This is a genomic window from Pseudomonas sp. 5P_5.1_Bac1, from assembly GCF_025466015.1.
In the GTDB taxonomy this organism is placed as follows: Bacteria; Pseudomonadota; Gammaproteobacteria; order Pseudomonadales; family Pseudomonadaceae; genus Aquipseudomonas.
The window spans coordinates 1-55,001 of the sequence record NZ_JANLNX010000036.1; the positions used below are offsets into that span (position 1 = coordinate 1).

53 protein-coding genes, 4 tRNA genes and 2 pseudogenes (1 of these 59 running past the window's edge) are annotated in these 55,001 nt (G+C 62.1%); 39 read left to right on the forward strand and 20 right to left on the reverse strand.

Annotated features, from left to right (window positions below):
- Positions 1-30: 30 nt before the first annotated feature.
- The 3 genes from NTD82_RS05670 to NTD82_RS05680 form a co-directional block, all read right to left on the reverse strand.
- Entirely contained in the window at positions 31-2,184 is a 2,154-nt protein-coding gene (locus tag NTD82_RS05670) for a TonB-dependent siderophore receptor (RefSeq protein ID WP_262128048.1), read from the reverse strand.
- A gap of 241 nt (positions 2,185-2,425) precedes the next feature.
- On the reverse strand, positions 2,426-2,809 hold the full coding sequence (locus NTD82_RS05675; RefSeq protein ID WP_110969332.1) for a hypothetical protein: 384 nt from the start codon (positions 2,807-2,809) through the stop codon (positions 2,426-2,428).
- A 96-nt stretch (positions 2,810-2,905) separates the two neighbouring features.
- Positions 2,906-4,093: an MFS transporter gene (locus NTD82_RS05680; RefSeq protein WP_262128049.1), complete on the reverse strand. Its 1,188-nt coding sequence runs from the start codon at positions 4,091-4,093 to the stop codon at positions 2,906-2,908.
- A gap of 107 nt (positions 4,094-4,200) precedes the next feature.
- On the opposite strand from NTD82_RS05680, the gene NTD82_RS05685 reads away from it, so the two are divergent.
- Positions 4,201-5,088, forward strand: a complete 888-nt coding sequence (locus NTD82_RS05685; RefSeq protein WP_262128050.1) for a LysR family transcriptional regulator — start codon at positions 4,201-4,203, stop codon at positions 5,086-5,088.
- 4 nt (positions 5,089-5,092) lie between these two features.
- Here NTD82_RS05685 and NTD82_RS05690 read toward each other — a convergent pair whose 3' ends face one another.
- On the reverse strand, positions 5,093-5,842 hold the full coding sequence (locus tag NTD82_RS05690; RefSeq protein WP_095155572.1) for a 3-oxoacyl-ACP reductase family protein: 750 nt from the start codon (positions 5,840-5,842) through the stop codon (positions 5,093-5,095).
- 123 nt (positions 5,843-5,965) lie between these two features.
- Between NTD82_RS05690 and NTD82_RS05695 the strand changes: the two genes are divergently transcribed.
- A complete protein-coding gene (locus NTD82_RS05695; RefSeq protein WP_262128051.1) occupies positions 5,966-6,892 on the forward strand; it encodes a LysR family transcriptional regulator in 927 nt (308 codons plus the stop codon).
- A 3-nt stretch (positions 6,893-6,895) separates the two neighbouring features.
- Here NTD82_RS05695 and NTD82_RS05700 read toward each other — a convergent pair whose 3' ends face one another.
- Positions 6,896-7,378 (reverse strand): GreA/GreB family elongation factor, encoded by a 483-nt coding sequence (locus NTD82_RS05700; RefSeq protein ID WP_262128052.1) that lies wholly within the window; start codon positions 7,376-7,378, stop codon positions 6,896-6,898.
- A 1-nt stretch (position 7,379) separates the two neighbouring features.
- Positions 7,380-7,817 carry a hypothetical protein gene (locus tag NTD82_RS05705; RefSeq protein ID WP_095155575.1) on the reverse strand — a complete coding sequence of 146 codons (438 nt, stop codon included), beginning with the start codon at positions 7,815-7,817 and terminating at the stop codon, positions 7,380-7,382.
- 136 nt (positions 7,818-7,953) lie between these two features.
- Here NTD82_RS05705 and earP point away from each other — a divergent pair, with 136 nt between their 5' ends.
- Positions 7,954-9,081, forward strand: a complete 1,128-nt coding sequence (gene earP, locus NTD82_RS05710) for an elongation factor P maturation arginine rhamnosyltransferase EarP (RefSeq protein WP_262128053.1) — start codon at positions 7,954-7,956, stop codon at positions 9,079-9,081.
- A 48-nt stretch (positions 9,082-9,129) separates the two neighbouring features.
- Positions 9,130-9,699: an elongation factor P gene (locus tag NTD82_RS05715; RefSeq protein WP_095155577.1), complete on the forward strand. Its 570-nt coding sequence runs from the start codon at positions 9,130-9,132 to the stop codon at positions 9,697-9,699.
- Between the two features lie 60 nt (positions 9,700-9,759).
- Here the strand turns inward: NTD82_RS05715 and NTD82_RS05720 are convergent, their stop codons facing one another.
- The 3 genes from NTD82_RS05720 to NTD82_RS05730 form a co-directional block, all read right to left on the reverse strand.
- Positions 9,760-10,179: an organic hydroperoxide resistance protein gene (locus tag NTD82_RS05720; protein ID WP_095155578.1), complete on the reverse strand. Its 420-nt coding sequence runs from the start codon at positions 10,177-10,179 to the stop codon at positions 9,760-9,762.
- Between the two features lie 169 nt (positions 10,180-10,348).
- Positions 10,349-10,810: a MarR family winged helix-turn-helix transcriptional regulator gene (locus NTD82_RS05725; protein ID WP_095155579.1), complete on the reverse strand. Its 462-nt coding sequence runs from the start codon at positions 10,808-10,810 to the stop codon at positions 10,349-10,351.
- A 47-nt stretch (positions 10,811-10,857) separates the two neighbouring features.
- The gene (locus NTD82_RS05730; RefSeq protein ID WP_262128054.1) at positions 10,858-11,820 is read right to left on the reverse strand and encodes a LysR family transcriptional regulator; all 963 of its coding nucleotides are present in this window, start codon (positions 11,818-11,820) and stop codon (positions 10,858-10,860) included.
- Between the two features lie 110 nt (positions 11,821-11,930).
- On the opposite strand from NTD82_RS05730, the gene NTD82_RS05735 reads away from it, so the two are divergent.
- Positions 11,931-12,680, forward strand: coding sequence for a sulfite exporter TauE/SafE family protein (locus tag NTD82_RS05735; protein WP_095155581.1), 750 nt, complete (start codon positions 11,931-11,933; stop codon positions 12,678-12,680).
- Positions 12,681-12,760: 80 nt separating this feature from the next.
- Positions 12,761-14,002, forward strand: coding sequence for a winged helix-turn-helix domain-containing protein (locus NTD82_RS05740; protein ID WP_095155582.1), 1,242 nt, complete (start codon positions 12,761-12,763; stop codon positions 14,000-14,002).
- On the opposite strand, the gene NTD82_RS05745 is transcribed toward NTD82_RS05740, so the two are convergent.
- Complete coding sequence (locus tag NTD82_RS05745) at positions 13,983-15,329, reverse strand: class II 3-deoxy-7-phosphoheptulonate synthase (protein ID WP_262128055.1); 1,347 nt, start codon at positions 15,327-15,329, stop codon at positions 13,983-13,985. The genes NTD82_RS05740 and NTD82_RS05745 overlap by 20 nt on opposite strands.
- Before the next feature lie 138 nt (positions 15,330-15,467).
- Here NTD82_RS05745 and NTD82_RS05750 point away from each other — a divergent pair, with 138 nt between their 5' ends.
- Together NTD82_RS05750 and NTD82_RS05755 are read left to right on the forward strand one after the other, a co-directional pair.
- Positions 15,468-16,220 (forward strand): spermidine synthase, encoded by a 753-nt coding sequence (locus NTD82_RS05750; RefSeq protein ID WP_095155584.1) that lies wholly within the window; start codon positions 15,468-15,470, stop codon positions 16,218-16,220.
- A gap of 319 nt (positions 16,221-16,539) precedes the next feature.
- Positions 16,540-18,235: pseudogene (locus NTD82_RS05755) on the forward strand (DEAD/DEAH box helicase).
- A gap of 76 nt (positions 18,236-18,311) precedes the next feature.
- Here the strand turns inward: NTD82_RS05755 and NTD82_RS05760 are convergent.
- Positions 18,312-19,079: a DODA-type extradiol aromatic ring-opening family dioxygenase gene (locus tag NTD82_RS05760; RefSeq protein WP_262128056.1), complete on the reverse strand. Its 768-nt coding sequence runs from the start codon at positions 19,077-19,079 to the stop codon at positions 18,312-18,314.
- 104 nt (positions 19,080-19,183) lie between these two features.
- Between NTD82_RS05760 and NTD82_RS05765 the strand changes: the two genes are divergently transcribed.
- Entirely contained in the window at positions 19,184-19,837 is a 654-nt protein-coding gene (locus tag NTD82_RS05765; RefSeq protein ID WP_262128057.1) for a thiopurine S-methyltransferase, read from the forward strand.
- A gap of 57 nt (positions 19,838-19,894) precedes the next feature.
- On the opposite strand, the gene htpX is transcribed toward NTD82_RS05765, so the two are convergent.
- Positions 19,895-20,782 (reverse strand): protease HtpX, encoded by an 888-nt coding sequence (gene htpX, locus NTD82_RS05770; RefSeq protein ID WP_262128058.1) that lies wholly within the window; start codon positions 20,780-20,782, stop codon positions 19,895-19,897.
- 213 nt (positions 20,783-20,995) lie between these two features.
- Complete coding sequence (locus NTD82_RS05775; protein ID WP_095155588.1) at positions 20,996-22,207, reverse strand: pyridoxal phosphate-dependent aminotransferase; 1,212 nt, start codon at positions 22,205-22,207, stop codon at positions 20,996-20,998.
- A 167-nt stretch (positions 22,208-22,374) separates the two neighbouring features.
- Between NTD82_RS05775 and msrB the strand changes: the two genes are divergently transcribed.
- Both msrB and NTD82_RS05785 read left to right on the forward strand, forming a co-directional pair.
- Entirely contained in the window at positions 22,375-22,767 is a 393-nt protein-coding gene (gene msrB / locus NTD82_RS05780) for a peptide-methionine (R)-S-oxide reductase MsrB (RefSeq protein ID WP_095155589.1), read from the forward strand.
- Between the two features lie 32 nt (positions 22,768-22,799).
- Complete coding sequence (locus tag NTD82_RS05785; RefSeq protein WP_262128059.1) at positions 22,800-23,285, forward strand: glutathione peroxidase; 486 nt, start codon at positions 22,800-22,802, stop codon at positions 23,283-23,285.
- Here the strand turns inward: NTD82_RS05785 and NTD82_RS05790 are convergent.
- Positions 23,278-25,637 (reverse strand): annotated as a pseudogene (locus NTD82_RS05790) (response regulator). The gene NTD82_RS05785 and the pseudogene NTD82_RS05790 sit on opposite strands and share 8 nt — an antisense overlap.
- Before the next feature lie 83 nt (positions 25,638-25,720).
- On the opposite strand from NTD82_RS05790, the gene NTD82_RS05795 reads away from it, so the two are divergent.
- Both NTD82_RS05795 and NTD82_RS05800 read left to right on the forward strand, forming a co-directional pair.
- Positions 25,721-26,611 (forward strand): ATP-binding protein, encoded by an 891-nt coding sequence (locus NTD82_RS05795; RefSeq protein WP_262128061.1) that lies wholly within the window; start codon positions 25,721-25,723, stop codon positions 26,609-26,611.
- Positions 26,608-27,090: a GAF domain-containing protein gene (locus NTD82_RS05800; protein ID WP_262128062.1), complete on the forward strand. Its 483-nt coding sequence runs from the start codon at positions 26,608-26,610 to the stop codon at positions 27,088-27,090. Before NTD82_RS05795 ends, NTD82_RS05800 begins: the two co-directional genes overlap by 4 nt.
- Before the next feature lie 63 nt (positions 27,091-27,153).
- Here the strand turns inward: NTD82_RS05800 and NTD82_RS05805 are convergent, their stop codons facing one another.
- Positions 27,154-27,921 carry a hypothetical protein gene (locus tag NTD82_RS05805; RefSeq protein WP_095155594.1) on the reverse strand — a complete coding sequence of 256 codons (768 nt, stop codon included), beginning with the start codon at positions 27,919-27,921 and terminating at the stop codon, positions 27,154-27,156.
- A 332-nt stretch (positions 27,922-28,253) separates the two neighbouring features.
- On the opposite strand from NTD82_RS05805, the gene NTD82_RS05810 reads away from it, so the two are divergent.
- From NTD82_RS05810 to NTD82_RS05825, 4 genes are all read left to right on the forward strand, one after another.
- A tRNA-Glu gene (locus NTD82_RS05810) sits at positions 28,254-28,329 on the forward strand.
- 2 nt (positions 28,330-28,331) lie between these two features.
- Positions 28,332-28,407: transfer RNA gene (locus NTD82_RS05815), tRNA-Gly, on the forward strand.
- Positions 28,408-28,513: 106 nt separating this feature from the next.
- Positions 28,514-28,589 (forward strand) — tRNA-Glu (locus tag NTD82_RS05820).
- A gap of 4 nt (positions 28,590-28,593) precedes the next feature.
- Positions 28,594-28,669: transfer RNA gene (locus tag NTD82_RS05825), tRNA-Gly, on the forward strand.
- Positions 28,670-28,848: 179 nt separating this feature from the next.
- Here NTD82_RS05825 and NTD82_RS05830 read toward each other — a convergent pair.
- Both NTD82_RS05830 and NTD82_RS05835 read right to left on the reverse strand, forming a co-directional pair.
- Positions 28,849-29,259: a PA2817 family protein gene (locus tag NTD82_RS05830; protein WP_095155595.1), complete on the reverse strand. Its 411-nt coding sequence runs from the start codon at positions 29,257-29,259 to the stop codon at positions 28,849-28,851.
- Positions 29,260-29,335: 76 nt separating this feature from the next.
- The gene (locus NTD82_RS05835) at positions 29,336-31,783 is read right to left on the reverse strand and encodes an acyl-CoA dehydrogenase (RefSeq protein ID WP_262128063.1); all 2,448 of its coding nucleotides are present in this window, start codon (positions 31,781-31,783) and stop codon (positions 29,336-29,338) included.
- Between the two features lie 186 nt (positions 31,784-31,969).
- Here NTD82_RS05835 and NTD82_RS05840 point away from each other — a divergent pair, with 186 nt between their 5' ends.
- From NTD82_RS05840 to NTD82_RS05850, 3 genes are all read left to right on the forward strand, one after another.
- Complete coding sequence (locus NTD82_RS05840; RefSeq protein ID WP_262128064.1) at positions 31,970-32,593, forward strand: glutathione S-transferase family protein; 624 nt, start codon at positions 31,970-31,972, stop codon at positions 32,591-32,593.
- A gap of 145 nt (positions 32,594-32,738) precedes the next feature.
- Positions 32,739-33,671, forward strand: coding sequence for an ABC transporter ATP-binding protein (locus NTD82_RS05845; protein ID WP_262128065.1), 933 nt, complete (start codon positions 32,739-32,741; stop codon positions 33,669-33,671).
- Positions 33,668-34,447, forward strand: a complete 780-nt coding sequence (locus tag NTD82_RS05850; protein WP_095155599.1) for an ABC transporter permease — start codon at positions 33,668-33,670, stop codon at positions 34,445-34,447. The genes NTD82_RS05845 and NTD82_RS05850 overlap by 4 nt, the downstream gene beginning before the upstream one ends.
- Here NTD82_RS05850 and NTD82_RS05855 read toward each other — a convergent pair.
- Complete coding sequence (locus tag NTD82_RS05855; protein ID WP_095155600.1) at positions 34,415-34,954, reverse strand: DUF2062 domain-containing protein; 540 nt, start codon at positions 34,952-34,954, stop codon at positions 34,415-34,417. The two genes, NTD82_RS05850 and NTD82_RS05855, sit on opposite strands and share 33 nt — an antisense overlap.
- A 155-nt stretch (positions 34,955-35,109) precedes the next feature.
- On the opposite strand from NTD82_RS05855, the gene NTD82_RS05860 reads away from it, so the two are divergent.
- The 8 genes from NTD82_RS05860 (at position 35,110) to murB (ending at position 41,923) form a co-directional block, all read left to right on the forward strand.
- Positions 35,110-37,320: a DNA internalization-related competence protein ComEC/Rec2 gene (locus NTD82_RS05860; RefSeq protein WP_262128066.1), complete on the forward strand. Its 2,211-nt coding sequence runs from the start codon at positions 35,110-35,112 to the stop codon at positions 37,318-37,320.
- Positions 37,321-37,384: 64 nt separating this feature from the next.
- Positions 37,385-38,023, forward strand: coding sequence for a MotA/TolQ/ExbB proton channel family protein (locus NTD82_RS05865; protein ID WP_175653649.1), 639 nt, complete (start codon positions 37,385-37,387; stop codon positions 38,021-38,023).
- Entirely contained in the window at positions 38,020-38,451 is a 432-nt protein-coding gene (locus NTD82_RS05870; protein ID WP_095155603.1) for an ExbD/TolR family protein, read from the forward strand. Before NTD82_RS05865 ends, NTD82_RS05870 begins: the two co-directional genes overlap by 4 nt.
- The gene (gene lpxK / locus NTD82_RS05875) at positions 38,451-39,458 is read left to right on the forward strand and encodes a tetraacyldisaccharide 4'-kinase (protein WP_095155604.1); all 1,008 of its coding nucleotides are present in this window, start codon (positions 38,451-38,453) and stop codon (positions 39,456-39,458) included. The genes NTD82_RS05870 and lpxK overlap by 1 nt, the downstream gene beginning before the upstream one ends.
- 38 nt (positions 39,459-39,496) lie before the next feature.
- Entirely contained in the window at positions 39,497-39,682 is a 186-nt protein-coding gene (locus NTD82_RS05880) for a Trm112 family protein (protein WP_028633616.1), read from the forward strand.
- The gene (kdsB, locus tag NTD82_RS05885; protein ID WP_095155605.1) at positions 39,679-40,443 is read left to right on the forward strand and encodes a 3-deoxy-manno-octulosonate cytidylyltransferase; all 765 of its coding nucleotides are present in this window, start codon (positions 39,679-39,681) and stop codon (positions 40,441-40,443) included. The genes NTD82_RS05880 and kdsB overlap by 4 nt, the downstream gene beginning before the upstream one ends.
- The gene (locus tag NTD82_RS05890) at positions 40,443-40,907 is read left to right on the forward strand and encodes a low molecular weight protein-tyrosine-phosphatase (RefSeq protein WP_262128067.1); all 465 of its coding nucleotides are present in this window, start codon (positions 40,443-40,445) and stop codon (positions 40,905-40,907) included. Before kdsB ends, NTD82_RS05890 begins: the two co-directional genes overlap by 1 nt.
- Positions 40,904-41,923 carry a UDP-N-acetylmuramate dehydrogenase gene (murB, locus tag NTD82_RS05895; RefSeq protein ID WP_262128068.1) on the forward strand — a complete coding sequence of 340 codons (1,020 nt, stop codon included), beginning with the start codon at positions 40,904-40,906 and terminating at the stop codon, positions 41,921-41,923. The genes NTD82_RS05890 and murB overlap by 4 nt, the downstream gene beginning before the upstream one ends.
- A 100-nt stretch (positions 41,924-42,023) precedes the next feature.
- Here the strand turns inward: murB and rne are convergent, their stop codons facing one another.
- On the reverse strand, positions 42,024-45,242 hold the full coding sequence (gene rne / locus NTD82_RS05900) for a ribonuclease E (protein WP_262128069.1): 3,219 nt from the start codon (positions 45,240-45,242) through the stop codon (positions 42,024-42,026).
- 741 nt (positions 45,243-45,983) lie between these two features.
- Between rne and rluC the strand changes: the two genes are divergently transcribed.
- The 3 genes from rluC to NTD82_RS05915 are packed head-to-tail and all read left to right on the forward strand — an operon-like array spanning position 45,984 to position 48,596.
- The gene (gene rluC / locus NTD82_RS05905) at positions 45,984-46,940 is read left to right on the forward strand and encodes a 23S rRNA pseudouridine(955/2504/2580) synthase RluC (RefSeq protein ID WP_262128070.1); all 957 of its coding nucleotides are present in this window, start codon (positions 45,984-45,986) and stop codon (positions 46,938-46,940) included.
- Positions 46,930-47,610: an HAD-IA family hydrolase gene (locus NTD82_RS05910; protein WP_262128071.1), complete on the forward strand. Its 681-nt coding sequence runs from the start codon at positions 46,930-46,932 to the stop codon at positions 47,608-47,610. The genes rluC and NTD82_RS05910 overlap by 11 nt, the downstream gene beginning before the upstream one ends.
- A gap of 2 nt (positions 47,611-47,612) precedes the next feature.
- Positions 47,613-48,596 (forward strand): S49 family peptidase, encoded by a 984-nt coding sequence (locus NTD82_RS05915; protein ID WP_095155610.1) that lies wholly within the window; start codon positions 47,613-47,615, stop codon positions 48,594-48,596.
- Between the two features lie 49 nt (positions 48,597-48,645).
- Here the strand turns inward: NTD82_RS05915 and NTD82_RS05920 are convergent, their stop codons facing one another.
- Positions 48,646-49,224 (reverse strand): Maf family protein, encoded by a 579-nt coding sequence (locus NTD82_RS05920; protein ID WP_095155611.1) that lies wholly within the window; start codon positions 49,222-49,224, stop codon positions 48,646-48,648.
- A gap of 190 nt (positions 49,225-49,414) precedes the next feature.
- Between NTD82_RS05920 and NTD82_RS05925 the strand changes: the two genes are divergently transcribed.
- The 8 genes from NTD82_RS05925 to pabC all read left to right on the forward strand — a co-directional run.
- Positions 49,415-49,942, forward strand: coding sequence for a YceD family protein (locus NTD82_RS05925; protein ID WP_095155612.1), 528 nt, complete (start codon positions 49,415-49,417; stop codon positions 49,940-49,942).
- Between the two features lie 13 nt (positions 49,943-49,955).
- Positions 49,956-50,138: a 50S ribosomal protein L32 gene (gene rpmF / locus NTD82_RS05930; RefSeq protein WP_010447173.1), complete on the forward strand. Its 183-nt coding sequence runs from the start codon at positions 49,956-49,958 to the stop codon at positions 50,136-50,138.
- A 3-nt stretch (positions 50,139-50,141) separates the two neighbouring features.
- On the forward strand, positions 50,142-51,152 hold the full coding sequence (gene plsX, locus NTD82_RS05935; RefSeq protein WP_095155613.1) for a phosphate acyltransferase PlsX: 1,011 nt from the start codon (positions 50,142-50,144) through the stop codon (positions 51,150-51,152).
- A 125-nt stretch (positions 51,153-51,277) separates the two neighbouring features.
- The gene (gene fabD, locus NTD82_RS05940) at positions 51,278-52,216 is read left to right on the forward strand and encodes an ACP S-malonyltransferase (RefSeq protein WP_262128072.1); all 939 of its coding nucleotides are present in this window, start codon (positions 51,278-51,280) and stop codon (positions 52,214-52,216) included.
- Between the two features lie 15 nt (positions 52,217-52,231).
- Positions 52,232-52,972 carry a 3-oxoacyl-ACP reductase FabG gene (fabG, locus tag NTD82_RS05945; RefSeq protein ID WP_095155615.1) on the forward strand — a complete coding sequence of 247 codons (741 nt, stop codon included), beginning with the start codon at positions 52,232-52,234 and terminating at the stop codon, positions 52,970-52,972.
- Positions 52,973-53,167: 195 nt separating this feature from the next.
- Positions 53,168-53,404 carry an acyl carrier protein gene (gene acpP / locus NTD82_RS05950; RefSeq protein ID WP_010223225.1) on the forward strand — a complete coding sequence of 79 codons (237 nt, stop codon included), beginning with the start codon at positions 53,168-53,170 and terminating at the stop codon, positions 53,402-53,404.
- A 105-nt stretch (positions 53,405-53,509) separates the two neighbouring features.
- Positions 53,510-54,754 carry a beta-ketoacyl-ACP synthase II gene (gene fabF, locus NTD82_RS05955; RefSeq protein WP_095155616.1) on the forward strand — a complete coding sequence of 415 codons (1,245 nt, stop codon included), beginning with the start codon at positions 53,510-53,512 and terminating at the stop codon, positions 54,752-54,754.
- Positions 54,754-55,001, forward strand: the beginning of a protein-coding gene (pabC, locus tag NTD82_RS05960) for an aminodeoxychorismate lyase (protein ID WP_262128073.1). It continues 568 nt past the right edge of the window; only the first 248 of its 816 coding nucleotides appear in the window; its start codon is at positions 54,754-54,756; its stop codon lies beyond the right edge, outside the window. Before fabF ends, pabC begins: the two co-directional genes overlap by 1 nt.

Here is a 55,001-nt window from a genome sequence, read left to right on the forward strand (position 1 = left end):
CGCCCCCCCCCCCCCCCCCCCTCGGCGCGATCAGAAGTTCACCGACGCCGAGACCCGCGCCGTCCGCGGCGCGCCCTGGAACAGGTAGTTGTCCCCCAGGTACTCGCCGACATCCCGCCAGTAGCGGCGGTCGAACAGGTTATCCACCGTCAGTCGCAGCGTGGTGTCGTAGCCAGCGATTCGCGTGCGGTAGCGCGTCCCCACATCGAACACCGTATAACCCCCGGCTTCCACCGTGCCCGCGTAGTTGGCGTACTTGCTGGCGCTGTAGCGCATGCCGCCGAGCAGGGCCAGGCCGGGAACCGGCAGGCTGTAGTCGGCCTGCAGCGAGGCGCGCAGCCGCGGCACGTTAAGGGCCTGATGATCGTCGTAGGCCTCGGTGCCGCTGCCCTTGACCCGGGCGCGGATCGCCGCGGCGCTGGCGTTGATCTGCAGGTCCGAGGTCAGCCAGCCGCTGGCGGACAGCTCCAGGCCGATGTTCTTCTGCTGGCCCTGTTGCACGTAGACAAAATCGCCGCCGTCCGGTTTCGCGTACTGGTAAGCCTGGCGCAACTGGAACAGCGCGGCGCCGAAGCTCATGCGCTGCCAGTCGCGCTTGATGCCGAGTTCGATCTGGTGCGAGGTGGTCGGGGCGAGGATGTCTTCGTTATTGAGCGCGAACCACGGCGCCGTGCCGCCGGACGACAGGCCTTTGCTGTAGCTGGCGTACAGCGAGATATCCGACCGCGGCTTGTAGATCAATGCGGCATTGGGCAGCAGTTCGTACTGGCGGGTTTGCCGGCGCAGCTCGCCGTCTTCGCCGAAGGCTTTTTCGTCCAGGCGCACCACGCGGGAGCCAAGTACGGTCTGCCAGTGTTCGTCGAAGGTGATCCGGTCGCTGAAGAACACGCCGTACTGGCGGCTGTCGAGCCGGCGTTCGCTGTGGCCCGGGGTGCCTGGCGCTGGATCGACGGCGGGGGTGTCCTGATAGATGTTGCCGGTGCCGACCCACTCGTTGAAGGTCGGACGCTGATCGACGGTGCGCCTTTGCGCGCTGCTGCCGACGGTCAGTTCATGGTCAACGCCGAGCGCGGCGAAGCGACCGGTCAACGTTGCCTGCGCTTCATCGGTGCGGCGGGTGTCGTCAGGGCTGCGGAAGTCATAGATGTCATAGTCGCCTTCCGGGCTGAAGTAGTTGGGCACGGCGTCGGCGCCGCAACTGGCCGAACCGTAGCAACCCCAGGCAAACGAACTGTAGTCATCGATCACCACCCGGCTGTGCGACGCGCTGAGCGCTCCGGTCCAGGCCTCGTTGAAGCGGTATTCAAAGCGCCCGCCGAGGTTCAGCGAATCGCTCTTCACCGGCTTGGCCCAGTCCTGCCAGGCCAGGCGGTCTTTCGGGTCGATGCCGTGAGGCAGACTGGTGTTGCCCAGCAACTGGTAACCCGGCACCGAGTATTGCTCGCGGGTCTGATATTCGACGTCCAGTTGCAGCAGCGCATCGGGGTTCATCTGCCAGTCGAAGGCCAGGGAGGCGAAGTCGCGCTTGCCGTCGGCATGGTCGACGTAGCTGCGGATGTCCTCATGGGCCAGGTTGGCGCGCAGGCCAAACTGCCGTTCGCTGCCGAACCAGCCACCGAGGTCGGTGGCGATATAGCGTTCGCCCTGCTCGTTGCTCGACACCGTCACCGAGCGCACGTCCTCGGGCCGCTTGGTCACGTAGTTGATCACGCCGCCGGGTTCGGACACGCCGCTTTGCAGGCCCGATAAACCCTTGAGCAGTTCGACCTGCTGCTTGTTCTCCAGCGCCACGTTCTGTTCGCCGGTGATGGTCTGGCCGTTGATCGTGTAGCTGTGCGCCGCGTCCAGGCTGAAGCCGCGCACCGTGAAGTTTTCGTAGTAGCCGATCGGTGCGTAGCTTTCGCCCACCGAGGCGTCGCTTTGCAGCACTTCGCTGAGCAGGCGCACCTGACGGTCCTTCAACAGTTGCTCGGTGAACACCGACACCGAGGCCGGGGTGTCCAGCAGCGGCGCCGACGAGAAGCCGGCGACCTGGGCCTGGCGTGGCTGGTAACCATCGTTCTGGGTGTCGGAAATGTTCACCGGGGCGAGGGTTACATTGTCTTGGGCGAGGGCAGTCGGAGTGCTCAGGGCCAGGCCGAGGCTCAGCAGGCTGAGGGGCAGGCGGGGGCGTTGCAGGAACATGCGGCAAAACTCCTTGAGGGCCGGCAGCGGGCGCGCCGTTATGACTCGGCGACTACCGAAGACTGAAAGCCCGGTACGGCGACAGGAAGGCGCAAAAAGGGCGCGCAAGTGCGAAAGGCTACTGGCGTTGCGCCAGTGGGCGCCGGAGCGCGGGCGCAATCTTAGCAGGGGCGACCGCGTTGCGGTGCCCCGAATTGCCGTGAGTCTTCTACTGCGGGAAACGAATGGAGAAGGGATTTATTCAGTGACGGGCGGGCGGTTGCGTGTGCTGGCGGCGCCAGGTCCCGTCCAGTTTCGACCAGGTCTTGCTGTCGGTAACGGCCAACAGCTTGCGCCCATCCTTGAAGGTGGCCAGGAAGGTCACCTCCTCATCCTTGCCGCCAAGCCAGAGCCCGGCGAGCAGACCGAAGGGGCCAGCCACCAGTGCACCGGCCATGCCCCAGCCGATGGCGCTGCCGATATTGCGGCTGGACTCCTGATTGGCGACTTGCATGTCCTTGATGCGCGAGAGTGCGATTTTTTCACCCGGTGAGGGGCTTGTGGCGGTCTTGAGTGTGAGCGATCCATTGCGGTACTCGCCTTCACCTTGCAAGAAATCGCCGGACTGAACCGTGAGTCTTGTCATAGGGGTATCCAGGTTGAGAGGGCTGTTGACCAATCCCTACTGAGCGCCCCGGCTACCGCCAAGTCAATCGTCAGGCGACGGAGGGTAATGCATCTGTCAGACAGTACTGACGTGCATCACCCGACGTCCCGCAATACCCCATACCAGCAGTGCCAGCCCACCAATGCCCAGCCCGGCGGTGACGATGCCGTTCCAGCCGTAGGCCTGGAACAATTGAGTACCAAGCAGCGAGCCGATGGCCCCGCCAATGAAGTAGCAGGTGATGTAGCCGGCGTTCAAGCGGTTGCGGGCTTCCGGGCGCAGGGCGATCACGGCGTTCTGGTTACTGACGTGCACCAGTTGCACCGCAAGGTCGAGCAACAGCACACCGGCCAGCAGCGCCGCCAGCGAAGTCGGCGCAAACGCCAGTGGCACCCATGACAGCAACTGGACAAGCAGGCCGAAGGTCGTGCCTTGCGCGCCCTTGCCCTTGTCGGCCAGGCGTCCGCCCAGGTTGGCGGCAAGTGCGCCGGCAGCGCCTGCCAGGCCGAAAAGTCCGATGATGCCATCGGAATACTGATAAGGCTCGGCCTTCAGCAGAAACGCCAGCGGCGTCCAGAACAAGGCGAACAGGCAGAAGGAAAAGGCGCCGAGCAACGAGCGAAGGCGCAGCACCGGCTCGTCGGCGAACAGGCGGAATACCGAGGCGATAAGCGCCGGGTAGGCGAGCCCGGCATGTTGTCGGCGCTGCGGTAATGCGCGGGCGAGGGCGATGGCGCTGACGGCCATCAAGCCGGCGGCGAGCAGGTAAATGCTGCGCCAGTCACCGAGGGTGGCCATGAACCCGGCAGCGGTACGCGCCAGCAGGATGCCCAGCAGCAGGCCACCCATCAACGTGCCCACCACCCGGCCGCGTTCACCCGGATCGCTCAGGCCGGCGGCCATGGGCACCAGTACTTGCGCCACCACCGAGAACAGGCCGGTCAGCGTGGTGCCCACCAACAGCCAGGGCAGGCTGGGGGAAAAGGCACTTATCAACAGGCCGAGGGTGCTGATGGCGATCATGCTGACGATCAGCCGCCGCTGTTCGAACAGGTCGCCGAGCGGTGCCAACAGCAGCAAGCCGGCGCCATAGCTCAGTTGCGCGGCAATGACGATGCCGCCAGCACTGGCGGTGCTCAGGCCGAAATGCTCGGCAATGCTGTGCAGCAGCGGCTGCGCGTAATAGTTGCTGGCGACCGCCAGGCCGGTGGCGGTCGCCATCAGCAGGATCAGTGCACGACTGAGTGGGGCTGTGGAGGTCATGGACCGTCTCGCTATCCGTAGGTGAAGGTGAGCAGTATCGAAAATGCGCTAGCATGACGCCAATGTATCGTTTTCATCCGATCAATCTTGAAATCAGATAGATGAGCATGAACCTTAAACAGATCGAATACGCCTTGGCGGTAGCCGACACCGGCAGCTTCACCCGCGCGGCCGAACGCTGTCACGTGGTGCAGTCGGCGTTGAGCCATCAGATCGCCCGGCTGGAAGAACAACTGGGTGCGCAACTGTTCGAGCGGACCTCGCGCTGGGTGCGCCTGACGCCGGCCGGCGAGGCGTTCGTGCCGAGTGCCCGCACCGCGCTGGAGGCGGCGCGGCGGATTGGCGACGAGGTGGCTGCCGCCTGTGGCGAAGTGCGCGGGCGCTTGTCCATCGGCGAGATCAGTTCGCTGACCGAACTGGACCTGGTGGACCTGCTGGCCGGCTTCCACCACCAGTACCCGCGCGTGGATATCCGCTGGCTGATGGGCAAGAGCGAATTGATGATTGCCGATGTCCGCGAGCGTCGCCTGGATGTGGCGTTTATCGGGGTGTGGCCGGGGGAATCGCTGGAGGGGGTGGAGTGGCGCCTGCTGGCGAAGGAAGAGCTGGTGGCGGTGCTGCCGCCCGATCATCCGCTGGCGGCTGACGAACGCTTGTCCCTGGCGCAACTGGAAGACCAGCCGCTGGCCGACTTCCAGGCCGGAACCGGGGCCCGCCGGCAAACCGACGAGGCGTTTGCCGCTGCCGGCCTGCGTCATCGGGTGCAGTTCGAGGTGGGTACCACCAGCCTGATTGAGCGCTTCGTCCAGCGCGGGCTGGCCGTTGGCCTGGTGCCCGCGCGGATCGCTGCCGGCTTTCAGGCCGTCGTGGCCTTGCCGGTCAGCGATGCGCCGATTCGTCATCTGTATGCCATCTGGTCGAAATCGCCGACCCCGGCCGCCAGTGCGTTCATCCGGTTGCTGGAACAAACCCTGGCCGCACGAGCTGCCGACTGAGGTATCAGGCGGCAAAGCCACCGTCGATGGTCAAGCTGGCACCGGTGATGTAGGCCGCTTCCGGGCCGGCGAGATAGGCGACGAAGCTGGCGATTTCCTCCACCCGGCCATAACGGCCCACCGCCATCAGGCCCATCAGGCTCTCGGCGAACTCGCCTTCGGCGGGGTTCATGTCGGTGTCCACCGGGCCCGGCTGAACGTTGTTGATGGTGATGCCGCGCGGGCCCAGGTCCCGGGCGAGACCGCGGGTCAGGCCGACCAGCGCCGCCTTGCTCATGGCGTAGGGGCCGCCGCCGGCGAAAGGCATGCGCTCGGCGTTGGTGCTGCCGATATTGATGATCCGGCCACCTTCACCCATGTGCCGGGCCGCAGCCTGGGTGGCGACGAACACGCTGCGCACGTTCACGGCGAGGGTGCGATCGAAGTCTTCCAGGCTGAAGTCGTCCAGCGGGCCGACCGCCAGCACGCCGGCATTGTTGACCAGGATATCGATGCGCCCGAACTGCTCGACGGTCAGTGCCACCGCCTGTTGCACCGCCGCCGCGTCGGCGCTGTCGGCCTTGAGTGCGAGGGCCTGACCGCCATTGTTGCGTATCTGCTGTTGCAGGTCGTCGGCCACGGCCTGCGAACTGACGTAGGTGAAGGCGACTGCGGCGCCCTGTTCGGCCAGGCGCTTGACGATGGCTGCGCCGATACCGCGTGAGCCGCCCTGGACCAGTGCTACTTTGCCGCTGAGGCTGGATTGATTCGACATGGTGATGCTCCCGAAAGGACAAGGCCGAGTGCCTTGTTGATGGGCTCAGTATCGGCGCTGGATTACCCTCTGATAATCCACTAATCGCTATAGTCTGAATAAACCACGGGTTTAGAGTGCGCCATGGAAACCTTCACCAGCATCGAATGCTTTATTCGCAGCGCCGAGGTCGGCAGCTTCGCCGAAGCCGCCCGCCGCCTGAGCCTGACGCCTGCCGCGGTGGGCAAGAACGTCGCCGGCCTGGAGGCCCGGCTCGGGGTTCGTCTGTTTCAGCGCAGCACCCGCAGCCTGACCCTGACCGAGTCCGGCCAGCGTTTTCTTGCCGAGGTACGCGACAGCTTCCAGACCATCCAGCACGCCGTGGCCAACCTGGCCAGTGCCGAGGGGCAGCCGGCGGGCACCTTGAAAGTCAGCATGGGCACGGTGTTCGGGCGTTTGTACATCTTGCCGCTGCTGGGAGAATTCCTCCGGCGATTTCCGGCAATCACGCCGGATTGGCACTTTGATAATCGTCAGATCGATCTGATTGCCCAGGGCTTCGATGCGGCCATCGGCGGCGGCTTCGACCTGCCGCCGGGCGTGGTGGCCCGCAAGCTGGCACCCGCGCACCGGGTGCTGGTGGCGTCCGCCGATTATCTGGACAAGTGCGGGGCCGTTCGCGAGCCGGATGATCTGAACAAGGCGGACGGCATCCTGATCCGCTCGCCGCAGACCGGCCGCGTGCGTTCCTGGCCGCTGACCAGTCGCGAGCAGGATCACTCGCCGCTGACCCTGCGCCCGCGCATGACCATGACCGACTCCGAAGCGGCCTGCGCTGCGGCCGAGCAGGGGTTGGGTATCGCCTTGGTGAGCATGCCGTTCGCCGTGCCCTACCTGCAGCGCGGCAGCCTGCTGCGGGTGCTGCCTGACTGGTACGTGGATGACGGCAATATTTCGCTGTATTACGCCCAGCACAAACTGCTGCCGGGCAAGACCCGGGCGTTTGTCGATTTCATCCTGGAGCAGTTTTCCGAACAGGGGCTGGCGCGGCGGTTCGACGCGTTGGCCTGAGTGTTACCAGGCGCTGACGACTTCCTGAACCTGCCGGCCATTGCCCAGCACCAGGGTGATTTCATCACCTTCGAATTTGCCCAGCAGTTGCTGGCCCAGTGGCGAGCGCGGGGTGATCACGGTGACTTTCGATGGTCCCGTGCCGATCTGCAGACCGGCCGCTTCCGGCCCGAGAAACAGCAACTGCTGATGGCCTTGAGCGTCTTCCAGTTGCACCAGATTGCTGATCTGGATGCCACGCTCGGGGTCGTAATCACGCATCGTCAGTTGCTGATACGCCTTGCACGCCTGACGAATCTCTTCCATGCGTCGGGCCTGGCCGGTGGCAAGGTAGGAGGCTTCCAGGCTCAGGGTGTCGTACTTGTTCTCGGCGATGTTTTCTTCCGCCGTGGCCGTTTCATAGGCGGTCTGGGCAGCGCGCTGGATCATGTCCAGGTCAATCTCCAGGCGCTCGATGATGGCTTTCAGCAAATCGGTCTTGTTCATTTCAGCGGCAGAACTCAAGGACATTGGCCCGGCTTTTCTCGTTAGGGGCGGTGCGGTCCTGTTGCAGCCAGAACTGGCACCTGGGGTTGGACAGGTTGCGCGGGTTTTCCTCGGCATGCCTCTGCGCATCATCGATCTGCTGGGTGCGCAGGGCTTGCTGGTACTGGTCGAACATCTGGTTCTGTTCTGGCGATTGTTCCTGCGCGCCCGGCAGGCGGGCCGGTGCAGGCAAGCGGGCTGGCGCGGCGGGTGGTGGTGTTGCGGGCTGGCTGATCACTGCGGCCAGCGGCTCATGCAGGGACGGCACAAATTGCCAGGCGGCCCACAACGTCAGGCCGATAGCGACAACGCCGAGCCACAGGCCCAGTGCCACGCCGAGGGCAAGCGGCAGGATCTTGTGGGAAATTTTCAATTCGCGACGACGCGCTCGGTAGGACATTGCAGCCTCCTGGCCAGGACAGGGACGGGATTGTCGCACGACAGAAGCTGGTTTCCGTTGCCGGCAACACTTTTGTCTGCGCTCGAATATCAGGACAATCGGCGATTATTCGTTTGCGGTGCAAGAGGTGCCTGATATGAAGCCGAGCTGGGATATCTTCTGCTGCGTCGTCGACAACTATGGTGACATCGGCGTCACCTGGCGCCTGGCCCGACAACTGGTGGCCGAGCATGGGCTGAAGGTGCGGCTGTGGGTCGATGAGTTGAACGCGTTCGCTCGCCTGTGTCCGGAAGCTGATCCGCAGGCGGAGCGGCAGTGTTGGGAGGGCGTGGAGGTTTGTCGCTGGGATGCCGAGTGGCAGCCGGTGGCGGTGGCCGATGTGGTGATCGGGGCGTTCGCCTGTCAGATTCCGCAGCCTTATATCGATGCGATGGTCCAGCGGGACAAGCCTGCATTGTGGTTGAACCTCGATTACCTCAGTGCCGAGGACTGGGTCGAAGGCTGTCATGGTCTGCCGTCGCCTCAGCCGAATGGCCTGCGCAAGGTGTTCTTCTTCCCCGGTTTCACCCCGCGCACTGGTGGTCTGCTGCGTGAAGCCGGTTTGCTGGAGCGGCGCGAGGCGTTCGAACAGGACGGGCGCGAGGCATTTTTGCAGCGGCTGGATATCGCACCTGAACCGGGAGCTCGCTTGCTGTCGCTGTTCGCTTATGAAAATCCGGGGCTGGCGAGCTGGCTGCAGGTGCTGTCCGAGGACAGCCGGCCCAACCATGTGCTGGTGCCGGAGGGGCGGGTGCTTGGCGATGTGCGCAACTGGCTGGGGCTGGACGAACTGGGGGTTGGCGAGGTGCATCGGCGCGGGGCGCTGACGGTGCAGATCCTGCCGTTCGTCCGCCAGGACGACTACGACCGGCTGCTCTGGAGCTGCGACTTCAACGCGGTGCGGGGCGAGGACTCCTTCGTCCGTGCGCAATGGGCGGGGCGGCCGCTGCTCTGGCATATCTATGTGCAGGAGGAGTACGCGCATTGGGAGAAGCTCGAAGCATTTCTCGATCTCTACACGCCGGGTTTGTCGGCCCCCGCGGCGGTGGCGCTGGTCGAGTTGTGGCGCGCCTGGAACATGGATCGCGATATGGGCGAGGCGTGGAAAGCGCTGTTGCAACACTGGGACGAACTGGCCGCTCATGCCCGTAAATGGTGCTCGGAACAGGCCGCTGGACCGGACCTTGCCACGACGCTGGTACAGTTTTACCGAAATTGGATATGATATGCGGCCTCGATTTTTATAAATCCATCCAAATTCGGATACTTCGTAATGAAAACTGGTAAAGAGCTGAAACCCGGTACCGTACTGCGGATCGACAACGACCCGTGGCTGGTGCAAAAAGCTGAGTTCACCAAATCGGGTCGTAACAGCGCGATCATGAAGACCAAGCTGAAGAACCTGCTGACCGGCTACAAGACTGAAACCGTCTACTCTGCCGATGACAAGCTGGACGACGTGATCCTGGATCGCAAAGAAGCGACCCTGTCGTTCATCAGCGGTGACACCTACACCTTCATGGACACCACCGACTACACCATGTACGAGCTGAACGCCGAAGACATCGAGGCCGTTCTGCCGTTCATCGAAGAAGGCATGACCGACGTCTGCGAAGCCGTGTTCTTCGAAGACCGTCTGGTTTCGGTTGAACTGCCGACCACTATCGTTCGCCAGGTTGACTACACCGAAGGTTCCGCCCGTGGCGACACTTCCGGCAAGGTCATGAAACCTGCCAAGCTGAAGAACGGTACCGAATTGAGCGTTGCTGATTTCATCGAAATCGGCGACCTGATCGAGATCGACACCCGCGAAGGTGGTTCCTACAAGGGCCGCGCCAAGTAAGACTGGCGGCTTCGCAAAAAACCCGGCCTTGGCCGGGTTTTTTTATGCCTGGAAAACGCTTCAGACACTGACGTGCAAGCGCACATCGACATTGCCGCGAGTGGCGTTGGAGTACGGGCACACCTTGTGTGCGGCGTCCACCAGAGCCTGGGCGTCAGCGTGTTCCAGGCCGGGCAGGCTGATACGCAGGTCGATGTCGAGACCGAAACCGCCTTCGATCTGGCCGATGCCCACTTCCGCAGTGATCGCAGCATCTGCTGGCAGTTGGCGTTTGCCTTGTGCTGCAACGAACTTCAGCGCGCCGATGAAGCAGGCCGAGTAACCGGCGGCAAACAGTTGCTCGGGGTTGGTTGCTGCGCCGCCGGCACCGCCGAGTTCCTTGGGCGTAGCCAGTTTCACGTCGAGGATACCGTCGTTGGAAACGGCACGGCCGTCGCGGCCACCGGTGGAGGTTACGTGTGCGATGTAGAGCGATTTCATGGAGGTGTCCTCTAACGTTGATCGTGTGTGGCGTCGTGTGTGGCGCCGTCTGGGTACGGAGATAAAATTAGTTCACAAATATTTAGTGCGCAAGATAAATTTCCGAATTTTTCCCAACGGTCGTTGCGACGGGGCTGGTCATCAGGCCAGAAACCCCTTCGCAGAGCGGTCAGAGACTTTTTTGCAGGTTGTCGCGCAGCTCCAGCAATTGCGCCTGCAGGGCCTTGAGGCGTTCGACCGACTGACCGCTGGCGCCGAGAATGCAATGCGGCACGCGGCGGGCCTGTTCCTGCAAGGCGCGCCCGGCATCGGTGAGTTCGACGATCACCACGCGCTCGTCTTCGCGGCTGCGGGTGCGCTTGAGCAGGCCCTCGGCTTCCAGGCGCTTGAGCAGCGGGGTGAGGGAGCCGGGATCGGTGAGCAGGCGATGGCTGATCTCGCCGACGGTCAACGCGTCCTGTTCCCACAGCACCAACATGGCCAGGTACTGTGGATAAGTCAGTCCCAGCTCGTTCAGCAGTGGCTTGTAGACCTTGGTCATCAACAAGGAGGTGGAGTGCAGGGCGAAGCACACCTGATTGTCGAGCAGCAACTCGTCGCAGTTGTCGGAGGCTTTGGTGTCAGCGTTCATGCAAATCCTTTTCTTCGGTGGACCCTTGGATGTTAGCACGCAAGATTTTAGTGCGATCGCCAGCTCAGTTCGCTCTGTAGGGCCAGATCCCAGGGCGGAACCGGGCTGAAGCGGCTCTTGAGGAATTCGAGCAGCAAACGGCTCCGAGAGTTCGTTTCATGTTCCAGGCGCAGTGCGTAGATGCCACTGGTTTCGGCTTGCGGCAGGCCGTTTTCGCAGAACAGCGGCAGCAATTCGCCGCGCAGCAGGTACTCGCTGACCAGCCAGGTGGGCAAGTGGGCGATGCCGAGGCCGGCGAGGGCGCCGAACAACAGGGTTTCCGCGTTGTTGGCGGTCATGCGCATGCGCGAGGGGCGGAACACCCGCATCTGGCCGTCCACCTCGAAGCGCCAGGCAAACGGCGGGGCCAGGCCGTCCCAGTCCAGGCCGTCGTGTTGTACCAGTTCGAGCGGGCTGGCCGGCACGCCGCGTTGACGCAGGTAGGCCGGACTGGCGCAGGCGATGCGCACCATGTACGCCAATGGCGTGGCCACCAGCCGGGTGTCGGCCAGCGGGCCGGCGCGCAACACCAGATCTACCTCGCCCAAGTGGGAGCCGTGCATGTCGACGAAACTGTCGATCAGGCGTAACTGCACGTCCAGGCCCGGGTAGGCGACCAGGAAATCGGCGATCGCCGGCGCCAGGTGCCGGCGCCCGAAGGCTGCGGGGGCGTCCATGCGGATCAGGCCTTCCGGCGCATTGCTGAGCGACACCGCTTCGGCCCGGGCCAGCCGCAGTTCTTCGACGATGCGTCGGGCCCGCTCGGCGAAGGCGACGCCGGCCGGGGTCGGGCGTACCGCGTGGGTGCTGCGCACGAACAGGCGGCTACCGACCGCGTTTTCCAGATTGTCGATGCGTCGCGCTACTGCCGACGGCGTCAATGGATGGCGGCGGGAGGCGGCGGAAAAGCTGCTGGTTTCCAGCACATCGAGGAACAGAGTGAGCTGTTCGGTCAGGGCATCAGGGTTCATCAGTGGGCTCGCTTATGCGAAATCGGCAAAGCCATTGTGCGTTGCTGTGCGTTTCCCCGCTAGACCGGTCCCGGTAGCATGCCGCGATTGGTTATTGAATCGAGGCCGGCATGATCGAGTGGTTGATGTATATCGTCCTGGGCGCAGCTCTGGGCACGGTGGGAGGGTTGTTCGGCATTGGTGGTGGTCTGATCGCGATTCCAGCGTTGGGCGTGTTGTTCGGCCTGGATCAGCAACTCGCCCAAGGCACGGCGTTGGTGATGGTGGTGCCCAATGTGATGCTGGCGCTGTGGCGCTATCACCAGCGCAACCGCATTGAGTTGCGCCATGCGTTGCCGCTGGCCGCCGCCGGTTTTGTCTTCGCCTGGCTCGGGTCGATCTGGGCGGTGGGGCTGGACGCGAGGGCGATGCGCATTGGTTTCGTGGCGTTTCTGGTTGCCCTGGCAGCCTGGAATCTGTTGCGGATGTTCCTGCGCAGCAAGCCAGCGTCCAGTGAACTGCGCCATCCGTGGCCATGGCTGGGCGTGCTCGGCAGTTTTTCCGGGGTGATGGGCGGTCTGTTCGGCGTGGGTGGCGCAGTGGTGGCGACTCCGGTGCTGACCAGCGTTTTCGGCACTACTCAGGTGGTCGCTCAAGGCCTGTCGCTGGCGCTGGCACTGCCCAGTACCGCCGTGACCCTGTTCACCTACGGCGTGCACCAGCATGTCGACTGGGCCATGGGCATTCCGCTGGCAGCCGGCGGCCTGCTCAGCATCAGTTGGGGCGTGAAACTGGCCCACGCCATGCCGGAAAAAGTTCTGCGCTCGCTGTTTTGCGGCTTCCTGGTGGTCTGCGCGTTGATGCTGGGGTTCAAGATCTGATCGCTGCTGCTGCAAGAAAATGAGTCGCCGCCCCGGTGTTCCGCGGCTACTGTAGTGGGCCTGTTCACAAGGAGTCAGGCATGCCCACCGCGCAGTCCTTTTCGCTGAGCCAGGCGCGACGCCTGGCACTCACCGCCCAGGGATTCTCCCGCCCGCCGCTTGGCCAACCGCCGGGCACCGCGCAACTGGCGCGCATGCTGCGGCGTTTGGGCGTGGTGCAGATCGATTCGGTCAACGCGCTGGTGCGCTCCCACTACCTGCCGCTGTTTTCCCGTCTGGGCGATTATTCCTCTGAAACCTTCGATCAATTGGCCTGGGGCCGTGGCCGTCAGCGCAAGCTGTTCGAGTATTGGGGGCATGAAGCGTCGTTGCTGCCGCTGGAACTGTATCCGCTGCTGCGCTGGCGCATGCAGCGCTCGCGTCAGGGCCAGGGCATCTATCGGCAACTGGCGGAATTCGGTCTCGAACAGCAGGCGACTATTGCTCGGGTGCTCGCCGCGGTAACCGAGCAGGGCGCGCTGGGCGCCGGCAGCCTCTCGACTCGCCAGGAGCGCGCCGGGCCGTGGTGGGACTGGAGCGCTGAAAAGCTCGCGCTGGAATGGCTATTCGCCGCTGGCGAGGTCACCGTCGCCGGCCGTCGCGGCTTCGAGCGGCTTTACGATCTGCCGGAACGGGTGCTGCCGGCGTCGTTGCTCGCGCAGCCGGTTCCCGATGAAGCCGAGGCCCAGCGCGGTTTGCTGTTGCACGCTGCACAGGCGCTGGGCGTGGCGACCGAGAAAGACCTGCGTGACTACTTCCGCCTCTCGCCCGCCGACAGCCGTCAGCGTCTGCACGAACTGGTCGAGGACGGTCGCTTGCAGCGTTGCCAGGTTCAGGGCTGGTCCCAGTCGGCTTACTGCCTCGATCGCCCGCGCATACCGCGCAAGGTCGAAACCAGTGCCTTGCTGTCGCCTTTCGACTCGTTGGTGTGGGAGCGTGACCGCACCGAACGGCTATTCGATTTCCGCTACCGGCTGGAAATCTACACCCCGGCGCACAAGCGCGTTTACGGCTATTACGTGTTGCCGTTCCTGCACCACGAACGGATTGCCGCGCGGGTTGATTTGCGCGCCGAACGTGCGCACCAGCGTCTGGCTGTGTACGCGTTGCACGAGGAACAACAGGGGCTGGATGAGCAGGGGATAGAGGCCCTGGCCGTCAGTCTCTGGCGACTGGCAGGCTGGCTGGGCCTGGAGCGGGTGCAGATCAATTGTGCCCGGGCCGGCACCGCGCGTTTGCGCGCAGCGCTGGCCCGGGTCGAACTCAGCGGCGAACCTGCTTGAGGGTTTCGGCGATGAGGAATGCCAGCTCCAGCGACTGATCGGCGTTCATCCGCGGGTCGCAATGGGTGTGGTAGCGGTCGGACAGGGCATCTTCGGTGATCGGCCGGGCGCCGCCGATGCATTCGGTGACGTTCTGCCCGGTCATCTCGATATGGATGCCGCCTGCATGGGTGCCCTCGGCCTGGTGCACCTGGAAGAACTGCTTCACCTCGCTGAGAATCTGCGCGAAGTCGCGGGTCTTGTAGCCGCTGCTGGCCTTGATCGTGTTGCCGTGCATCGGGTCCGAGCTCCACAGCACCTGGCGACCTTCGCGCTCGACGCTGCGGATCAGCCCCGGCAGGTGATCGCCGACCTTCTCCGCGCCCATACGCACGATCAGGTTCAGCCGGCCCGGGTCGTTGCTGGGGTTGAGGATGTCGATCAGGCGGATCAGGTCTTCGGTATTCATGCTCGGGCCGACCTTGACCCCGATCGGGTTGTTCACCCCGCGCAGGAATTCGACATGGGCGCCGTCCAGCTGGCGCGTGCGGTCGCCGATCCAGAGCATGTGCGCCGAACAGTCGAACCAGTCGCCGGTGAGGCTGTCCTGGCGCACGAAAGCCTCTTCGTAATTCAGCAGCAGCGCTTCGTGGGCGGTGAAGAAGCTGGTCTCGCGCAGTTGCGGCGAGCTGTCCATGCCGCAGGCGCGCATGAACGCCAGGGTTTCGTCGATGCGGTCGGCCAGTTGGCTGTATTTCTCGGCAAGGGCCGAGTTGGCGATGAAGTCCAGGTTCCACTTGTGCACCTGGTGCAGGTCGGCGAATCCGCCCTGGGCAAAGGCGCGCAGCAGGTTGAGGGTGGCGGTGGCCTGGTGGTAGGCCTGCAGCAGACGCTCGGGGTCGGGCACCCGGCTTGGCTCGTCGAAGCCGATGCCGTTGACGATGTCGCCGCGGTAGGCGGGCAGGGTGATGCCGTTGATGGTTTCGTCATTGGCCGAGCGCGGCTTGGCGAACTGTCCGGCCATGCGCCCGACTTTCACCACCGGGCAGCCGGCGGCGAAGGTCATGACGATCGCCATCTGCAGCAGCACCTTGAAGGTGTCGCGGATTTTCGCCGCCGAAAACTCGGCAAAACTCTCCGCGCAGTCACCGCCTTGCAGCAGGAAGGCCCGGCCCTGGGTGACTTCGGCGAACTGCCGGCGCAGCTCGCGGGCTTCCCCGGCGAAGACCAGCGGCGGGTAGCTGGCCAGGGTCTGTTCGACCTTGAGCAGGCGCGCGGCGTCGGGGTAGGTCGGTTGTTGCTGGATCGGCAAGGCGCGCCAGCTATCGGGACTCCAGGGTTGGCTCATCACAGGCTCTGTCTTGTTATCGCAAAGAAGCGGAAAGGTCTGCCGCCATGCTATCACCAGGCACACGCCTTGTTGCACTGGACACATTGGCGGACAATGGCGCCTTTTGCTTGGGCACGCAGGTTGCCGGGAGACAGCATGACAGACCGGGAAGAGCGGCTGCTGGCGCAGGTCCACGATCAATTCGGCACCATCAGTGTGTTCGAGGTCGAGGACTACCGCTTTCTCGAATTCGGCGAAGCGATCGAGCAAAGCTGCGTCTTTACCGCTGACCCGAGCTGGCTGGAATACGACTACACCCGCGCCATGTTCATTGGCGCGCTGTGCCATGAGCTGCCGGAAAGCGCGCTGTTTCTCGGCCTCGGTGCCGGCACGCTGACCCAGGCCTGCCTGAAGTTCCTGCCGCTGGAGGACGTCGAGGCCATCGAGCTGCGTCCCGACGTGCCGCGCCTCGCCATCGAATACCTCGGTCTGGATGACGACCCGCGTCTGTATATCCGCGTCGGTGATGCGATGGAACTGCTGCCAACTGCGGAAATGGCTGACCTGATTTTCGTCGATCTCTACACTGACCACGGCCCGGGCGTTGCGCATCTGGCCTGGAGCTTCCTGGAAAACTGTCAGAAACATCTGAATCCGGGCGGCTGGCTGGTGATCAACCAGTGGGCCGGCGATGACGGCAAGCCACTGGGCGCGGCACTCCTGCGCGGGCTCTACCATCGTCATTACTGGGAGCTGCCGGTGAAGGAGGGCAATGTGATCCTGCTGGTGCCGGCCGACCTTGACCAGACCCTTGACCAGGCCGGCCTGCGGGCCCGCGCCGAGGCCCTGGCGCCGCGCCTGGGCTACTCGCTGCAACCGTTGATCGAGGTGATTCGTCCGGCATCCTGAATAAAACGTTTCAGCTATCAGCCCCAGTGTCAGGCACTCCTGGGGCCTTGGAGTTCGGCAAGGCTTGTCGTTCCAAGGCTTGCGCTCGTCGTTTTCCGAAAAAAGGTCTCACGGAGGCGACAAAATCGGGTATAGTGCGCGCCGGTCTTTCAACGGACCTCGTTCAAGTCGTGCAATTCCCGAAGTCAGCTTCGGCTGCGCGTCCGCATCGCGGACTCTTCTTGGACGTTCTTTTATCTTCAATCGTTTTCGCAAATCCCCGCCGACAAAGCTGCCAGGGTGACCTTCGGGTCTTACAAGGCATGTGCAGCTTTGGAGCATGGGTCTTTGCGGATGCACTTAGAGGCAGACCCATGACCCAGGAAATCGGCGGCTTCGCCGCTCTCAATCTTCACCCAAGTATTGTTGCCGCCGTAATCGCTACTGGCTACGAAGAGCCTTCGGCCATTCAGCAACAATCCATCCCGATCATTCTCGCCGGTCATGACATGATCGGCCAGGCGCAGACCGGTACCGGCAAAACCGCCGCTTTCGCTCTGCCCATCCTGAATCGTATCGACCCGAGCAAGCGCGAGCCGCAAGCCCTGATCCTGGCGCCAACCCGTGAGTTGGCGCTGCAAGTAGCCACCGCTTTTGAAACCTACGCCAAGCAGATGCCGGGCGTTACCGTGGTGGCTGTATATGGTGGTGCCCCGATGGGCCCACAACTCAAAGCAATCCGCAACGGCGCGCAAATCGTCGTCGCTACCCCTGGCCGTCTGTGCGACCACCTGCGTCGCGACGAGAAAGTCCTGGCTACCGTGAACCACCTGGTTCTCGACGAAGCCGACGAAATGCTGAAACTGGGCTTCATGGATGACCTGGAAGTCATCTTCAAGGCCATGCCGGAAAGCCGTCAGACCGTTCTGTTCTCGGCCACCCTGCCGGCCTCGATCCGTGCCATCGCCGAGCGCCACCTGCGCGAGCCGAAGCACGTCAAGATCCAGACCAAGACCCAGACCGTAACTGCCATCGAGCAGGCTCACCTGATGGTCCACGCCGACCAGAAGGTTTCCGCCGTCCTGCGTCTGCTGGAAGTCGAGGAATTCGACGCGCTGATCGCTTTCGTGCGCACCAAGCAGGCCACCCTGGATCTGGCGAGCGCTCTTGAAGCCAAAGGCTACAAGGCTGCTGCACTGAACGGTGACATCGCCCAGAACCAGCGTGAGCGCGTTATCGACTCGCTCAAGGATGGTCGCCTGGACATCGTCGTCGCTACCGACGTCGCTGCCCGTGGTCTGGACGTACCGCGCATCACTCACGTGTTCAACGTTGACATGCCGTACGACCCGGAATCCTACGTTCACCGTATCGGCCGTACTGGCCGTGCCGGTCGCGAAGGCCGTGCCCTGCTGCTGGTCACTCCACGTGAGCGCCGCATGCTGCAGGTGATCGAGCGTGTTACCGGTCAGAAAGTTGCCGAAGTTCGCCTGCCGAACGGTCAGGCCGTTCTTGATGCCCGCATCAAGAAACTGACCAACAGCCTGGCGCCGCTGGTTGCTGACGCTGAATCGACCCATGGTGATCTGCTGGATCGCCTGACCGCCGATATCGGTTGCAGCCCACGTGCCCTGGCCGCTGCGCTGCTGCGCAAGGCCACCAACGGTCAGGCCCTGACCCTGGAAGCTGTAGAGAAAGAGCAGCCGCTGGTTCCGACCTCCGCTCCGCGCGAGCGTACCGGTGAGCGTTCGGAGCGTGGCGAGCGTGAGCGTCGTGCGCCGATCCCGCTGGGTGAAGGCCGTGCGCGTTGCCGTACCGCTCTGGGTGCTCGCGACGGTATCGCCGCGAAGAACCTGCTGGGCGCGATCCTCAACGAAGGCGGCTTGGCCCGTGAAGCTATCGGTCGCATCCAGGTGCGCGACAGCTTCAGCCTGGTTGAACTGCCGGAAGATGGTCTGGAGCGTCTGCTGACCAAGCTCAAGGACACCCGCGTTGCCGGCAAGCAGTTGAAGCTGCGCCGTTATCGCGAAGACTGATCCGCGAGTGAATAAAAAATCCCCGACTGGTTCGGGGATTTTTTTTGCCTGTGAGATGACGGAAGGTTGGGCAAGGTCAATCGAAGCGGTAGATGTCCATTCCCAGCGCACCTAGCGTAAAGCCCTGGTGTTCGATGCCGAATCGTTCACCCGCGGCCCGGGCGAAGTACAACGGCAGCAAGTGCTCATCGCTCGGATGGTTGCGCACGGCAAAGGGCGCCTGGCGCCGATAGTCGAGCAGAGCGGCGCTATCATTGGCTGTCAGTTTTTCCACCATCCAGTCACGAAACGCCAGCGCCCAGGGCGCGGCGCCGTTATCCCTGGCGCGCCAGTCCAGCTCGCCCAGGTTGTGAGTGATGCTGCCGGAGCCGATCAACAACACGCCTTCTTTCCGCAGCGGGGCCAGGGCACGACCCACGCGCTCCTGGAAGGCCGGGCCGAGCAGGCTGGGCAGGGAAACCTGCACCACCGGAATATCGGCCGCCGGGTACATCAGCGACAGCGGTACCCAGGCACCGTGGTCGAACGGGCGCTTTGGATCGAGGCCGGTGGGCAGGCCGGCGTCTGCAAGCATCGCGACCAGGCGCTCAGCCAGTACGGGCTCGCCGGGCGCCGGGTACTGCACGGCGTACAGCGCTTGTGGAAAACCACCGAAGTCATGCCAGGTGGCGGGATTTGGGGCGCTGGTCACCCAGAGGTCGTGGCTTTCCCAGTGTGCCGACACCACCACGATGGCTTTTGGCCGAGGCAGTTCGGCAGTCAGCCGGGCCAGGGCCGGACCGCTTTCGCCCGGTTCCAGGGCCAGCATGGGGGATCCGTGGGAAATGAACAGGCTGGGGAGCATCTCGGAAGTCCTGAGGGTTATGATGGCCACCATCTTCAGGCAGATCATTGATCTAAATCTAATATAAGTTTTCGCAGTATTTGATCGAATTATTCGAGGTCGGCATGCACGCGGATTTTTGGCACAAGCGCTGGGAGCGCAACCAGATCGGTTTCCATCAGGAGCAGGTCAATTCCTATCTGGCGCAGTACTGGCCGTCACTGGGTATCAACGCCGGTGGGCGGGTGCTGGTGCCGCTGTGTGGCAAAAGCCTGGATCTGGCCTGGCTGGCGGGGCAGGGGCTGCGGGTGCTGGGGGTGGAGTTGTCGCAGCGTGCCGTGGAGGACTTTTTTGCCGAGCAGCAACTGGAGCCTGAGCGCTTCGAGCATGGCGCCTTCACTTGCTATCGCAGTGAAGGCATCGAGCTCTGGTGCGGAGACTTTTTCCAGTTGAGCGCCGCCGATGTGGCTGATTGCGTCGGCCTGTACGACCGCGCCGCGCTGATCGCCCTGCCGCCAGAGATGCGTGAGCGTTATGCCGCTCATCTGGCGACGATCCTGCCCGCTGGTTGTGGCGCCGTGCTGGTGACCATGGACTACGATCAGTCGCAGCTGGACGGGCCTCCGTTCGCCGTCACCGATGAGGAGGTGCGGAGACTGTACACGCCGCGCTGGCAGATCCTCGCCGAGGACGAGCAGGACATTCTCGGTCAGAGTTGGAAGTTTCTGCAGGCGGGTGTCAGTCGTTTGCTGGAGCGGGTTTACGTGCTGCGGGGCTGAATCGGCAGTGAAAAAAAGGGCGACCCTTGTGGTCGCCCTTTTTCGTTGCGGTGTCGCTTAGCCGCGACGGCGCAGTGCTTCGATGCGTTCTTCCAGCGGCGGGTGGCTCATCAGCAGGCCAGCCAGACCCTGCTTCAGACCGCCATTGATACCGAAGGCGTTCAGGGTGCTTGGCATTTGCACCGGTATGCCCTGTTCCGAGCGCAGGCGTTGCAGCGCGCTGATCATCGCGCCCGTGCCGGCGAGTCGGGCACCTGCGTCGTCGGCGCGGTATTCGCGTTTGCGCGAGAACCACATGACGATGATGCTGGCGAGGATGCCCAGGATCAGTTCGGCAACGATGGTCGCGACATAGTAGGCAATGCCCTGGCCTTCTTCGTTCTTGAAGATCACCTTGTCGACGAAGTTGCCGATGATCCGCGCGAAGAACATCACGAAGGTGTTCACCACGCCTTGCACCAGCGCCATGGTCACCATGTCGCCGTTGGCGACGTGGCCGATCTCGTGGGCCAGCACTGCACGGACTTCGTCGCGCGAGAAGCGCTCCAGCAAGCCCTGGCTGACCGCGACCAGCGCGTCGTTGCGGTTCCAGCCGGTAGCGAAGGCGTTGGCCTCGTAGGCCGGGAAGATACCCACCTCCGGCATCTTGATACCGGCATTGCGCGACAGCTCCTCGACGGTCTGCAGCAGCCATTGCTCATGACCGGTGCGCGGCTGGGTGATGATCTGGGTGCCAGTGCTCATCTTCGCCATCCACTTCGAGATGAGCAGCGAGATCAGCGAGCCGGCGAAGCCGAACACCGCACAGAACACCAGCAGTTGATCGAGCTTGAGGTCAACCCCGTTTGCCGCCATGAACCCATTGAAGCCGAACAGGCTCAGGGTGATGCTGGCGACCAACACGACCGCAAGGTTAGTGGCCACAAACAGCAAAATGCGCATCATGGTTGTTACGTTCTCCTGACGGATAGATATGTAGCGTATGCGGGTATATAAGGTGCGCGCCTTTGGGATTCAACCGAGCGACTATTTCAAACTGTGTACATGTCAGGGAGACGGACACACCAATCCAACCCGCGGTCCAGAGCCGCAGGTAGGAAAGGGGGAAGTGATAGGGGAAAGTACCTGCGCCTTTTCAGACACAGGTATGACTGTAGGCTACTGCTGATAAGTCTTCAGGAAATTTCCGATGCGACCGATGGCCTGCTCAAGATCGTCGACGCGCGGCAAGGTCACCACGCGGAAGTGGTCCGGCCACGGCCAGTTGAAGGCGGTGCCCTGGACGATCAACAGTTTTTCCGAGAGCAGCAGGTCGAGGGCGAATTTCTCGTCGTTCAGGATCGGACAGACTTTCGGGTCGATCCGCGGGAACGCATAAAGCGCACCCATCGGCTTGACGCAACTGACGCCCGGGATGTCGTTGAGCAGTTCCCAGGTACGGTTGCGCTGTTCCAGCAGGCGGCCTTGCGGCAGGACCAGGTCGTTGATGCTCTGGTAACCGCCAAGGGCGGTCTGGATGGCGTGCTGGGACGGCACGTTGGCGCACAAACGCATGTTGGCCAGGATGTCGAGGCCTTCGATGTAGCTCTGGGCGTGCTGCTTGGGCCCGGAGATGATCAGCCAACCGGAGCGGAAACCGGCCACGCGGTAGGACTTGGACAGGCCGTTGAAGGTCAGGCAGAGCAGGTCAGGCGCCAGGGATGCGCTGCTGATGTGTATGGCTTCGTCGTAGAGGATCTTGTCGTAGATCTCGTCGGAGAACACCACCAGGTTGTGCTGGCGCGCCAGTTCAAGCATGCCCAGCAGCACTTCGCGAGAGTACACGGAGCCGGTGGGGTTGTTCGGGTTGATGATCACCATGGCCTTGGTGTTTGGGGTGATCTTGGCCTTGATGTCTTCCAGGTCAGGGAACCAGTCGGCCTGCTCGTCGCACAGGTAATGCACCGGCCGGCCGCCGGCCAGGCTGACCGCAGCGGTCCACAGCGGGTAGTCCGGGGCCGGGATCAGCACTTCGTCGCCATTGTTGAGCAGGGCCTGCATCGACATCACGATCAGTTCGGAAACGCCGTTGCCGAGGTAGATGTCCTCGATGCCGACACCGTCGATCTGCTTCTGCTGGCAGTACTGCATGACCGCCTTGCGGGCGCTGAACAGGCCTTTGGAGTCGCTGTAGCCCTGGGCGGTCGGCAGATTGCGGATCACATCCTGGAGAATTTCTTCTGGCGCCTCGAAGCCAAAGGGCGCGGGGTTGCCGATATTCAGCTTGAGGATACGATGGCCTTCCTCTTCCAGTCGCTTGGCGTGCTTGAGCACCGGGCCGCGAATGTCATAGCAGACGTTGGCGAGCTTGTTCGATTTGCTGACCTGCATGATGTGATCCCGTTTGGAAAAGATCGCCGCGCACTGCGCTTTGAAAAGGTTTGAAATGCGAGTAACGCGGGTGCCAGACTGACGCCTGAATTGAGGCGCAATAATACGTGCCACCCGTACAGACGAAAAGAAGCTGCACGGGCTTTTTGATTTGCCGAGGCCTGCACATGCAAAAGTTAGAGAAAACCCTTGAAGAATGGCGTGCGATGCTCGACCCCGATCAGTATCAGGTTTGTCGCCTGAAAGGTACCGAGCGCCCGTTCAGCGGCAAGTACAACGCGACCCGGACCGATGGCGTCTACCATTGCATCTGCTGCCAGGCCCCACTGTTCGATTCCAAGGCAAAATTCGACTCCGGCTGTGGCTGGCCGAGCTTCTACGAGCCGATCGAAGACAGCGCGATGATCGAGATACGTGATACCTCCCACGGGATGATCCGTACCGAAGTCACCTGTGCCCAGTGTGATGCCCATTTGGGTCATGTATTCCCCGACGGACCGCCACCCACCGGCCTGCGTTACTGCATCAACTCGGTGTGCCTGGACCTGGTACCGCGCTGAAAACGCGTTCATTCAATTAAGGAGCGATGTGAATGGCTGGTGAATTGCTGAATATCCCCTGCACCACCATCAAGGGTGAGCAGAAGACCCTGGCGGACTTTCCCGCCAAGGCGGTGTTGGTCGTCAATACCGCCAGCCAATGCGGTTTCACACCCCAGTACAAGGGGCTCGAAGCGCTTTGGCAACACTATCGCGAGCAGGGCCTGGTGGTGCTGGGTTTCCCTTGCAATCAGTTCGGCAAGCAGGAGCCGGGTGACGAGACGGCCATTTCGCAGTTCTGCGAGCTGAACTTCGGGGTCAGCTTCCCGCTGTTCAGGAAGGTCGACGTCAATGGCGCCGATGCCCATCCGCTGTTCGTCGAGTTGAAAAAGCGCGCGCCTGGCCTGTTGGGCTCGAAGGGGGTCAAGTGGAACTTCACCAAGTTCCTCCTCGATCCGCGAACCGGCACCGTCTCCCGTTATTCGCCCACCACCAAGCCTGATGCCCTGAGCGCCGATATCGAGGCGCTGCTCAAATAATGACCGGCGGCACCCAATGGTCGATCACGGCCAGCAGTTCCTCGCGGCGGAACGGCTTCGCCAGATAGTCGTTCATTCCCGCCGCCCGGCAGCGCTCGCGCTCTTCGGGCATGGCGTTGGCTGTGAGGGCCACGATCGGCAGGTTCGGCCAGCGTCCGCTTTGGCGGATGCGCCGGCTGGCTTCGTAGCCATCCATCACCGGCATGTTGCAGTCCATCAGTACCAGATCAAAACTCCCGTGTTCCAGTTGCTCCAGGGCATCGGCGCCGTGTGCGGCGACGCTCACCTCGCAGCCGAGCTTGCCCAGCATGCCCTTGGCCACCAGTTGGTTGACCGGGTTGTCCTCGACCAGCAGGATCCGTGCCCGGCGCACGCTGGCGGGTTTTTCGGCTTGTTTGGTGGGGGCGCCTTCATCGACGCGCGAAAGCACCCGGCGCAGTGCCTGATACAACGCGCTCCGGGCCAGGGGACGGGCCTGTTGCTGTAGCGGGGCGAGGCTGGTGGCCTGGTCGCCGGGCAGGAAATTGCCGTAGGCAGTGATCAGCAGGATTGGCGCCTTGATGGCCGGGCGCAGGCTCATCAGGCTGTCCAGATCGTCGGTAATCAGCAGGTCCGGGTTGCTGTCGCCAAGCTCGTCGATACGATCGTGCCGCTGATAATTCACGCCCCAGCGCGGCAGCAGGGTTTGCAGCAACTCGGCCAGCCCGCTGTTGGCGCTGCTGAGGGCGATCACGTTGCCGTGGAGGCGCTCGTAGGTGACGGCGCCGGTATGGCTCGGCAGTGGCAGTTCCGCGCTGAACTGGCTGCCGAAACCGCTTTCGGAACTGATGCTCAGGCGTCCCTGCATGGCTTCGCAGAGGTTGTTGGTCAGGGTCAGGCCCAGGCCTGTGCCGCCGTATTGGCGGGTAATTCCGGCGGCGGCCTGGATGAAGGGCTGGAAAATCCTGGTCTGGGCTTCCGGGGCGATGCCGATGCCGGTGTCACAGACATCGATGCGCACGCCGCCATTGTAGGTGCTCAGGCGCACATCCACCCGTCCGAAGCGGGTGAACTTGAGGGCGTTGGACAGCAGGTTGCTGACGATCTGCCTGACCCGGGTCGGGTCGCCGAGCACCATGGCGGGGAATGTCGGGTCGATCAGGCACGTCAGTTCGACGTTGGGCGCGGTGTTTTGCGACAGCAGGTTAGCGGTGTCTTCCACCAGGGCGCCGAGGTCGAAGGGGATTCGCTCCAGTTCAAGCTGGCCGGCGTCGAACTTGGACAGATCAAGAATATCGTTGAGCAACTCCACCAGCACCTTGCCCGAATCATGGGCGATGGCCAGTTGTTGACGTTGTTCGGCGTTGAGCGGGCTGTCCAGCGACAGCGCGATCATGCCGAGCAGGCCGTTCAGCGGTGTGCGGATTTCATGGCTCATATTGGCCAGGAAGGCGGCGCGGGCCTGGGCCATGTCCAGCGCGCGTCGTCGCGCGTCTTCCAGTTCCTCGTTGGACTGGCTCAGGCGCGTGTTGCTGGCCTTCAGTTCGTCGGTGCGGGCGGAAACAATGTTTTCCAGTTCGTTGAGGTATTCGGTCAGGCGGTTCTCGGCATTGCGCCGCTGCTTGATCTCGGTGGCCATGGTGACGAACTGCTGGTTGGCGACCTTGACCAGCACGCCGATCTCATCATGCTCATGGCCGACGGGGAAGGGCAGCTTGCCCTGGTTGGGGTCGTGCGGGTCACTGCTGCTCAGGGAACTGATCACCCGCACCAATGGCTTGGTCAGCATCATATAGAAGAGCGCGAGGAGAATGCCGGTCAGCACCAGGCTGCGCACGAAGCCGTTGAGCAGCGTCACTTCGGCCCGTTTGAGGAAGCGGCTGCCGAAGGCGAAGGTGTCGACATCCAGGTACAGCGTGCCGAGGTATTCGTCCGGCATGTGGCTGAGATACAGGCGATTCTTGAACTGGCGGTTGTTGCCAAACAGGAAGTCGCTGAAAACGCGGTAAGCGCTTTCCTGGCGAGGGCGCTGCATGTCGGCGAGGACCGTGTCGTTGTTGTCGACCAGTTGGGCGCGGATGATGGCGGGCGATTGCAGCAGGCCGAGGGTCAGCTCCTGGGCCAGCTCGGCGTCGATGTTGTAGGCGATGCGCGAAGCGGTGTTGTGGCTGATATCCAGCAATGCCTGCATCTCGCGGTTGATGGAGGCGTCTTCGCTGGCATAATCGATCCCGATCTGGATGAAACTGAGCAATGTCCCCAGGATGAAGCCGACGAGGACTGTCAACCGGGCTTGCTTGTACGACAGGCGATTGGTGAACTTGATATCCATGGTCCCGAGCCAGTTCCACATTCCATGCGCTGCGCAAGCATAGCCGATCAACCCCGGCTGCTGGCATGTACTGTCGCACATTCAGCTTGCTCCTTTTCGCCTGAATATGACTTGAGGAATTCTCGTGGACCCTCGTTTGACCGCATTTCTCGAACGTGCCGAAAGTGTCCTGGCCCGCCTCGAACCGCTGTTGCCGGCGCTGCGCCCGGAAATCGACTGGAGCCGCTGCCTGGCGGCGCGTTGGCAGCGCGATGGGCGCAGCGGTTACCTGTCGCCGCTGGAAGTGAGCCTGGACATTCGGTTGTCTGACCTGATCGGGGTCGATCAGCAGCGCGACCAGCTCGGGCGCAACACCCGCCAGTTTCTCGATGGCGTGCCCGCCAACCACGCGCTGCTGTGGGGCTCGCGCGGCACCGGTAAATCCTCGTTGGTCCGTGCGCTGCTGGCCGAGCACGCCGACGCCGGTTTGCGTCTGATCGAGATCGAGCGTGATCACCTCGCGGACCTGCCGCGGGTGGTGGAGCAATTGCACATGTTGCCGCAGCGTTTCGTGCTGTTCTGCGACGACCTGTCGTTCGAGGCCGGCGAGGGCGATTACCGGGTGCTCAAGAGCGTGCTGGACGGCTCGCTCGAACAGGCCCCGGATAATGTGCTGCTGTACGCCACCTCCAACCGCCGGCACCTGGTGCCGGAGAAACAGAGCGACAACGAAAACTGGAAGATGGTGGATGGCGAACTGCACCCCAGCGAGGCGGTAGAAGACAAGATCGCCTTGTCTGACCGTTTCGGCCTGTGGTTGTCGTTCTATCCGTTTACCCAGGAGCATTTCCTCAATGTGGTCGAGCACTGGATCCGCGAACTGGCCAAGGGGCCGGGTCTGGTCTGGGCGCGCGACGAGGACCTGGAAAAGGCCGCAATTCGCTGGGCAACCGGTCGCGGTAATCGAAATGGCCGCTGTGCCTACCAGTTCGCCCGCTACTGGGTCGGACTCAAACTGCTGGAGCAACACAAATGATCGACTTGAATGCGGCGGGAGCGGGGCTTGGCGGCTACGCGCTGCTGGCGGCGCAACTGGACGCCTTGCTCTCGGGCGAGCGTGACTTCATCGCCAATGCCGCACAGTTTTCCGCGTTCCTCTATAACCAGGTCGATGACCTGAACTGGGCGGGCTTCTACCTCAATCGCGATGGCGAACTGGTGCTGGGGCCTTTCCAGGGCCAGGTCGCCTGTGTGCGAATCGCTTTCGGCCGGGGTGTGTGCGGCGCCGCCGCTGCCAGTCTGCAGACCCAACGTGTCGAGGATGTCCATGCGTTTCCCGGGCATATCGCCTGCGACAGCGCGTCGAACAGTGAGTTGGTGATTCCTCTGGTCAAGGACGGGCGCCTGATTGGCGTGCTGGATCTGGACAGTCCGAAGCTCGCACGCTTTACCGTCGAGGATCAGGCGGGGCTGGAGCATCTGGCGGGGATTTTCCTGCAGGCGACCGATTGCTGATTGGCGATTGGCGGAAACGGAAGAGGGGCCATTGCGGCCCCTCTTTCTTTGTATCTGATGTTCTCAGTCGTAGATGACTTTCTTCTTCCAGTTTTCTTCTTCGTCCGTCTTCAGGCCTTCGGTCAGTGCGTTGACGTCGCTCTCGGTCGGCTCGATGGTGTCCAGCACCATGGCATTGGCGCGGGCCAGAAGCTTTTCCATGTATTCCAGTTGTTCGCGGTACTGCGCGGGCTCCGGCTGCTTGCGCAGGTATTGCACGCCGCGTTCGAAAGCGAGGCGGGCGTGCCCGGGCTGGTTTTGCTGCAAGGCGGCCTGACCCAGGTTATTGAAGAACTCGATATGCAGCTTGACCAGGATGTGGCGGATTTCCTTGACCCAGTACTTGGCTTCGTTGGTGGCCAGGAAGCCTTCCTGGCAGGCGCGTACGACCTGGCTGTGCAGAGCTTCCAGAAGGAAGCGGATATCCTTGGCGCGGGCTTCGGTCTGGATCGGGCCGGGCGGGTTGCTGACCGGCAGCGATTCGCCCTGGGCGATCAGGGCTTCCAGCTCGGCGATACGGCTCTGGATATTGCTGTTGTGCTTGTCCAGCGACAGTTGGCGCTGGTTGAGGTTGAGTTCAAGGCGAGTCAGCAGCAGCTTGAGCGCCGGCGTCATCAACTGGCCCGGGAACGTTTCGGTGATCTCGCCACAACGCCGCAAGCGTTCGGCCAGCTCGACTTTCAGTCGCGCCCGCTCCAGCTTGTTGTTCTCGACTACGTTATTCAGATAGCCGATCACGATGAGTAAGGCGATACCCGCCACGATAAGCAGGGTAATCAATAGTGGTGTCACCGTTCACGCCTCGTCAGTCAGGGTTACCGATTGAGTGTAGTGGCTTCCCTATTGCCCGGATAGAGCAGTTTGGCGGAAGCCGGAGGAGGATTGATGGCAATTTGCCCTGTGTCACACTTGGGCAATTGTTTTACCGTCCTTTCCTCTATCGGCAGCGACGGCTGGAAGAATAGGGCGGGCGGCTTGCCCGGGCGGTCCTAAACACGGCGAAGTCATTGATTTAAATAAATTTCTAATTGGGGGTTGACGACCTTTCAAAGCATCCCTAGAATGCGCGCCACTTGCAGCGTAAAGCACACAGCGAAACGCGGCAGGGAGTGAAGTTGTAGCGTGTCCCCTTCGTCTAGTGGCCTAGGACACCGCCCTTTCACGGCGGTAACAGGGGTTCGAGTCCCCTAGGGGACGCCAATGCGGGAATAGCTCAGTTGGTAGAGCACGACCTTGCCAAGGTCGGGGTCGCGAGTTCGAGTCTCGTTTCCCGCTCCAGTTTACAAAGGCGTTGCTTAACGGCAGGGCTTGTAAAGAAATCCAGGGTTCAATCTTCAGGATTAAACTCTGGTCACTGAAACATGCGATGCATGTTTTGGGCAGAGTCCCCTTCGTCTAGTGGCCTAGGACACCGCCCTTTCACGGCGGTAACAGGGGTTCGAGTCCCCTAGGGGACGCCAATATGCGGGAATAGCTCAGTTGGTAGAGCACGACCTTGCCAAGGTCGGGGTCGCGAGTTCGAGTCTCGTTTCCCGCTCCAAATATGGTGCTACAGGATTCAATCGAGTCCTGTAGCCAAGAAAAAAGGACCTTCGGGTCCTTTTTTCGTTTCTGCGGAAAAATCCATTCACGTCCAGCGGGCCCGAAAGCGGGCTTCGTCGTTGTGTGCCATCAAGCATTCAGGCAAAAAAAACGCCGCTTCAATGAGCGGCGTCTTTATCAGTGCTTGCTGTCGTTGAGCGACATGCTCAGCAGTTGTTTTTCCTGGTTCCAGTCAAACGGCTCTTCATTCTGTTCGGCATCGTAGCGGCGTTCTTCCAGGGCCTGGTACAGGTCCAGTTCGTCGTCCGGCATGAAATGCAGGCAATCACCGCCAAAGAACCACAACAGGTCGCGCGGTACCAGGTGGGCGATCTGTGGATAACGTTGAATGACCTGGCACATCAGGTCCTGGCCCAGGTACTGGCTTTCCAGCGGATCGTGGGGCAGTTGCTCCAGCAGATCGTCGAAGCGTTCGAGGAACAGGCCGTGACTTTCCTCCGGCACTTGTTCGGCTTCGCCCAGGGCGACGAGGATGCTGCGCAGGTGGTTGAGCAGGGCGAGATGGTAGTCCAGGTGTGCATTGGCCATGCTGGCGATCCTCTAAAGCAAAAACGGGCGCGGGAGTATACGGCTCCCGACGCCCGATGTCCCGGTCGGATTGTGCTCAGCGCACCTTGCCTTCGACAGGCAACAACTCCTCCTTGGCGAAGGCATCGACGTCGATCACGCGTCTGCGTGCGGTTTCGGCGGCGTGCAACTGACTGGCTTGCTCGGCATCAAGGACGCCCGCTCGCACGGCCGCGTCGATCAACGGTTCGCCGGCCTCCACGGTCAGTTCGCCATTTTTCAGGGCGTGGCGTAACTGTTTGTGCAATGCGGCGCTGTCGGCAAGCAGTTGGCAGGCGTGCTGCAGGGCACCCACCGGATCCTGCGCATCGGTCGGGCGATAACAGCCGGCGAGCAAGGCTTCCAGGGTCGGATCGCCGGCGGCGCGGCCGATCAGTGCGGCGATTTCCGCGTCCAGTTCATCGCTGGGGCCGGTATGGCGCCGGCCGAAGGGGAACACGATCAGCCGCAAGGCGCCGCCGAGCAGGCGACTCGGGAAGTTATCAAGCAGGCGGTCCAGAGCTTTCTCCGCCTGGCCGAGGCTTTCTTCCATGGCCCAGCGCAGCAGCGGTTGCAGGTGTTCCGGTGAATTCAGGTCGTGATAACGCTTGAGCGCCGCCGAACTCAGGTACAGATGACTGAGGACATCGCCCAGCCGTGCGGACAATCGTTCACGCCGCTTCAGCTCGCCGCCCAGCAGCATCATGCACAAATCCGCCAGCAGGGCGAAGGCCGCGGCCTGGCGATTGAGTGCGCGGAAATAGCCCTGGCTCAGAGCGTCACCCGGCGTTTTTTCAAAATGCCCCAGCCCAAGCCCGAGCACCAGCGTGCTGGCAGCATTGCCCACGGCGAAACCGATATGCCGCAGCAGCAAGGTGTCGAATTCCTTGAGCGCCTGCTCATGGTCTTCCCGTCCCGCCAGCGCCATTTCCTTGAGAACGAACGGATGGCAGCGAATTGCACCCTGGCCGAAGATCATCAGGTTGCGCGAGAGAATGTTCGCGCCTTCGACCGTGATGAAGATCGGCGCGCCTTGCCAACTGCGCCCCAGGTAATTGTTCGGGCCCATGATGATGCCCTTGCCGCCATGGATATCCATGGCGTGCTGGATGCATTCGCGGCCGCGCTCGGTCAGGTGGTACTTGAGGATCGCCGAGAGTACCGACGGCTTCTCGCCAAGGTCCACGGCTTTGGCGGTCAGAATGCGCGCGCTGTCCATCAGCCAGGCGTTGCCGCCGATGCGTGCCAGGGATTCCTGGATACCCTCGAAGGCTGCCAGCGGCACGTTGAACTGTTCACGAATCTGCGCGTATTGGCCGCTGACCAGGCTGGTGAATTTGGCTGCGCCGGTGCCTACCGCCGGCAGGGAAATCGAGCGTCCCACCGACAGGCAGTTCATCAGCATCATCCAGCCTTTGCCGAGCATGTCCTGGCCGCCAATCAGGAAATCCAGCGGCACGAACACGTCCTTGCCGGCGTTGGGGCCGTTCATGAATGCCGCGCCCAGCGGGTGGTGACGCTTGCCGATGTCGACACCGGGCGTGTCGGTCGGAATCAGCGCCAGGCTGATTCCCAACTCTTCCTTGTCACTCAACAGATGGTCGGGGTCATAAGCCTTGAAGGCGAGGCCCAGCAGAGTTGCGACCGGTCCGAGGGTGATGTAGCGCTTTTCCCAGTTCAGGCGCAGACCCAGGACTTCCTGCCCTTGCCACTGTCCTTTGCAAATGATGCCGGTGTCGGGCATGGCACCGGCATCGGACCCGGCGAGGGGACCCGTGAGGGCGAAGCAGGGGATTTCCTCGCCACGGGCGAGGCGGGGCAGGTAGTGGTTACGTTGCTCATCGGTGCCGTAGTGCAGCAGCAATTCTGCGGGGCCGAGGGAGTTGGGCACCATCACGGTGGAGGCGAGGTCGCCGCTGCGGGTGGCCAGTTTCATCGCCACCTGCGAGTGGGCGTAGGCGGAAAAGCCCTTGCCGCCGTATTCCTTGGGAATGATCAGCGCGAAGAAGCCATGTGCCTTGATATGCGCCCAGGCTTCGGCAGGCAGGTCCATGTCCTGGCCGATCTGCCAGTCGCTGACCATGGCGCAGAGTTCTTCGGTGGGGCCGTCGATGAATGCCTGTTCCTCGGCGCTCAGTTCGGCCTTTGGATAACTCAGCAGCGTGTTCCAGTCCGGGCGACCGCTGAACAGTTCGCCGTCCCACCACACGGTGCCGGCGTCGATCGCTTCGCGCTCGGTGGTCGACATGGGCGGCAGGGTGCGCTGGAACCAGTTGAACATCGGCGCGGTAAACAGCTTGCGGCGCAGGTCCGGGAGCAGCAGAGGCGCGGCGATAGCGGCCACCACCAGCAGGAGCAGGACGGTCAGCCAGCCAGGCGCCCGCGAAAAGATACCCATCGCCAGCACGTAGGCCGCGATGAGCGCCAGGGCCGGCAACGCCGGTGTCCGTCGGTGCGCCAGCCAGGCCGAGCCCAGCACGAGCACCACTAACCACAACAGCAACATAGTCTTTCCTCCTGGAAACCTTGCACGTGTCAGTACGTCCCACAGAGCGTAGCCGGCCTCTGCCGAACGGCATTGTCTGAACAGTGACAGGTTGTTGGCGGTGGAGTTCGCCGGGACTGCTCGGCGATTGCCTGGGCGTCACGCTGGAGTAGACTGGGCGTCCCTTGCAGATATCAGGATGTCGTCATGCTCAAGATCTGGGGCCGGAAGAATTCCAGCAACGTCAGGAAAGTATTGTGGTGCGCACAGGAACTGGGGCTGGATTTCCAGTCTGTGGACGCCGGTGGTGCGTTCGGGCAGGTCAATGAACCGCACTACCGCGCACTCAACCCCAATGGTCTGGTGCCGATGATCGAAGATGATGGCCTGGTGCTCTGGGAGTCCAATACCATCGTCCGCTATCTGGGCGCGAAACATGCACCGGGCACCGCCTGGTATCCGGAGGATCCGGTCGAGCGCGCCAAGGCCGACAAGTGGATGGACTGGACCACGTCGTCGCTGGCGACGCCATTTCGCCCATTGTTCTGGGGCATCCTGCGTACGCCGGAAGACCAGCGTGACTGGGTGGCGATCAATGCCGCGCACAAGACCTGCGCGCAACTGCTGTCGATTGCCGACGAGACGCTGGCGTCCCAGCCATTCCTTTCCGGCCAGGAGCCGGGGATGGGTGACATCCCCTTGGGCTGCTTCGCCTACGCCTGGTTCGAGATGCCCATCGAGCGGCCGGAGATGCGTCACCTGCGCGCCTGGTACGAGCGCCTGCGCGAGCGTCCGGCTTACCAGGCGGCGGTCATGACCGCGCTGACCTGAAAGCTTCGCTCAATGCGATAGTTATTATCGATAGGCTTGACTGTACTTGTGTGGCCGGGGCTTGCACCATGGCCCGCATTAATGCGACGGGTGCGCCCGTTCGCCGCCTGACTCACGAACAATTCCAACGGTGCAAAAAACCGCTATGAGTTCTGCTCTGTCCATTCGGCAGCTAACCAAGACCTACGGCAACGGCTTCCAGGCCCTCAAGGGCATTGATCTGGACGTCGCCGAAGGTGACTTCTTCGCGTTGCTCGGCCCCAACGGCGCCGGCAAATCCACAACCATCGGCATTCTCTCGACCCTGGTGAACAAGACCAGCGGCAGCGTCAGTGTCTTCGGTCACGACCTGGACCGCCAGCCCGCCGCACTCAAGCGCAGCATCGGCGTGGTGCCTCAGGAGTTCAACTTCAACCAGTTCGAAAAGACCTTCGACATCGTCGTCACCCAGGCCGGCTACTACGGTATTCCGCCGAAGGTGGCCAACGAGCGCGCCGAGCAATATCTGACGCAACTGGGGCTGTGGGACAAGCGCGATGTGCCGTCGCGCTCGCTGTCGGGTGGCATGAAGCGCCGGTTGATGATCGCCCGCGCGCTGATCCATCAGCCTCGTCTGCTGATCCTCGACGAGCCGACGGCGGGTGTGGATATCGAGCTGCGCCGTTCGATGTGGGGCTTCCTCACCGAACTGAACCAGCAGGGCATCACTATCATCCTGACCACGCACTACCTGGAGGAGGCTGAACAGTTGTGCCGCAACATCGGCATCATCGATCACGGCACCATTGTCGAAAACACCAGCATGCGCCAACTGCTGGGCAAGCTGCATGTCGAAACCTTCGTGCTCGACCTGAAGCATGACCTGGCGCAGACGCCACAACTGGCCGGTTATCCCAGCCGCCTGATCAATCCGCACACCCTGGAAGTCCAGGTCGACAAGGAAGTGGGCATCACCGCGCTGTTCGGCCAACTGGCCTTGCAGAACATCGAAGTGATCAGCCTGCGCAACAAGACCAATCGTCTCGAGGAGTTGTTCGTGTCCCTGGTTGAAAAGAATCTCTCCAAGGTGGCGATATGAGCTCGGAACTGCGCGCCAATCTGGTCGCCCTCAACACCATCGTTTACCGCGAAGTACGTCGGTTCACCCGGATCTGGCCGCAGACCCTGCTGCCGCCGGCGATCACCATGGTTCTGTACTTCGTCATCTTCGGTAACCTTATCGGCCGGCAGATCGGTGACATGGGTGGCTTCACCTACATGGAGTACATCGTGCCGGGGCTGATCATGATGTCGGTGATCACCAACTCCTACGGCAACGTGGTGTCGAGCTTCTTCGGCAGCAAGTTCCAGCGCTCCATCGAAGAGCTGATGGTTTCGCCGGTCTCTCCGCACACCATTCTGATCGGCTACACCCTTGGCGGCGTGCTGCGCGGGCTGGCGGTGGGGGTGATCGTGACCTTGCTGTCGCTGTTCTTCACCCATCTGCAGGTGCATCACCTGGGGGTGACGGTGCTGGTGGTGTTGTTGACCGCGACGATCTTCTCGCTGCTGGGCTTCATCAACGCGGTCTTTGCGCGCAACTTCGACGATATCTCGATTATTCCGACATTCGTCCTGACGCCCCTGACCTACCTCGGCGGGGTGTTCTATTCGATCAACCTGCTGCCGCCGTTCTGGCAGACCGTGTCGATGGCCAACCCGGTGCTGCACATGGTCAACTCGTTCCGCTACGGCATTCTCGGCGTGTCCGATATCCGTATCGGCGTTGCCATCACCTTCATGCTGGTCGCCACCGCGGTGCTGTATTTCGGGTGTGTTCGCCTACTGATCAGCGGACGTGGAATGCGCAGCTGATTTCGCCTTGCGCCGGCGCCACTGCCGGCCTACCCACCAGCGCCAGTAGAGCATGGTCAGGCAGTAGGCCAGGGCGCCGAGCAGCACGCCGCACACGACCGAACCGAGAAGGAAGGGTTGCCACAATGTGGATAACTGGTCGGTGATCCATTCGAAGGTGATTTCTTCCGGCAGCGTGCGGGCCGGAATCTGCATCAACCAGGCGCCCATCTGATAGGTGCAATAGAACACCGGCGGCATGGTGATCGGATTGGTCAGCCAGACCAGGCTGACGGCGATCGGCATGTTGCCGCGCACCAGGATCGAAAGGCTGGCAGCCAGCAACATCTGCATCGGAATCGGAATGAAGGCGGCGAAAATACCAACTGCCATGGCCCGGGCCACCGAATGACGATTGAGGTGCCAGAGGTTGGCGTCATGCAGCAGCCGACCGAGGAATCGTAAGGACTTGTGTTCCCGGATGCTCGTCGGATCGGGCATGTAGCGTTTGAAAAGTCGACGCGGCATGTGGGGTCTCGGCGGTCGGAAGTGGGCAAGTATGCACGTATTACAAGTAGTGACTATTCAGACTTTGTGACAATTAATAAGTGAGCGTTGGTCCGTGTTGATCTAAGCCTGCGGAGGGGTTTTGTTCAATCGGAGTGCAAATGACGCGCACAGGGATGTTGTCGCTCGCGCTCGGGCTGTTGTGCCTGAGATTCATGCCGGAGCTGCCGTCCGTCGGTTGGCTGGCCATCTTCGCGTTGCTGGGGCTGGTTTGCCTCTGGCGGCGCACCTTCCCGTTGGCGTTTTTCCTGCTTGGCCTGTGTTGGGCTTGTCTGTGCGCCCAGAGCGCGCTGAATGATCGTCTGTCGCGAGATCTGGATGGCCGCACGCTATGGCTCGAAGGGCAGGTGGTCGGGCTGCCGGAGCAGGGCGAGCGTGGTGTCCGTTTCGAGTTGGCCGAGGCGCAATCCCGCCGCGCCGAGCTACCACATCTGCTGCGTTTGAGCTGGCCGGAGGGGCCGCCGGTCAGGAGTGGTGAGCGCTGGCGCCTGGCGGTGAGTCTCAAAAGCCCACACGGTTTGCTCAATCCTCATGCGACCGATCCGCAGGCGGTGTTGCTGGCCAGACGCATCGGCGCGCTGGGGACGGTCAAGGCCGGCGAGCGGCTGGGGCTTGCCAGTGCGGCGTGGCGTGATGGCATTCGCCAGCGCCTGCTGGCGGTTGATGCCGATGGCCGCGAACGCGCACTGATTGCGTTGGTGCTCGGTGACGGCGCGGGGCTTGAGCGGGAGGACTGGAAGACCTTGCAGGCCACCGGCACGGTCCATCTGTTGGTGATTTCCGGGCAGCATATCGGCTTGCTCGCGGGGCTGGTCTACGCGCTGGTCAGTGGTTTGGCGCGACTGGGCTGGTGGCCGCGGCGCCTGCCGTGGTTGCCGTGGGCCTGCGGGCTGGCCTTCGCCGCTGCGCTCGGCTATGGCTTGCTGGCCGGTTTCCAGGTGCCCGTGCAGCGGGCCTGCATCATGCTCGCGGTGGTGCTGGCGTGGCGCTTGCGCTACCGGCACCTTGGCATCGCCTGGCCGTTGCTGATTGCCCTCAATGGCGTGCTGTTGTTCGAACCCCTCGCCAGTTTGTTGCCCGGTTTCTGGTTGTCGTTCGCGGCGGTGGCGGTGCTGTTGCTGATTTTCAGCGGCCGCCTCGGTGCCTGGTCGGCGTGGCTGGCCTGGGGGCGGGCGCAGTGGTTTATCGCGATTGGATTGCTGCCGGTGTTGCTTGCGCTTGGGCTGCCGGTCAGCCTCAGCGCGCCGCTGGCCAATCTGTTCGCGGTGCCGTGGCTCAGTATCCTGGTGTTGCCGCTGGCACTGCTGGGTACGCTGTTTCTGCCGCTGCCAATCATTGGCGAAAGCCTGCTCTGGTTGGCCGGTGCACTGCTCAACATCCTTTTCGATCTGCTCGCTTGGCTGGCCGCCTGGCAACCGGCCTGGATCGCCCCGCAATTGCCGCTGTGGAGCTGGCTCCTGATGGCTGTCGGGGCGTTTTTGTTGCTGCTGCCCAGCGGGCTGCCGATGCGTGTGCTTGGTTGGCCGTTGCTCTTGCTGGCCGGTTTCACTCCACGTGAGGGGATTCCCGAGGGGCAGGTGGAGGTCTGGCAACTGGATGTCGGACAGGGGCAAGCTTACGTCTTGCGCACCCGTCAGCACGCAATGCTCTTTGATGCAGGCCCGACGCGGGCCGAGGTGGACCTTGGCGAGTTGGTGGTGCTGCCGACCCTGCACAAGCTGGGAGTGAAGGACCTGGACCTGATCGTGCTCAGTCACGCCCATGCTGACCACGCCGGTGGCGCGCTCGCGGTGCAGCGTGGCTTGCCGGTGCGCAGGGTGCTCGGTGGCGAACCGGACGAGATGGCCGAAGCGCTGCAGGCCGAACCGTGCAGCAGCGCAGAGCAATGGGAGTGGGATGGCGTGCGGTTTTCACTTTGGCAGTGGACGCAGGCCACTGACAGCAACCAGCATTCCTGCACCCTTCGCGTCGAGGCCAGCGGTGAAAGTTTGCTGTTGGCCGGCGATATCGACCGTCATGCCGAGCAGGCGTGGCTGGAGGGATTTCAGGCCGGCCCGGTGGACTGGCTGCAGTCGCCACATCACGGCAGCAAGAGTTCTTCCAGCTCGCGCTTCCTCAGAACCCTGGCGCCTCGCGGCGTGCTGATCTCTCGCGGACGTCACAACGGTTTCGGTCATCCCGCGCCGCTGGTCATGGCTCGGTACGCGGCCTTGGGCATCGCTACCTACGACAGCGCGCTGCTGGGTGCGGTACGCCTGCGCCTGGGCAGTTTCGGCGCGCCCCATGGCCTGCGCGAGCAGCGCCGTTTCTGGCGCGAACCGACGTGACAGTCTTCGGCAGCCACGGCCCCCTATGGTAGAGTGCAGAACTTTTTCCGAGGGGGTCCTTAAAGTGTGGGAATTGGTCAAGTCCGGTGGTTGGATGATGCTGCCGATCATTCTGAGTTCCATCGCTGCCATGGCTATCGTTGCCGAACGCCTGTGGACCCTGCGCGCCAGTCGTGTCACGCCGCCACACCTGCTGGGGCAGGTCTGGCGCTGGATCAAGGACAAGCAGCTCAACACTGAAAAGCTCAAGGCGCTGCGTGCCGATTCGCCGTTGGGCGAGATCCTCGCCGCAGGCCTGGCCAACTCCCGTCATGGTCGCGAGATCATGAAAGAGTGCATTGAGGAGGCTGCTGCCCGGGTCATCCATGAACTGGAGCGCTACATCAACGCCCTCGGCACCATCGCCGCGATGGCGCCGTTGCTGGGTCTGCTCGGCACCGTGCTGGGCATGATCGATATCTTCAGTTCGTTCATGGGCTCAGGCATGACCACCAATGCCGCAGTTCTCGCTGGCGGTATCTCCAAGGCACTGATCACCACGGCTGCGGGCCTGATGGTCGGTATTCCTGCGGTGTTCTTCCACCGTTTCCTGCAGCGCCGGATCGATGAACTGGTGGTCGGGATGGAGCAGGAAGCGATCAAGCTGGTCGAGGTGGTGCAGGGCGACCGTGACGTTGATCTGGCTGCCGGGAGCAAGGCGTGAAATTTCGGCGCAAGCAACGCGAGAACGTTGATATCAACCTGGCTTCGTTGATCGATGTGGTCTTCATCCTGTTGCTGTTCTTCGTCGTGACTACCACCTTCACCCGCGAAACCCAGTTGCGCGTGGAGCTGCCAGAGGCCGCGAGCGGTGCGCCGGTGCCGGACTCCGAGCAGAAGCTGGTGGAAATCACCATCAGCGCCGAAGGCGTTTATTCGGTGAACAACCACCTGCTGCCCAAGAGCGACCTGGCAACCCTGACCGAAGCGCTGCAAAAAGAAGCGGGTGGTGACACCAAGTTGCCGCTGGCGATCAGCGCCGATGGCAAGACACCGCACCAGGCCGTGGTGACTGCAATGGACGCGGCCGGCAAGCTCGGCTTCAGCCACCTGCGCATGACCACGGTCGAGGCTGCGCCGGGGACGCCCTGATGGCTTTCGCCGATCGCCTGCTGGAGGCCTGGTATAAAGGCCATCCACTGCTTGCGCTGTTGTCCCCGCTGGAAGCGCTATACCGCAAGGTGGTGCGCGGCAAGCGCGAGCGTTTTCTGGCGGGGCAGGGTGATATCTACCGCGCGCCCGTGCCGGTGCTGGTGGTGGGCAACATCACCGTAGGCGGCACCGGCAAGACCCCGCTGATTCTCTTTCTGATCGAGCATTGTCGCCAGCGCGGCCTGCGCGTTGGCGTCGTCAGCCGTGGCTACGGCGCCACGCCGCCACAGTTGCCCTGGCGGGTACGCGCCGACCAGCCGGCCAGTCAGGCCGGTGACGAGCCGCTGTTGATCGTCCAGCGCAGCGGTGTGCCGCTGATGATCGACCCGGACCGTTCGCAAGCGGTGCGTGCGCTGCTTGAGGCCGAGCCGCTGGACCTGATTCTCTGCGACGACGGCCTGCAGCACTATCGCCTGGCTCGCGACCTGGAACTGGTGCTGATCGATGCTGCCCGCGGTCTCGGTAATCGCCGTTGTCTGCCTGCGGGACCATTGCGTGAACCGGTCGAGCGTCTGCAAGAGGTCGATGCGCTGCTCTACAACGGGGCTGCGGCAGATCGCGAAGACGGTTTCGCGTTCACTCTCCAGCCCACCGCGCTGGTCAACCTGAGCAGCGGCGAGCGCCGCCCGCTGGATCACTTCCCCGCTGGCCAGGCGTTGCATGCCGTGGCTGGCATCGGTAACCCGCAACGTTTCTTCAATACCTTGCAGGGACTAAACTGGCAGCCTGTGCCGCATCCCTTCGCCGATCACGCCGCCTTCAGCCCGGAAGCCCTGAGCTTCAGTCCGACGCTGCCGGTGGTGATGACCGAGAAGGATGCTGTGAAATGCCGCAGTTTCGCCGCGCCGGACTGGTGGTACCTTGCCGTCGACGCACAGCCGTCGCCGGCTTTCGTGCGTTGGCTCGATGAGCAACTGACGCGCCTGCTGCCGGCCCGGCAGCCCTGATTCTTTTCTGTTTCCGGCCACACGCCTGAGGACTTTCAATGGACACCAAACTGCTCGATATCCTCGCTTGCCCGATCACCAAAGGCCCCCTCAAGCTCAGCGCCGACAAGACCGAGCTGATCAGCAAGGGCGCCGGCCTGGCCTATCCGGTTCGGGACGGCATTCCGGTGATGCTGGAAAGCGAAGCCCGTACCCTTACTGATGACGAGCGCCTGGACAAATGAGCGTTGCCTTCACTGTCGTGATCCCGGCCCGCCTGCGCTCGACACGCCTGCCAGGCAAGCCGTTGCTGCCCATCGCCGGCAAGCCGATGGTCCAGCATGTCTGGGAGCAGGCGCGTAAAAGCAGTGCCGCCCGGGTGGTCATCGCCACCGACGATCCCGGCATTGTCGAGGCCTGCAAGGCCTTCGGTGCCGAGGTGCTGCTGACCCGTGAAGACCATGAATCCGGCACCGACCGCCTGGCCGAAGTGGCCGCCGCCCTGGGCCTGCCGGCCGATGCCATCCTGGTCAACGTTCAGGGTGACGAGCCGCTGATCCCGCCCTCGATCATCGACCAGGTGGCGGCCAACCTGGCCGAGCATCCGGAGGCAGGCATCGCCACCCTCGGCGAGCCTATCGAAGACGTCGAGTCGCTGTTCAACCCCAACGTGGTCAAGGTGGTCGCCGACTGCAACGGCCTGGCCCTGACTTTCAGTCGGGCGCCGTTGCCCTGGGCTCGCGATGCCTTCGCCAAGAGCCGTGACCGCTTGCCTGAAGGCGTGCCTTATCGTCGCCACATCGGCATGTACGCCTACCGCGCGGGTTTCTTGCAGGACTTCGTGGGTTGGGGCCCGTGCTGGCTGGAGAAGGCCGAGGCACTGGAACAACTGCGAGCGCTTTGGCATGGCGTGCGGATTCATGTGGCCGATGCCCTGGAAGCGCCGCCTGTTGGCGTTGATACCCCGGAAGACCTGGAGCGCGTGCGGCGCTTGCTGGAGGCTTGATGCGCGTTCTGTTCGTTTGCCTCGGCAATATCTGCCGCTCGCCGACCGCCGAAGGTGTACTGCGTCATCAATTGACGGAAGCCGGGCTTGCCGATGTGATCGAAGTTGCCTCGGCCGGGACCGGTGACTGGCATGTCGGCAAGCAGCCCGACAGCCGCACCCGCCGTGCCGCGCAACTGCGCGGTTACGATCTGTCCAGCCAGCGTGCGCAGCAGGTCCGCGTCGAGCACTTCAACGAGTACGACCTGATCCTGGCCATGGACAAGAGCAATCTTGCCAACCTGAAGAGCCTGCGCCCAGGACACGCCACCGCTGAACTGGACCTGTTCCTGCGTCGCTACGACGGCGCTATCGATGAAGTTCCGGATCCTTACTACGGCGGCGAACAGGGCTTCGAGCAGGTGCTCGACCTGATCGAGGCGGCGTGCCGCAGGCTGGTTATCGAATTGAAGGGGCGTCTATGAGCGCGGCCGTGCAATCTCAGGTCTCCCTCAAACCGTTCAACAGCTTCGGTATCGAGGTGAAGGCGCGTTACTTCGCCCAAGCCCGCAGCGATGACGACGTTCGTGGTTTGCTGGCCTATGCCGGCGAGCATGAATTGCCCGTGATGGTGATTGGCGGTGGCAGTAACCTGCTGCTGACTCAGGACATTCCGGCGCTGGTGGTGCGGATGGACAGTTCCGGTATCCGGCTGCTGTCCGACGATGCCGGGCGGGTGGTGGTTGAGGCGGAAGCGGGCGAGCCCTGGCATCCGTTCGTGCAGTGGACGCTGGCGCATGGTCTGGTCGGGCTGGAGAATTTGAGCCTGATTCCGGGGACCGTGGGTGCGGCGCCGATGCAGAACATTGGCGCCTATGGCGTCGAAATCAAGGATGTCTTCGCCGGCCTGACCGCGCTGGACCGCCAGACCGGCGAGTTGCGCGACTTTAGCCTGGAAGAGTGCGACTTCGCTTATCGCGACAGCTACTTCAAGCGTAACCCGGGGCGTTGGGTGATTTTGCGGGTGCGCTTCGCGCTGGGCCGCAACGCGCCGCTGCATCTGGATTACGGGCCTGTACGTCAGCGTCTCAGCGAGCACGGCATCGAACAGCCGAGCGCGCAGCAGGTCAGCGACGCCATCTGCAGCATTCGCCGGGAGAAACTGCCGGATCCGGCGCAGTTGGGCAACGCCGGGAGCTTTTTCAAGAACCCGGTGATCAGTGCTGAACTGGCGGCGCGTATTCGTCTGGATCAACCGAGTCTTGTGGGTTATCCACAGGCTGACGGCCAGGTGAAGCTGGCTGCGGGCTGGTTGATCGAAACGGCGGGCTGGAAGGGGTATCGCGATGGCGATGCTGGTGTGCACCAGTTGCAGGCGCTGGTGCTGGTCAATCATGGTCAAGCCAGCGGCTCGCAGTTGCATGAGCTGGCCCGGAAGATCCAGGCTGATATCTTCAAGCGCTTTGGTGTCGAGCTGGAGATGGAGCCGAATCTGTACTGAGGTTTTTGGGCGCGGAGGGCTTGATGCTCCGCGCTTTTTTCAAGGCTGAATAAAAAAGCCCCGCCAGCTTTCACTGGCGGGGCTTTTTATTGCCTTGGCGTTAGAACAGTGGCTTCTGTTCTTCCGTGGTTTCCAGGGTCTTCGGAGCTGGCGCTTCAACCGCGTCGGCAGGCGTTTCTTCCTGCTGGGTCGGAGCCTCGACAACCGGTTCGGCCTCGGCAACAACTACCTCGGCAGCGACCGCGGCGCTGGCCGCAGCAGCAGCGGCTGCTTCGGCTTCACGCTTGCGGCGACGCACTTCACGAGGGTCGTTAGGTGCACGGCCATTCGCCAGGGTTGCTACCGGTGCTTCGGTTTCGGCTGGCTGTTCTGCCGGCACTTCCTCGGCAACAACGGCTGGGGCCGCCGGAGCTGGGGTTTCTACCGGAGCGGGTTCAGCAGCAACCGGCTCGACCACCACTACTGGCTCCTGAACTTCAGGTTGCACAGCGGCGACTGGCTCGGCCTCGACAGGTGCAGGCACCTCGACAGGGGCTTCGACTGGCTGTGGTGCAGCTTCGACGACCTCAACAACCGGAGCGGCAGTCGGCTCGACAACTTCGACTACGGCGACGGGTTGCTCGACGACCGGCGCGATGCTGGTTTCGACCGCTTCGGCAGCAGGCTGGACCGCTTCGGCAACTTCTGCGATTTCAGTTTGCAGGGAGGTTGCTTCGACTGGCTTGACCGCTTCTTCAACTACAGCAGTAGCGCGCTCGGCTTGCTCGTTGGCTTGCGCCTCGGCGTTGGCGCTGATGTTGCTGGTCGCTACCGCGGCCGTTACGGCCAGGCCGGCAGCCAGTTCGGCGCCGGTAGGCTCCAGGTCTTCGTCGGTGCCATCTTCGCTGCCTTCCACGACGTTGCCATTGGCATCGCGCTGGCGCTCACGACGATTGCTGCGACGACGCTGACCGCGGGAGCGGCGACGTGGACGTTCGCCTTCGGCGCCTTCTTGGTTATCGTCCTGCAGCAGTTCTTCGTTTGGCAGTTGCTCTTCAGCAGCCTCTTCTACCTGCTCGGCAGGGCGTGGCTGACGCTCTTCACGCGGTGGACGCGGCTGGCGCTCCTCGCGTGGTGCACGTTCTTCGCGGGGGGCGCGTTCTTCACGAGGTGCACGCTCTTCACGTGGAGCGCGTTCCTCACGAGGTGCACGCTCTTCGCGCGGTGCGCGCTCTTCACGTGGTGCACGTTCTTCACGCGGCTGGCGCTCTTCGCGTGGCGCACGCTCAGGACGTTCTTCACGAACGGCAGGGGTGGCATCCAGTGGCTCGCGCAGTTCGCGGACCGGACGGTCTTCGCGAGGACGACGCTCTTCACGCGGTGGACGCGGCTGGCGTTCTTCGCGTGGGGCACGAGGTGCGCGCTCTTCGCGGTTCTGCACTTCCTCGCGAGGCTGACGCTCTTCACGTGGGGCGCGTTCCGCACGCTCTTCGCGTGGCTTGCGATCTTCGTCGCGACGACCGTTGCGGTTGCGGCTCTGCTGGCGACCGTTGCGACGCTCTTCGTTGCGCTGCGGGCGCTCGGCGGCAGGCTTCTCGGCAGCAGCAGGTGCGCTGACAGGCTCATCCTTGCCGGCGAACAGGCTGACCAGCGATTTCACCAGGCCCTTGAACAGGCTTGGTTCCGGTGCGACATGCACAGGGGCCGGAGCAGGTTGCTCGTCAGCGGCCGGTACCGGGGCGTTGGCGCGGGCCGGGGCAGTCTTGACCGCAGCTTCCTGGCGAACCAGGGTGCGGGTCGCGGCGGCTGGCTGAACTTCTTCAACCTCGGCAGCGGCGATTTCGTAGCTGGACTGGCCAGTCAGGGCTTCCGGGTTGTCATCGCGCAGACGCTGGACTTCGAAGTGCGGCGTCTCGAGGTGATCGTTCGGTAGGATGATGATGCGGGCGCGAGTACGCAGTTCGATCTTGGTGATCGAGTTGCGTTTTTCGTTGAGCAGGAAGGCGGCGACCGGAATCGGGACCTGGGCGCGGACTTCGGCGGTGCGGTCCTTCAGGGCTTCTTCTTCGATCAGGCGCAGGATGGCCAGCGACAGGGACTCGACGTCACGGATGATGCCGGTGCCACTGCAACGTGGGCAAACGATGCCGCTGCTCTCGCCGAGGGAAGGGCGCAGGCGCTGACGGGACATTTCCAGCAGGCCGAAGCGCGAGATGCGACCGACCTGAACGCGAGCGCGGTCGGCTTCGAGGCATTCGCGGACTTTTTCTTCGACGGCACGCTGGTTCTTGGCCGGCGTCATGTCGATGAAGTCGATGACGATCAGGCCGCCGATGTCACGCAGACGCAGTTGGCGGGCGATTTCCTCGGCCGCCTCCAGGTTGGTCTGCAGCGCGGTTTCCTCGATGTCGCTGCCCTTGGTGGCGCGCGCCGAGTTGATGTCGATGGAAACCAGGGCTTCGGTCGGGTCGATCACGATCGAGCCACCGGACGGCAGGTCGACTACACGCTGGAAGGCGGTTTCGATCTGGCTTTCGATCTGGAAGCGGTTGAACAGCGGAACGCTGTCTTCGTATAGCTTGATCTTGCTGGCGTACTGCGGCATGACCTGGCGGATGAAGGTCAGGGCTTCTTCCTGGGCATCGATGCTGTCGATCAGCACTTCGCCGATGTCCTGGCGCAGGTAGTCGCGGATGGCGCGGATGATGACGTTGCTTTCCTGGTAGATCAGGAATGGCGCGGAGCGGTCTTGCGAAGCTTCCTTGATCGCGGTCCAGAGTTGCAGCAGGTAATCCAGGTCCCATTGCATCTCTTCGCTGCTGCGGCCAAGGCCGGCGGTGCGAACGATCAGGCCCATGTCGGCAGGGGCTACCAGGCCGTTGAGGGCCTCGCGCAGTTCATTGCGCTCTTCGCCTTCGATGCGGCGGGAGATACCGCCGGCACGCGGGTTGTTCGGCATCAGGACCAGATAGCGGCCAGCGAGGCTGATGAAGGTGGTCAGGGCGGCGCCCTTGTTGCCACGCTCTTCTTTCTCGACCTGGACGATGACTTCCTGGCCTTCGCTCAGCACTTCCTTGATGTTCACCCGGCCTTCGGGCGACTTCTTGAAGTACTCGCGGGAAATTTCTTTCAGGGGCAGGAAACCATGACGCTCGGAGCCGAAGTCGACGAAAGCGGCTTCGAGGCTGGGTTCGATACGGGTAATCCGGCCTTTGTAGATGTTGGCCTTCTTCTGCTCGCGGGCACCGGACTCGATGTCCAGGTCGTAGAGGCGTTGGCCGTCTACCAGAGCAACGCGCAACTCTTCGGGTTGAGTCGCGTTAATCAGCATTCTTTTCATGTAATACCGTCGGTTTCCGGGCTGCCGGAAACGGCGTTCGGCACACACGACTTCTTCACGGTCGGTGTCAGGTGCGTCAGGGGTGGCGAACCATCCCGTGTCCAGCGGTATTCGGTCGACTGATATCCAGTGCTCACGAAACCGCGACGACGCTTCCTGCTTGCTGTGGTGTCATGCACTCAGTCAGGAGGAGGAATCAGCCTTCGGCCATGGACGCCCGGGGGCATCTCGATCAAGACCAGGTCCTGTCGCGGAGCCAGAGGCCCGCGGGTTGGACGCGGTACTACACGGTCCGACGGTTGTGCATCTCCACCCTACACGTATCCCTGAAAGTCGGGTGCTGCCGCGCGCTGAATCCGCAACGGGTTGCATTTATCGCCGGCTCAATTCGGGAGCCCGCGCATTTTCATGGCTAAGGCTGGTATTTCCGAAGTATTCGCCATGACTGCGTGGAAGCGTTGGCACTGAAGGAGTGGCATCGAAAAAAAACGGGGTGGGAGGGTCAAATACCGCTCTTATTGTTTTTTATCGGTCTTCTCTCATCGGTGCTGGTGGCGATTCCAGGCATTTCTGTAAACTGGCGAAAGCCCCGTCGGACGGCCTCGCGTCCTCAAGAATTGCGTAGGTCAGGGCAGGCTTGAAGCCATTGGTCCGCTGGCCAGCCGCTTTTGGCGGCGTTCGCGACTATAGCAGCAATCATTAAGTGCTTCAAATCCATAAAAAATTGTTATGATCCCGCAAATGACGACCAATACCCCCCCGGCTTCCAGTGTTCAACTGATTGAAGTCGCGCCGGAACTTGCCGGCCAGCGCATCGATAATTTCCTCATCAACGTCCTCAAGGGCGTTCCCAAGACCTTGATTTACCGCATTGTGCGTAAAGGCGAAGTGCGGGTTAACAAAGGTCGGATCAAGCCTGAATACAAGCTGCAGGCCGGCGATGTTGTCCGTGTCCCGCCCGTTCGTCTGCCTGAGCGCGACGCACCGGTTCCGGTAGCCCAGGGCCTGTTGCAGCGACTGGAAGCCGCCATTGTCTACGAAGACAAGGCGCTGATCGTGCTCAACAAGCCGGCCGGCATCGCCGTGCATGGTGGTAGCGGCCTGAACTTTGGCGTGATCGAAGCATTCCGGCAGTTGCGTCCTGACACCAAGGAGCTGGAGCTGGTCCATCGCCTGGACCGTGACACCTCCGGGCTGTTGATGATCGCCAAGAAGCGCAGCATGTTGCGCCATCTGCATACTGCGTTGCGCGGCGACGGCATCGACAAACGGTATATGGCTCTGGTTCGCGGACACTGGGCGACCGCCAAGAAGCAGGTCAATGCTCCGTTGCTCAAGAGCAACCTGCGCTCCGGGGAGCGGATGGTCGAGATCAATGAAGAGGGCAAGGAGGCGCTGACGATCTTCCGCGTCCTGCGCCGTTTCGGTGATTTCGCAACCATGGTCGAGGCTCGCCCCATCACGGGTCGGACCCACCAGATCCGCGTGCATGCCTTGCACGCCGGGCACTGCATCGCTGGCGACAGCAAATACGGCGACGAAGACTTCACGCGGGAAATCCGCGAGCTGGGTGGCAAGCGTCTGTTCCTGCATGCTTATGCCCTGACCGTGCCGCTGCCGGATGGTGGTGAGCTGAAGCTTGAGGCGCCGGTGGATGAAATGTGGTCCCAGACCGTGGAGCGACTGAGTGCAGCGTGATTACGATCTGCTGATTTTCGATTGGGACGGCACGCTGGCCGACTCGATCGGTCGCATTGTCGAGGCGATGCACGCTGCCGCGCAGCGTGCGGGCTATCCATTGTGCGAGGGCGACGCGGTCAAGGGCATCATTGGTCTGGCGCTGCCTGAGGCGATCAGCACGCTGTACCCCGAGTTGGTGGAGGCCGAAGTCATGGCATTCCGTCAGCACTACGCCGATATCTACATGGCTCTGGATGACCAGCCTTCGCCGCTGTTTCCCGGTGTTATCGACGCGCTGGACGCTTTTCGCGCCGAGGGCTACCGTCTGGCAGTGGCTACCGGCAAGGCCCGGCGGGGGCTGGATCGAGTGCTGCGGGCCAATGGCTGGGAGGATTTCTTCGATATCACCCGCGCTGCCGATGAGAGTCGGGGCAAGCCTGATCCGTTGATGCTGCAGGAAATTCTCGATCATTGCCAAGTCCCCGCGTCCCGTGCCTTGATGGTCGGGGACTCTTCGTTCGACCTGCTCATGGCGCAAAACGCCGGGATGCACTCGGTGGCGGTGGGTTATGGGGCAATGTCGCTGGAAGCGCTGAGCGTTTATGAACCGCAGTTGTCTATCGAACACTTCTCACAGTTGCAGGCCTGGCTTGGTCGGGTTGCTGCACCGGAACTCCAGGGTAGGTAAGCATGGTCGATGAGTGGAAGGCGCCTCGCGAAGAGCAGAGCGAAGATGGCAAAAGCTGGAAGTTGCTGGAGAAAACTCTGCTGGCCGGTGTGCAGGAGCAGCGCCGAGCGCGGCGTTGGGGGATATTTTTCAAGCTGCTGACCTTTCTCTACCTGTTCGGCCTCCTGTTCCTGCTGACGCCGTTGATGGATATGGAGAAGGGGGCGGTTGGTGGTTCCGGGCATACCGCGCTGGTGGAATTGCGTGGTGTGATTGCCGATCAGGAAGAAGCCAGTGCTGACAACCTCATTGCCAGCCTGCGCGCGGCCTTCAAGGATCCCAAGACCAAAGCTGTCGTCATGCGTATCAACAGTCCTGGTGGTAGCCCGGTACAGTCCGGTTACGTCTACGACGAGATTCGTCGCTTGCGGGGCGAGTATCCCGATATCAAGCTTTATGCGGTCATCACCGACCTGGGCGCCTCCGGTGCTTACTACATCGCCAGCGCGGCTGATCAGATCTATGCCGACAAGGCCAGTCTCGTCGGTTCGATCGGTGTGACGGCTGCCGGTTACGGATTTGTCGGGACCATGGAAAAGCTCGGTGTCGAGCGGCGGACTTACACGGCAGGGGAGCACAAGGCGTTCCTTGACCCGTTCCAACCGCAGAAGCCCGAAGAGACGGCGTTCTGGCAGAGTGTGCTGGAAACCACTCACAAGCAGTTCATCGCCAGCGTGAAGCAGGGCCGTGGCGAGCGCCTGAAAGACAAGGAGCACCCTGAGCTGTTCAGCGGGTTGATCTGGTCTGGCGAGCAGGCCGTAGGCCTGGGCCTGGTAGATGCCTTGGGTAGTGCGGGCTATGTGGCGCGGGATGTCGTGGGCGAAAAGGATCTGGTGGACTTTACCGTCAAGGAGTCGCCGTTTGATCGCTTTTCCAAGCGTCTGGGTGCCAGCGTTGCTGAGCACCTGGCCATGTGGATGGGCTTCCAGGGTCCGACGCTGCGCTGATTGTTGGTGCGATGAAAAGCCGGTCCTGAGGGGCCGGCTTTTTATTGGGTCAAGGGATGCTGACGCCTTCTTTTATAAGCATGTCCACCAGGCGGATCAGTGGCAGGCCGATCAGGCTGGTGGCGTCGCTGCCGTGGGTGCTCTGGAACAGGCTCACGCCCAGGCCTTCGCACTTGAAGCTTCCTGCGCAATCGTAGGGCGTCTCGATGTGCAGGTAGCGCTCGATGCGCGCCAGGTCAAGCTCACGCATGTGCACGGTGAAGGGCACGCAGTCGACCTGGCATTCCCCGCTATCGCTGTTGAGTAGAGCGACGCCAGTCAGGAAGGTGACATGGTTTCCGCTGGCAGCAAGCAGTTGTTCGCAGGCTTTGTCGAAGGTGTGCGGCTTGCCGAGGATCTGTTCGCCGAGGACCGCCACTTGATCGGAGCCGATGATCAGGTGTGTGGGATAGCGCTGGGCCAGGGCGTGTGCCTTTTCCCGGGCGAGGCGCTTGACCAGCTCAACGGCAGGCTCTTCGTCCAGGCGGCGCTCGTCGATGTCTGGCGAGGCCCAGTCGAAGGGCAGTTGCAGGCGCGCCAGCAATTCGCGCCTGTAAGGGGAGCTGGAAGCCAGTATCAAGGGCAGCATGAGTTACTCCAGTGCAGATTGGCCGATTCAGGGCTCTGTACGAAATGCATCCGAACTCGCCCCATGCCCCATGCTGCGTTGAAAACGGGCCTGGCCTTCGCTCGAATGCATTTCGTACAGATCCTAACATGTTGAACTGGGCTGAATTTCCTTTGACAGGGGCGGGGGGCATCCCTAGAATGCTGCGCCTATGTTGAATGACCCGATTCCACCTCACGTTGACCCGCGCAAATTGGCCGATCGTGGCGTTTCCATCCAAGGAAACGTAACGCTTGCCAGTTTGGAGAGACTCTGCGACCCGCTTTCCGACAATGTCGGTACGGTGCAGGCCAAATTCGATTTTGAACGAGACGAGCAGAACTCGGTGGTTGTACACACCGACTTGAACGTCGAGGTCAAGATGGTTTGCCAGCGTTGTCTTGAGCTGGTCACCCTGCCGATCCACAGCGAATGTACTTACGTTGTGGTGAAGGAGGGTGCGAATACCCAGTCGTTGCCGAAAGGTTATGACGTGCTGGAACTGGGCGAGGATCCTTTGGATCTGCAGGCATTGATCGAGGAAGAGCTTCTGCTCGCCTTGCCCATTGTGCCTGCTCATCATCCGGAAGAATGCCAGCAGCCGGCGGGCGCCGATGAGCCCGAATCGAGCGAGGACGAGGTAACGCGGTCCAACCCGTTCAGTGTATTGGCGCAGTTAAAGCGTGACCCAAACGTTTAGGAGTTAATCAATTATGGCTGTTCAGCAGAACAAAAAATCCCGCTCTGCCCGTGACATGCGCCGTTCGCACGACGCCCTCGAGGCCAGCGCACTGTCCGTAGAAAAAACCACCGGTGAAGTTCACCTGCGCCACCACGTTTCGCCAGAAGGCGTATACCGTGGTCGTAAAGTGATCGACAAGGGCGCTGACGAGTAATCCTTGTCCGCTCAGATCATTGCGGTTGATGCAATGGGCGGGGACTTCGGTCCCCGCAGCATTGTTCAGGCGAGTCTTGCTTGCCTTTCTGCTACACCCTCGCTTCACCTGACCCTCGTCGGTCAACCCTCCCTTCTTGAAGACCTGATCGTTGGCCAACCGGCTGCGGATCGCGCGCGTCTGCAAATCGTTGCGGCAAGCGAAGTGATCGGCATGGACGAGCGTCCCTCGCAGGCATTGCGTGGCAAGCCCGACTCATCAATGCGCGTGGCCCTCGAATTATTGCGCGATGGCAAGGTGCAGGCCTGTGTCAGTGCCGGGAATACCGGTGCGCTGATGGCGCTTTCACGGTACGTGCTTAAAACGTTGCCAGGTATTGATCGCCCGGCGATGGTGGCGGCGATCCCGACCCAGACTGGTTATTGCCAGTTGCTCGATCTGGGGGCCAATGTCGACTGCAGTGCCGAGCATCTTTATCAGTTCGCGGTAATGGGTTCGGTGGCGGCTCAGGCGTTGGGTATCAGCCGACCGCGCGTGGCGTTGCTCAATATCGGTACGGAAGACATCAAGGGCAACCAGCAGGTCAAGCTTGCGGCAAGCCTTTTGCAGCAGGCGCGCGGCCTCAACTACATCGGTTTTGTCGAGGGTGACGGCCTGTATCGTGGTGAGGCGGATGTGGTGGTGTGTGACGGTTTTGTGGGCAATATTCTGCTCAAGTCCAGCGAAGGGTTGGCGACCATGATCGCCGCGCGTATCGAGGCCTTGTTTCGCGGCGGGATCGCCACGCGGTTGGTGGGGGCGATGGCCATGCCACTGCTCAAGCGCCTGCAGGCCGACCTCGCTCCGGCGCGGCATAATGGCGCAAGTTTTCTCGGGCTGCAGGGTATCGTCATCAAGAGCCACGGTTCGGCCGGTGTCCAGGGCTTTCAAAGTGCGATCCAGCGCGCGCTGATCGAAATCCAGGAGAACCTGCCGCAACGCTTGCACGGGCGTCTCGAGGATCTGTTGCTTTAGGCATTCGCAAGGAAGTGGTTAAATGTGACCGCTTGGTTCTCGTTACCATCCAACGTTCAGTTTCTTGTGTCCAGCTACGGCTGGACACTTAATTTTCGACGACAAGATCACTAGGGGCTTGTTCAATGTCTGCATCCCTCGCATTCGTCTTTCCTGGTCAAGGTTCGCAGTCGCTCGGCATGCTTGCCGAGCTGGGCGCCCAGCACCCGCTGGTCATCGACACCTTCCGTGAGGCCTCCGAGGCTCTGGGCTACGATCTCTGGGCTTTGATCCAGAACGGCCCGGAAGAGCAACTCAATCAAACCGACAAAACCCAGCCCGCCATCCTGACCGCCTCTATCGCCCTGTGGCGTCTGTGGCTGGCTGAAGGTGGTGCGCGTCCTGCTTTTGTCGCGGGCCACAGCCTGGGTGAATACAGTGCCCTGGTCGCCGCCGGCAGCCTGACTTTGGCTGACGCGGTCAGGCTGGTCGAGCGGCGCGGTCAACTGATGCAGGAGGCCGTTCCGGCCGGGCAAGGCGCCATGGCGGCGATTCTTGGTCTGGACGATGCTGATGTTGTCGCCATTTGTGCCGAAGCGGCCCAGGGCGAAGTGGTCAGCGCAGTCAATTTCAACTCGCCAGGCCAGGTTGTCATCGCCGGTGCAAGGGCTGCGGTCGAGCGTGCCATCGAGGGCTGCAAGGCTCGCGGTGCCAAGCGTGCGCTGCCGCTTCCGGTCAGCGTTCCATCGCACTGTGAACTGATGCGTCCGGCTGCCGAGCGCTTTGCCGAATCGGTCAACGCCATCGAGTGGAAAGCTCCCGAGATTCCGGTTGTCCAGAACGTCAGTGCTGGCGTGGCGACCGACCTGGATACCCTCAAGCGTGATCTGCTGGAACAACTCTACAAACCGGTCCGCTGGGTCGAGTGCGTACAGGCGCTGGCCGGCAAGGGCGCGGTGCAATTGGTCGAGTGTGGCCCGGGCAAGGTTCTGGCCGGCCTGAACAAGCGGTGCGCCGATGGCGTAACCACTTACAACCTCAATACCCCGGATGCCGTCGCCGCCGCCCGTGCGGCGCTGGCCTGAATTAGGAGAGCTTGCATGAGTCTGCAAGGTAAAGTTGCATTGGTCACCGGCGCCAGCCGTGGTATTGGTCAAGCCATCGCACTGGAGCTGGGGCGCCAGGGCGCAACCGTCATCGGTACCGCCACTTCCGCTTCGGGTGCAGAGCGCATTGCTGCCACCCTGAAGGAGCACGGCATCACGGGTACCGGGCTGGAACTTAATGTCACCAGCGATGAATCTGTCAGCTCGGTTCTGGCTGCCATTCAGGCGCAGTTCGGTGCACCGACCATCCTGGTGAACAACGCCGGTATCACCCGCGACAACCTGATGATGCGGATGAAGGACGACGAGTGGTTCGATGTCATCGACACCAACCTCAACAGCCTCTACCGTTTGTCCAAGGGCGTTCTGCGTGGCATGACCAAGGCACGTTGGGGTCGTATCATCAGCATCGGCTCGGTGGTAGGTGCCATGGGTAATGCTGGCCAGGTGAACTATGCTGCGGCCAAGGCCGGCCTGGAAGGCTTCAGCCGTGCGCTGGCTCGCGAAGTCGGTTCCCGCGCCGTCACCGTCAACTCGGTGGCTCCCGGCTTTATCGATACCGACATGACCCGTGAGTTGCCGGAAGCTCAGCGCGAAGCGCTGCAGACGCAAATTCCGCTGGGTCGTCTGGGGCAGGCTGATGAAATCGCGAAAGTGGTTTCGTTCCTGGCATCCGACGGCGCGGCATACGTGACTGGCGCAACCATTCCAGTCAACGGCGGGATGTACATGTAGTCAAATGTGACGGATTGCTTTAAAAAAATGTCATACGAGCTGACTAAAATCCGTTATAAAGCTGCAATCAAATTCTAGGCAGCCGGCAGGTGTCATGTTCGAAGGGCGCTTTACGCTTGAAAAGCAGGCGTCTTTCTATAAACTTACACACCGGCCAGCTGCCTGACATATGTCCATTAGGAGTGAAAACAAGGTATGAGCACCATCGAAGAACGCGTCAAGAAAATCGTCGCCGAGCAACTGGGCGTTAAAGAAGAAGAAGTGAAAAACGAATCTTCTTTCGTAGAAGATCTGGGTGCCGATTCCCTTGATACCGTTGAGCTGGTGATGGCTCTGGAAGAGGAATTCGAGACCGAGATTCCTGACGAAGAAGCTGAAAAGATCACTACTGTTCAAGCTGCTATCGACTACGTCAACAGCCACCAGGCTTAAGACTTTGTAGTCGTTGCTTCTTGTCAGGGAAAAACCGCACTGCCTTTGCTGGCGTGCGGTTTTTTCTTTGCGAGAAATGTAGACATCCAGAATAAGGAGAGTGCTGTGTCGCGTAGACGCGTCGTGGTCACCGGTATGGGTATGCTGTCGCCATTGGGTACCGATGTACCGAGCAGTTGGCAGGGCATTCTGGCTGGCCGCAGTGGCATTGGTCTGATCGAGCATACAGACCTTTCTGCCTACTCCACCCGTTTTGGCGGCTCGGTAAAGGGCTTCGAGGTTGAGCAGTATCTGTCGCTCAAGGAAGCTCGCAAGCTCGATTTGTTCATTCAGTACGGTCTGGCTGCCGGTTTTCAGGCGGTTCGTAACGCCGGCCTGGAAGTTACCGATGCAAACCGTGAGCGTATCGGCGTGGCCATGGGTTCAGGCATCGGTGGCCTGACCAATATCGAAGAAACCAGCCGTACCTTGCATGATCAGGGCCCGCGGCGTATTTCGCCGTTCTTCGTGCCTGGTTCGATCATCAACATGATTTCCGGTTTCCTGTCCATCCACCTGGGTGTGCAGGGGCCTAACTACGCCATTGCCACGGCTTGTACCACGGGTACTCATTGCATTGGCATGGCGGCGCGCAACATCGCTTTCGGCGAAGCTGATGTCATGATTGCCGGCGGTGCCGAGATGGCTGCCTGCGGGCTCGGCATGGGCGGCTTTGGTGCTTCGCGCGCACTGTCGACCCGCAATGACGAGCCGACTCGCGCCAGTCGTCCTTGGGACAAAGGCCGCGACGGTTTCGTACTGTCCGACGGTGCCGGCGCCCTGGTGTTGGAAGAGCTGGAGCACGCCAAGGCTCGAGGCGCAACCATCTACGCCGAGCTGGTCGGTTTCGGCATGAGCGGTGATGCCTACCATATGACTTCGCCGCCCGAAGACGGCGCTGGCGCTGCTCGCTGCATGGCCAACGCCCTGCGTGATGCACGTGTCGACCCGGCCCAGGTCAATTACATCAACGCCCACGGCACGTCGACGCCGGCGGGTGACCTGGCGGAAGTTGCTGCGGTCAAGTCGGTGTTCGGCGAGCACGCTTACAAGCTGGCAGTCAGCTCGACCAAGTCGATGACCGGTCACTTGCTGGGTGCTGCGGGTGCTGTCGAGGCGATCTTCAGTGTCCTGGCGATCAATGGGCAGGTGGCGCCACCGACCATCAACCTGGACGAGCCCGATGTGGGTTGTGACCTGGATTTCGTTCCGCATGAGGCGCGCAACATGCCCATCGATGTGGTGCTGTCCAACTCGTTCGGCTTTGGCGGTACCAACGGTTCGCTGGTGTTCCGCCGGTTCGCGGACTGATGCAAGCCTGGGTCGATGGTCACAGTGCCGATTCCCTGGCGCTGCACAACCGCGGCCTGGCTTACGGCGATGGTCTGTTCGAGACCATCGCTGTCATCGCAGGGCGACCGTCCCTGCTCGAATATCACCTCGACCGCCTGGCGCTGGGTTGCCAGCGCCTGGCGATCGAGGCTGATCACGCGCTGATTCGTGATGAGCTGTGTCGATACGCCGCCTTGCTTGGCAATGGCGTGCTCAAGCTCATTCT

Excerpts from the sequence above, each read along its gene's own strand:
- NTD82_RS05715 (WP_095155577.1), top strand. The coding sequence starts at position 9,130 with ATGAAAACTGGTAAAGAGCTGAAACCCGGTACCGTACTGCGGATCGAC.
- NTD82_RS05785 (WP_262128059.1), top strand. The coding sequence starts at position 22,800 with ATGGCTGGTGAATTGCTGAATATCCCCTGCACCACCATCAAGGGTGAG.
- NTD82_RS05730 (WP_262128054.1), bottom strand. The coding sequence starts at position 11,820 with ATGAACCCTGATGCCCTGACCGAACAGCTCACTCTGTTCCTCGATGTG.
- NTD82_RS05735 (WP_095155581.1), top strand. The coding sequence starts at position 11,931 with ATGATCGAGTGGTTGATGTATATCGTCCTGGGCGCAGCTCTGGGCACG.
- NTD82_RS05855 (WP_095155600.1), bottom strand. The coding sequence starts at position 34,954 with ATGCCGCGTCGACTTTTCAAACGCTACATGCCCGATCCGACGAGCATC.
- NTD82_RS05840 (WP_262128064.1), top strand. The coding sequence starts at position 31,970 with ATGCTCAAGATCTGGGGCCGGAAGAATTCCAGCAACGTCAGGAAAGTA.
- msrB (WP_095155589.1), top strand. The coding sequence starts at position 22,375 with ATGCAAAAGTTAGAGAAAACCCTTGAAGAATGGCGTGCGATGCTCGAC.
- fabD (WP_262128072.1), top strand. The coding sequence starts at position 51,278 with ATGTCTGCATCCCTCGCATTCGTCTTTCCTGGTCAAGGTTCGCAGTCG.
- NTD82_RS05915 (WP_095155610.1), top strand. The coding sequence starts at position 47,613 with ATGGTCGATGAGTGGAAGGCGCCTCGCGAAGAGCAGAGCGAAGATGGC.
- NTD82_RS05765 (WP_262128057.1), top strand. The coding sequence starts at position 19,184 with ATGCACGCGGATTTTTGGCACAAGCGCTGGGAGCGCAACCAGATCGGT.
- NTD82_RS05925 (WP_095155612.1), top strand. The coding sequence starts at position 49,415 with ATGTTGAATGACCCGATTCCACCTCACGTTGACCCGCGCAAATTGGCC.
- NTD82_RS05775 (WP_095155588.1), bottom strand. The coding sequence starts at position 22,207 with ATGCAGGTCAGCAAATCGAACAAGCTCGCCAACGTCTGCTATGACATT.
- NTD82_RS05670 (WP_262128048.1), bottom strand. The coding sequence starts at position 2,184 with ATGTTCCTGCAACGCCCCCGCCTGCCCCTCAGCCTGCTGAGCCTCGGC.
- NTD82_RS05760 (WP_262128056.1), bottom strand. The coding sequence starts at position 19,079 with ATGCTCCCCAGCCTGTTCATTTCCCACGGATCCCCCATGCTGGCCCTG.
- lpxK (WP_095155604.1), top strand. The coding sequence starts at position 38,451 with ATGGCTTTCGCCGATCGCCTGCTGGAGGCCTGGTATAAAGGCCATCCA.
- NTD82_RS05880 (WP_028633616.1), top strand. The coding sequence starts at position 39,497 with ATGGACACCAAACTGCTCGATATCCTCGCTTGCCCGATCACCAAAGGC.
- NTD82_RS05890 (WP_262128067.1), top strand. The coding sequence starts at position 40,443 with ATGCGCGTTCTGTTCGTTTGCCTCGGCAATATCTGCCGCTCGCCGACC.
- fabG (WP_095155615.1), top strand. The coding sequence starts at position 52,232 with ATGAGTCTGCAAGGTAAAGTTGCATTGGTCACCGGCGCCAGCCGTGGT.
- NTD82_RS05725 (WP_095155579.1), bottom strand. The coding sequence starts at position 10,810 with ATGAACGCTGACACCAAAGCCTCCGACAACTGCGACGAGTTGCTGCTC.
- NTD82_RS05700 (WP_262128052.1), bottom strand. The coding sequence starts at position 7,378 with ATGAACAAGACCGATTTGCTGAAAGCCATCATCGAGCGCCTGGAGATT.
- rne (WP_262128069.1), bottom strand. The coding sequence starts at position 45,242 with ATGAAAAGAATGCTGATTAACGCGACTCAACCCGAAGAGTTGCGCGTT.
- NTD82_RS05835 (WP_262128063.1), bottom strand. The coding sequence starts at position 31,783 with ATGTTGCTGTTGTGGTTAGTGGTGCTCGTGCTGGGCTCGGCCTGGCTG.
- NTD82_RS05690 (WP_095155572.1), bottom strand. The coding sequence starts at position 5,842 with ATGTCGAATCAATCCAGCCTCAGCGGCAAAGTAGCACTGGTCCAGGGC.
- NTD82_RS05750 (WP_095155584.1), top strand. The coding sequence starts at position 15,468 with ATGACAGACCGGGAAGAGCGGCTGCTGGCGCAGGTCCACGATCAATTC.
- rpmF (WP_010447173.1), top strand. The coding sequence starts at position 49,956 with ATGGCTGTTCAGCAGAACAAAAAATCCCGCTCTGCCCGTGACATGCGC.
- NTD82_RS05720 (WP_095155578.1), bottom strand. The coding sequence starts at position 10,179 with ATGAAATCGCTCTACATCGCACACGTAACCTCCACCGGTGGCCGCGAC.
- NTD82_RS05920 (WP_095155611.1), bottom strand. The coding sequence starts at position 49,224 with ATGCTGCCCTTGATACTGGCTTCCAGCTCCCCTTACAGGCGCGAATTG.
- kdsB (WP_095155605.1), top strand. The coding sequence starts at position 39,679 with ATGAGCGTTGCCTTCACTGTCGTGATCCCGGCCCGCCTGCGCTCGACA.
- NTD82_RS05680 (WP_262128049.1), bottom strand. The coding sequence starts at position 4,093 with ATGACCTCCACAGCCCCACTCAGTCGTGCACTGATCCTGCTGATGGCG.
- acpP (WP_010223225.1), top strand. The coding sequence starts at position 53,168 with ATGAGCACCATCGAAGAACGCGTCAAGAAAATCGTCGCCGAGCAACTG.
- NTD82_RS05800 (WP_262128062.1), top strand. The coding sequence starts at position 26,608 with ATGATCGACTTGAATGCGGCGGGAGCGGGGCTTGGCGGCTACGCGCTG.
- NTD82_RS05850 (WP_095155599.1), top strand. The coding sequence starts at position 33,668 with ATGAGCTCGGAACTGCGCGCCAATCTGGTCGCCCTCAACACCATCGTT.
- NTD82_RS05675 (WP_110969332.1), bottom strand. The coding sequence starts at position 2,809 with ATGACAAGACTCACGGTTCAGTCCGGCGATTTCTTGCAAGGTGAAGGC.
- NTD82_RS05830 (WP_095155595.1), bottom strand. The coding sequence starts at position 29,259 with ATGGCCAATGCACACCTGGACTACCATCTCGCCCTGCTCAACCACCTG.
- NTD82_RS05845 (WP_262128065.1), top strand. The coding sequence starts at position 32,739 with ATGAGTTCTGCTCTGTCCATTCGGCAGCTAACCAAGACCTACGGCAAC.
- NTD82_RS05695 (WP_262128051.1), top strand. The coding sequence starts at position 5,966 with ATGGAAACCTTCACCAGCATCGAATGCTTTATTCGCAGCGCCGAGGTC.
- rluC (WP_262128070.1), top strand. The coding sequence starts at position 45,984 with ATGACGACCAATACCCCCCCGGCTTCCAGTGTTCAACTGATTGAAGTC.
- NTD82_RS05705 (WP_095155575.1), bottom strand. The coding sequence starts at position 7,817 with ATGTCCTACCGAGCGCGTCGTCGCGAATTGAAAATTTCCCACAAGATC.
- NTD82_RS05740 (WP_095155582.1), top strand. The coding sequence starts at position 12,761 with ATGCCCACCGCGCAGTCCTTTTCGCTGAGCCAGGCGCGACGCCTGGCA.
- NTD82_RS05685 (WP_262128050.1), top strand. The coding sequence starts at position 4,201 with ATGAACCTTAAACAGATCGAATACGCCTTGGCGGTAGCCGACACCGGC.
- NTD82_RS05860 (WP_262128066.1), top strand. The coding sequence starts at position 35,110 with ATGTTGTCGCTCGCGCTCGGGCTGTTGTGCCTGAGATTCATGCCGGAG.
- htpX (WP_262128058.1), bottom strand. The coding sequence starts at position 20,782 with ATGATGCGCATTTTGCTGTTTGTGGCCACTAACCTTGCGGTCGTGTTG.
- murB (WP_262128068.1), top strand. The coding sequence starts at position 40,904 with ATGAGCGCGGCCGTGCAATCTCAGGTCTCCCTCAAACCGTTCAACAGC.
- earP (WP_262128053.1), top strand. The coding sequence starts at position 7,954 with ATGAAGCCGAGCTGGGATATCTTCTGCTGCGTCGTCGACAACTATGGT.
- NTD82_RS05745 (WP_262128055.1), bottom strand. The coding sequence starts at position 15,329 with ATGAGCCAACCCTGGAGTCCCGATAGCTGGCGCGCCTTGCCGATCCAG.